Source organism: Paenibacillus sepulcri, assembly GCF_042647105.1.
In the GTDB taxonomy this organism is placed as follows: domain Bacteria; phylum Bacillota; class Bacilli; order Paenibacillales; family Paenibacillaceae; genus Paenibacillus_Z; species Paenibacillus_Z sepulcri.
Genome location: NZ_JBHRUP010000002.1, coordinates 576714 through 634384, shown reverse-complemented (window position 1 = coordinate 634384; position 57671 = coordinate 576714). Strand labels below are relative to the sequence as shown.

Here is a 57671-nt window from a genome sequence, read left to right as displayed (position 1 = left end):
CTGTCCGAGCGGGCACGGGAACAGGAATTGAAGGTTGCCGCTGAAATGAAGGATTACGGTGCCTATATCATCCTTGTGACCGCATCTGCAGGGACAGATACGGCATTCGCGGATCAAGTGCTGGAGATCGGTTTGCCGGATGTATCCGACGAGTCCCGCATCATCCTGTATCTGCCCTTTCTTCAATACTACGGAACATTTACAGCCATAAAACTCGGACTCAATCCGGATTATCCCAAAAATCTGACGCAGGTTGTCATTCTCTAAACGAAAGGGGAGTTGATCCGTGCCGCTCGTATCATCGACAGCCCTTCTCCGCAAAGCGCGGGCGGAAGGGTACTGCATACCGGCTTTTAACGTTCATACGCTGGAAATGCTCCAGGCCGTGACGGAAGCAGCCGAAGAGTTGAATTCGCCGGTCATCCTGCAATCGACCACTGGAACCGTCAAGCATCTCGGGGCGGAATATATCGCTGCCGCCGCGAGGACTGCCGCAGAGCTTTCCGCGGTGCCGATCGTCCTTCATCTGGATCACTGCAGCGACTTCGGCATAATAGCCAGATGTGTGAGAGCGGGTTATACCTCCGTGATGATCGATGCTTCCATGCATCCATTCGAGGAGAATGTGCGGCAGACGAGCAAGGTTGTGGAATTGGCGGATGCTGTCGGCATTAATGTGGAGGCGGAGCTCGGCAAAATCGGCGGCGTGGAAGACCATATTTCCGTCGGGGAGGACGAGGCAATGCTGGCAGACCCCGAGGAATGCGTGCGATTCGTGGAACAGACGAGCGTTCATACGATCGCTCCGGCTATTGGAACAGCGCACGGCCTGTATAAAGGAACGCCGAATATCGATTTTAACCGGATCAGCGCGATTGCCGAAAGCATTGAAGCGCCGCTCGTTCTTCATGGCGGATCCGGCATCCCGGACGATCAGGTGCGCAGATGCATCCAGTTGGGAATGGCTAAAATGAATATTGCAACCGAGCTTCGAATTGTGTTTACCAAAGCGATCAAGGCTGTATTGGACAGAGATCCGGGTGAAAACGATCCCCGGCAGTACATGAAGCCTGCCAAGGAAGCGACAAAGCTGTTTGTAAAGGAAAAAATCCGGTTGTGCGGATCTGACGGCAGAGCGGGAAGGTGAACAGGCATGCTAGTTACCGTGACGTTAAACCCGGCGGTAGACAGGAGATTGTATGTTCCGCAGCTGACGCACGGCCGCATCCAGCGTGCCGTTTCCGCGCATGCCAGTGCGGGGGGCAAAGGGCTGAATGTGGCCCGGGTCATCCGTCAATTGGGTGAGGATGTCGTGGCGACGGGATTTCTGGGAGGATGGAACGGCGAATGGATCAGGCGAAGACTCGAGCAGGACGGTATATCCTGCTGCTTCACCCCGATAGCCGGAGAGACCAGGATCTGCCTGAATATGATCGATCAATCCGACGGCTCATCTACAGAAGTACTGGAACCCGGGCCCGAGGTGACGGAAGACGAAATGGCAGCACTCCTGGATCGAGTCGGGCAGCTTTGTACGCCGGACACGTGGTTGGTGGTATCGGGAAGCCTCCCCGGCCAGTGTCCGCCCGACTATTATGGTCAACTGATTGGCATTGCCGCATCCCGGGGTGCGCGGGTCGTACTCGATTCGAGCGGAGCGGCACTGAAAGCGGGTATTCTTGCCGGTCCTTACGCGATTAAACCGAACGAAGAGGAATTTCTGCAGCTTACCGGAGCGGAACGTTTCTCGAAGGAGGCGCTGGCGTCATTGGCACATGACCTGCAGAGGAGGGGCGTCCGGCATACAATTGTTTCCCTGGGTGCGGAAGGGTGCACGGCGGTGCTCGACGGCAGCCTATACAAGGCGATGCCTCCGGAGGTCAAAGCCGTAAATCCCGTCGGCAGCGGCGACTCCTTCGTTGCCGGTCTGGTCGTTGCCTGGCAGAGGGGAGCAAGCGATTCTGATGCGCTGCGCTTTGCATCAGCCGTCGGAGCGGCCAACGCATTGTCGGAAGCGACAGGCGATGTCCTCTATCAGGATATCGAGAGACTCTGCGAAAGGGTCTCAGTCAGCCGGTTGTAAGTGAAAACATCCGTGTCGCGGGGCTGTTTGCGAGGAGATGGGAAAATGATCAGGACGGTCTTTGTATTGGGAGAATTGAATGTGGATGCCATTATATCCGGCAGCTCTGTTCAGCCGGAGCCGAACAAGGAAAAATTCGTGGATGATTTCTCGCTTACGCTTGGCTCGTCATCGGCCATTACGGCATGCAGATTGGCCCAGCTGGGATTGAACGTTTATTTCGTATCCGTCGTTGGAAATGACGATTTCGGTATGTATTGCATCGAGCGTCTGAAGTATTTTGGCGTAAATACGGAGTTTGTGAGGATCGATCCGCAGGAGAAAACAGGGGTTACCATTTCACTCTCTACGCCGACGGATCGCGCCCTGCTTACATTCATGGGATCCATCTGCAAGCTGGCGAAGACGCTGGTGCCCGATTCCATATTTGAACAGGCCGATCATCTGCATTTCGGCTCCTTATATCTGCAGCTTGGCATGCAGCGGGAATGGGCGGCATTATTCGCGAAAGCGAAGGAGTGCGGTATCACGACGAGCTTCGACACCGGATGGGATCCTCAGGAGCAGTGGAAGCGGCCGCTTATCAACGAGCTGCTATGCGTGACGGATCTGTTCCTTCCGAGCAAAGAAGAAGTGCTTCACATCTATGACTGCTCCGATCTGGCTGAACTGGCCGAAGCGATCCCGATACGGTACGGGAGCGTCGTGGTGAAGTGCGGCAAGCAGGGATCGCGAATGCTGACGCCGGAAGGAGAGTGGCACCATGTGCCTGGCTTTGATGTTGCGGCTGTCGATATGACGGGAGCCGGGGACTCGTTCAATGCTGGAATTATTTTCAGTTTTCTGGAGGGAAAGCCGCCTCTCGAACAGTTGATCTTCGGCAACGCATGCGGTGCACTCTCCACTCAAGGGATCGGAGGTACCGGAGGAATGCTGGACGTCCGGCAAGCCAGGGAGTTAATTACAAGTCAACGGATGGAATAAGACAGGGAAGGGTGATGGAATATGGTCAAGCTGTCGATTATAGGAGCGGGCAGTTTTTTTACAGAAAAGCTGGTTATCGACATTCTGAATATTGAAGGCCTCGACGACGGTGAAATTGCACTGGTTGATGTTGATGCAAAGCGGTTGGAGATGGCCCGGAAGCTTACGGAAAGGGCCGTTCAGTTAATGGGGAAGAGGTTCAAGGTGACTGCTTCCGTTAACCGCAGAGAGGTTATTTCCGGCAGCAGATTTGTCATTAACCAGATTGAGGTTGCCGGTCTGCGGACCGTCCGCAACGAGTTTGAAATTCCGTTGAAATACGGTGTCAAGCAGTGCATCGGGGATACGATGGGACCGGGAGGATTGTTCAAGATTTTACGGACGGTTCCGGCCTGGCTCGATATCCTGAAGGATATTGAGGAACTTTGTCCGGAGGCGCTAATTTTAAATTATACGAACCCGATGTCCGCCGTCACTTTGTCCACTGTTAAAGCTGCTAATATTCCGGTTGTCGGATTGTGCCATTCCATCCAGCATACGTCAAGGCAATTGGCGGACTATCTGGAGGTACCGTATGAGGAGCTGAAGTGGAGGGCTGGGGGCATCAATCACATGTCCTGGTTCGTGGAATTAAGCCGGGACGGAAGGGACCTGTACCCTGAATTGAAGGAGCGGGCGGAGAAGCCGGAATTTCTGGCCAAGGATCCCGTAAGATTGGATTTCATGAAATACGGAGGGGCCTTTGTTTCGGAATCGAGCGGACATTTCTCCGAATACTTGCCGTATTACCGTAAACGTCAGGAATTGATTGATCGGCATTGTGGAGAACGCTATCTGGGCGAGACCGGCTTTTACGCCAATAATTGGCCGGAATGGCGGCGCAAATCCGACGAAGCGATCTTTAACAAGGTGGAAGGAAAGGAAGAGATGTCCCTCACCTCCAGCCACGAATATGCAGCTGTAATTATCGAAGCGATTCTGAAACACGAGCCGAAAGTCATTTACGGAAACGTGTTGAACCGTTCGCTTATTGAGAATTTGCCAACAGACGGGATCGTCGAGGTCGCCTGCCTGGTCGACCGGAACGGCGTCCAGCCCGCCGTCTTCGGCAGACTGCCCGAGCACCTGGCTGCTTTATGCCGCAGCAACATGGCATTCTTCGATTTGGCGGTGGATGCGGTGCTGAAGAACAGCAGGGAAATGGCCTATCATGCTCTCTTGATCGATCCGCTTACTGCGGCCGTTTGTTCGCCATTCGAAATCAAGAGCATGTTTGATGAGTTGTATGAGGCCGATAAGCCTTATATCCCCAATCTTAAATAATCATTGAAGGCCTGGTGTGTTTTTTGAATCGATTGGAGTAAATGCTTCCCGTTTGCGGTCTTGCAATGAAAACGCATGATGGAATGTTGACCTGCTTGTTACGCCCATATTCTACCGGGAAAGGCAGTGGCGTTATGAGGGATGTGTATATCGGAGTAGATATCGGCGGCACCAACACGGTCATCGGCTTGTTCGACCAGGATCTGAAATTGCAGGCAAGAAAATCGTTTCGGACCTCGCTGCCGCATTTTCCGAACAAGACGGACAATCCGAAAGCATTCATGGACGAACTTGCCGGGGAGATTCTCCGGTTGATTCGAGATATCGATTATGGAGCCAGATTGGCAGGGGCGGGCATGGGAGTGCCCGGCAGGGTCGATCCGGTGAACGGTATCGCCCTGGCTGCGTCAAATCTGGCCTGGTTCAATGTTCCTATCGCTGCGGAAATGTCAGAAAGGCTTGGCGCCCCCGTGCGGATCGATAATGACGTGCGTATCTACACGCTGGGAGAAATTATGGCGGGGGCCGCCAAAGGCAGCAGAAGCGTTATCGGTGTGACACTTGGCACAGGATTGGCGGCAGGTATTATGGTAGAAGGCAAAATGCTGGGAGGAAACGATTGGTTTGCAGGCGAGCTTGGCCATGATCCTGTCCCCGGTCAAAACGAACGCTGTAATTGCGGCGGGTACGGATGCCTTGAAACGATAGCATCGGCCACAGGAATTGCCCGTTTGGGCGCGGAGGCGGCGGAAAAAGGAAATACCTCGCTTCATTCGTTAAATCGTAAAATTACCGCAATTGATGTATACCAGGCCGCAGCCTCCGGAGATTCAGCAGCCGTTGACATCTTTCGGTTCGTTGGAACAACCCTCGGCAACAAATTAATGACTGCGATTTATCTGTTAAATCCGGAAACGATTATTATCGGCGGCGGAGCATCTGCGGCTGGTGAATTGCTGCTCAGGCCCATAAGAGAAACGATTAACGCAAAGTATAAGTTTACCATTAAGCCCCCGATCACTATCGCTGCCCTTGGGGATTCCGCCGGTTTGTACGGCGGCGTTCATTATGCACGGAGCCGGAGCGGCGAGTAAAGAAAGGAGGAGTATCTGTAATGGATAATTCGCTTGTGGTATGGATAAATGCCGAACTGTACACACCCGAGGGTGTCATTAAGCAGGGGAGAATGCTGATCGACGGTGAAGGAAGGATCAAGGCCACAGGAGGGCCTGAATTGAGTTACGGAGAAAATGTTCGTATTTTTGATGCTGAAGGGTTAAAGATTGTACCGGGGTTTATCGATGTGCATATTCATGGAGGCAATGGCTTTCATGTGATGGGGGGAACGTACGAAGATCTGGACGGGATCAGCAAATTTCACGCCCGCCATGGGACGACTTCCTTCCTTGCGACGACCACAACGGCAGCGAATGAAAGGATTACAAAGGCGCTGCAGTGTTCGGCCGAAGCGGTGCAAAGAGGCGTATCGGGAGCCGAAATCCTCGGTGTTCATCTGGAGGGGCCTTTCCTGAACGTGAAGAGAAGAGGGGCGCAAAGCAAAGATGAAATCCGCAATCCTGATGCTTGGGAAATCGAGCATTATATACAATCCGCCAATCAGCTAATCAGGCTTGTCACGCTGGCGCCTGAAGTGGAGGGCGGGAAGGAAGCCGTCCGGCATTTCCTTGAGCATGGAGTCACAGTATCCGCCGGCCATTCGGATGCGACTTATGAACAGGCTGTGGCATTCATTGGTCAGGGCGTGAACCATACGACACACCATTTTAACGGCATGAGACCTTTCCATCACCGGGAGCCGGGTCTGGCTGGCGCGGGATTGATGTGTCCGGAGCTGACAACCGAGCTGATCGCAGATGGTATTCACGTTCACCCTGCGGCGGTAAAATTGTTGTTTGACGTCAAATCTCCCATGAACGTGTGTATGATTACGGATGCGGTAACCTGCTGCGGATTGCCGGATGGCGAATACGGCGAGGTCGTCATGACCGCCGGCCAGATCTATTTAAAAGACGGCACGAGTCTGGCAGGAAGCTCGCTCACGATGATTCAAGCATTGAAAAATGTCATATCATATACCGGTTTGCCTATGGAACAAATATTGCCGTCCTTAACCCGCGTCCCCGCCCGTCAAATCCGTATGGATCACCGAAAAGGCACGTTGGAAAGCGGGAAAGACGCCGATTTCCTTGTCATGGACCATGAATTGAATATTGTATCGACGTTCGTTGTCGGCCGTGAAGTCTATCAGTCAAAAGCCGGCGTATATAAGCATGGGAATTGAAGTCGTTAATATTTTCAGAAAAGTCAATAAACTTACATAAAAAATCGGCATAAATAAAAATTGACCATCCCAAAAAATGGAGGATGATAGAGCATGATTAAAGCAGCCTTGCTTGGTGCGGGCAGCAGAGGTAGGTTCGCCTATGCTTCCTACGCGCTCAGAAGACCACTGGAAATCCAGTTTGTGGCGGTGGCGGAACCAGATGAAGAACGCAGAAGACGTTTTGCCGCCGAACATCATATTCCGGAAAATATGCAATTCGCTTCCTGGGAAGCTCTGCTGGCCCAATCGCAAATTTGCGATACACTTCTTATTTGCACGCAGGACAGAGATCATTTTCACCCGACCATGAAAGCGCTGGAAGTCGGATACCACATCCTGCTTGAAAAGCCGATGTCTCCTGATCCGTGGGAAGCGATTCAAATGGCGGAAGAAGCGAAACGGCGGCAGCGCATCATGACGGTATGTCACATATCAAGATATTCGACCTTTTTCAGCGCGGTCAAGAAGCTGGTGGACGAGGGCAGGATCGGCAGAACGATGACGGTGCAATGGACTGAAAATGTAGGCTACTGGCATCAGGCGCACAGCTTTGTCAGAGGGAACTGGAGAAATTCGGTCGAATCGAGTCCGATGCTGCTGCAAAAATGCTGCCATGACATGGATATGCTTCAATGGTTGATCGGCGGTCATGTGAAAAGCGTGTCCTCTTACGGATCGCTCTCTTATTTCAAAGAAGAGAACGCGCCGGAGGGATCCACGGCGAGATGCACGGACGGTTGCCGGGTGGAACATGAATGCGATTATTCCGCATTGAAATTGTATTTGACCGATAAGGACACATGGCCGGCGAGAGTCGTCAGTTTGACTAACAGCATGGAAGCGCGCTTGAAAGCGCTGCAGCATGGTCCTTATGGACGTTGCGTGTACAGGTGCGATAACGATGTTGTTGACCACCAGGTTGTCAATTTGTTGTTTGACAATGAAGTGACGGTTGCATTCACAATGACGGCATTCACCCACGATGTCAGCCGCTCTTTCAAAATTATGGGAACCAAAGGCGAACTTAGAGGCCACTCCGAGAAAAACGAAATTGAAATTATTTATTTTAACGGCAGAAAGGAAACGGTTCGCCCTGCTGAGGTCGAGGGCGGGCACGGCGGAGCGGATACGATGATCATGCAAGGCTTCATTCGGCAGGTAGAGGATAAACAAATCGAGGGAATGACCTCCGGTATGGAATCCGCCAGAAGCCATCTCATCGTATTTGCGGCGGAAGAGTCAAGAAATACGGGCAAAACCGTCGTTATGGATGACTATGTCAGCATGCTGAAGCAAAAAGGGGAGGCTGCAGCCTCGGGGGAGCTCCATAATGAAGTTTGATGCGATGCACCACCCCTATCCGTCTAAACGGGTCACATTGTACGGAAAGCATGGAATGGTAGCAACCTCACAATCGCTGGCAGCCCAGGCAGGCCTTGATATATTGAAAAAAGGCGGGAACGCCGTCGATGCAGCGATTGCGACAGCGGCTTGTATGATCGTAGTGGAACCGACCTCCAATGGTTTAGGCGGAGATGCGTTTGCCATTATATACATGAATGGCAGGCTGCATGGGCTCAATTCAAGCGGGTTTGCGCCTGCAGGAATATCGATCGACGCGGTAAAAGCGCTTGGACATGAACGCATGCCCGCTGTCGGTTGGCTGCCTGTAACCGTACCCGGAATTCCGGCATCTTGGGCTGAATTATCGAGAAAGTTCGGAAAACTCCCGTTCTCCGAGCTTCTCAAGCCTGCTATTGCCTATGCAGACGAAGGATATCCGGTTGCGCCTGATCTTGCCCGGGAATGGCGGCGCTATTATGACAGGTATGTGGATCAATTGAGAGGTGAAGAGTTCAAGGAATGGTTCCGCATTTACTCACCGGAGGGAAGACCGCCGGGCGCCGGCGAAGTATGGAGGTCTCCTGATCATGCCAGATCGCTTGCGGCAATCGCGGAAACCGAAGCGCGGGCCTTCTACGGAGGAGACCTGGCCGATCAGATCGATTTTTATTCCCGCAAGCAAGGCGGCTTTATCCGAAAACAGGATCTGGAGGCATTTGCTCCGCAGTGGGTCGACCCCATTTCGATTAATTACCGCGGGTACGATATCTGGGAGCTTCCGCCAAACGGACAGGGTCTGATTCCTCTGATCGCCTTGAATATTCTAAAAGGCTTCGAATTCAGCGACCGGGATTCCGTAGCCGTCTACCACAAGCAAATCGAAGCGATCAAACTGGCATTCTCGGACGGTGTGGAGTATATTACCGATCCGGATAAAATGAAGGTTTCCGTTCAAGATTTGTTGTCAGACTCGTATGCGGATGAAAGGAGAAAATGGATTGGACGGGAAGCCCTGACACCGCTGCCAGGGCAGCTGCCGAAAGGCGGGACCATCTATTTGTGCACGGCGGACGGAGAAGGCAACATGGTGTCGTTCATTCAGAGCAACGCCGATGGATTCGGTTCCGGCGTGGTTGTCCCGGGAACGGGAATCGCCTTGCAGAACCGCGGTTCGAGTTATTCGCTTGACCCGTCCAAAGCAAATTGTCTGGAGCCAGGCAAAAAATCGTTTCATACGATCATTCCCGGTTTTATCACGAAAAACAATGATGCGATTGGCCCTTTTGGCGTTATGGGTGGCTATATGCAGCCGCAGGGCCACGTGCAGGTCGTATCGAGTCTTGTCGATTTCGGATTATCCCCTCAAGCAGCCTTGGACGCGCCAAGATGGCAGTGGCTTCATGATAAGACGGTCAAGCTGGAACGCGGATTTCCCGAGCCAATCGCTCTTTCGCTGTTGCGAAAGGGACACGATATTCAATGGGCCGTCGATCAGTATACTTTTGGCAAAGGGCAGATCATTCTCAGAAACAATGAAGGCGTGCTGGCCGGCGCCACGGAACCGCGCTCGGACGGCGTTGTCGCAGCCTGGTAAATGAAATAATCAGTTTTACTGAAGAATTGCATATGAAGCTTCGGGAACGTCATTCGAAAGTCTAGTTCGGTATTCATATTAAACTCGTATAGGAGGATATGTATGAAAAAGTTGTATTTCGTGCTGATGGCGGCTCTTATGGTATTTGTTACAGCTTGCTCCAGTGGTGACAATGGCAATTCCGGCGGAACAGACGGCAATTCAGGGGGAACAGGTGCGGACACTGGTAATGCAGATGCTTCAGGAACCCAGCCATCCGGTAAACAGGTAGAGCTTCGATATGCGATCTGGGATAAAAACCAGGAGCCTGCAATGCAGGATATCATTAAGAAATTCAACGAGACGAATCCGAATATCAAAGTAACGGTGGAGGTTACGCCCTTCGAGCAGTACTGGACGAAACTCGAAACCTCAGCAGCGGGCAAGAGCCTTCCCGATCTTTTCTGGATGAACCCGGCAAACTTCCTGAAGTATGCGAGCAATGGCCAGCTTTCCCCAATTAGCGATAAAATCGAAGCCGATCAGATTGATATGACCAACTATCCGCAATCTTTGATCGATCTGTATACTTTCGATGGCAATGTATACTCATTCCCCAAAGATTTGGACACCATTGGCTTATGGTACAACAAAGTGATGTTTGACGAAGCGGGCATTCCATACCCGGATGATACCTGGGACTGGAACAAATTGCTGGAAGCGGCGCAGAAGCTGACGGACCCTGCAAAGGGCGTATACGGTTTTGCCGCTCCGAATGATCAACAACAGGTCATGTATAACTTCATTTTCCAAAATGAAGGGCATGTCATCTCCGGGGACAAAAAGTCGTTGGGCTACAACGAGCCTGAATCGCTTGAAGCGATGCAATTCCTGAATGATCTTGTTCTGAAGTACAAGGTGTCCCCAACGCTTCAGCAGATGACGGACAATACGACAAATGTGCTTTTTGAGTCGGGTAAAGTGGCGATGATCACCGCCGGTTCCTGGAACCAGATCGAGTTCGCACAGAATGAATATACAAAGGACAAAGTTGACGTTGCTCCACTGCCCAAAGGCAAGAAAAAAGCGACTGTCATCAACGGTTTGGGCAACGTAATAGCAGCAAACACCAAACATCCCGAGGAAGCATGGTTATTCTCGAAATTCCTCGGATCGAAAGAAGCGGCCGATATTCAAGCGGAGTCGGGGGCGGTAATTCCCGCATTTAATGGAACCCAGGGTCCGTTTGTGAGCTCAAATCCCAGCTTCAATCTGCAGGTCTTCGTCGATGCAATGGAGTACTCCGTTCCTTATCCGATATCTATCGAAACGCGCAAATGGCAGCAGTTTGAGATCGATTACTTCAAGCGGGCATGGGCCGGTGAAATTTCGGTCGAGGAAGCTGCTAAATTAGTGACGGAAGAAGGCAACAAAGTTCTTGCGGAAGAGCAGTAACTAAGCGTACCATGCCGCAGTATTGGCTGCAGCTGCAGCCGATACTGCCATTAGGAGGAATGTCAATGAGCGTGGCAGGATCGAGTGCTCCGATGCAATCGGCCGTCCCCCTTAAACAAACGAAGAGCAAGGGTATGAGCAGGATGCGCCGCAATGATTATTTCTGGGCTTATGTCATGATAGCCCCTACGATGATCGGTACAGGTATTTTCAGTATTTGGCCATTGATTCAAACCTTCTATCTCAGCTTTACAAAGTGGGACGCCTTTGGAACTTACAATTGGACGGGCACGGAGAACTATCAACGTATGGCGAGCGACCCGGAATTATGGTCTTCTCTGAAGAATACGCTGGTTTTCACCGTCTGTACGGTGCCGGTCAGTCTTATCATCTCGACGATTATTGCGATTCTATTAAACCAAAAGATCCGTGCGATACCATTATACAGAACGCTGTATTTCCTGCCAGTGGTAACGATGCCCGCTGCCGTAGCCATGGTGTGGAAATGGCTGTATAACGCGGACTTCGGATTGTTGAATTATGTGCTGGGCTTCTTTACCAGCGTGCATGTTGGATGGGTTTCCGACCCGTCGATCGCATTATATTCCATTGCGGTTGTTTCGGTTTGGGGGGGCATCGGGTATAATATGATCATTTTGATTTCCGGACTTCAGGGCATATCTTCTTCCTTTTACGAAGCGGCTTCCATAGACGGCGCAAGTACCATGACCAGGTTGTTCCGCATCACGCTGCCTCTTTTGACGCCTACTTTTTTCTTTCTGACCATCACATCGCTGATCGGTTCGCTTCAGGTTTTTGAATTGATTTTCATGATGATCGGACCGAACAGCATTGCTATCGACGCGACGCAAACGATCGTGTATTACTTTTATGAGACAGCTTTCCTGGATAATGACAAAGGCTATGCAACGGCAGTCGCCTTGCTATTATTCGTGATCATTTTATTGGTAACCGTCATTCAGTTTATCTTCCAAAAAAAATGGGTCCATTACGAATAGGAAGGGGGTCGAAAATGGTGCATACGAAAAAACGATTTAGTATGAGGCTCACCGCTGTTCATATTATCCTCGTGATCGGAGCGGTGATCATGATCACGCCGTTTGTCTGGATGGTGCTCACATCGGTGAAAACGATGGGAGAAGCGACTCGAGTTCCGCCGGTCATCTTTCCCAGGGCCATACAGTGGAAAAATTATCTCGGTGTTTTCGATACTCTTCCTTTTCTCTCTTTCTACTGGAATACCGTTGCTACGACCGTCGCAAAGACATTCGCACAACTGGTGTTCTGCTCTTTGGCCGCATACGCATTTGCACGCATTGAATTTCCATTAAAAAATGTACTGTTTATCTTGTTATTGTCCATATTGATGGTGCCCAATCAAGCTTACTTGATTCCGCAATATTTGATCATGGTGAAATTTGATTGGCTTAATACATTAACCGCACTGATCGTTCCGGGATTGACAAGCGCCTTTGGAACCTTCCTGCTCCGCCAATTTTTTCAGGCCATGCCCAAAGAGCTGGAAGAGGCGGCAAAAATCGATGGATGCAGCCATTTTAGAATCTACTTAAAAATACTGCTGCCACTTGCAAAACCGGGCCTGATCGCGCTGGCCATCATGACCGCGCTCTGGTCCTGGAGCGATTTGATGTGGCCGCTTATCGTTAATAGCTCTCCGGGGAAAATGCCCCTTTCCGCCGGTCTGGCTTCGCTTCAAGGACAATATCTGACAGACTATCCGCTTCTCATGGCAGGATCATTGCTCGCGACACTGCCGATGATTCTCATGTTTATCTTCTTGCAGCGTTACTTCGTTGAAGGTATTGCGCTTACAGGAACAAAAGGCTAATCAAAAACGTCTCAAGAAGCCATGACCTCATGATCATGGCTTTTTGAAGTATTACAGAGAACTAAGAACCCATTACGGATAATATTATGGGGAGGGGAACAACTTCAATTGGTAGCTCTAATTGATTGGGCTGCCAGGACATTGCTGCTGGAGGCAGCAAGCTAACTGGAAGAATAATGCAACAATTCGCCTCAAATTTACGTCATTAATATGACTGGGGGATTGGTATGAAGGACACGTTTAGCGATCTTTAATTTAGTGTTGTTCATTCCTGGTTGTAATCAGAATTTGAGGAGGCGCTCCAAATGACGAAAATCCAAATAGGCAAGATGGCAATTGTTCCGGCGTTGCTGGTGATTCTTACTGCCTGCAGTACAGATCAGGCCGGAAACAAGATTGTCACTCAAGAGCCCGGGAACACCGCAACGGTCATTGACGATGCCGGCAAAGAAGCAGGCGAGAACGATGCTTCCGTGGAAAAAATTGAACACTATGAGAATATAGCCATCACCGACTGGATGGATGAAGAAACAGTCGTTATTTCAAAAGAAAACGAAGATTTGGCCAAAATGAGCCTGGAAGAGCTGTCGGATTCCTATCCCAAAAGCCTGTATCTGTACCATCTGGATACCAAACAATACGAGTTGTTAAAAGAACAGGAAAATGCGTTCCTGGGCGAAGCTGTCTTATCGTCCGGCAAGAAGCATCTGCTATATAGCGAATACTCATTAGGCGATCCCGTCTATCACGTGATGGATCTGGATACATTGGAATCATTCGGCATCATGGGCGATCCGATCGCAGGGGCCCTTAGCGCCCATTGGGCCGATGATGAAACGGTTATTGGCCCAGCCTACAGCGGCGGTGCCTTTACGGCAAGCACCTCTGGTGATATCGCGGCTGTGGCTGGGTTAAATGGGGAAGGCTTGTTTATTGTCCAAAAAATGAAGGATAAGGTTTATTACAATACCAATTCCGATGAATCCTTACAGGCTCTGGATCTAAATACGAAGGAAAAGGCAAGCTTGAATCTTGATCATGTTTACGGTGTATTCCCATCGCCGGATGGACAGCAAATGCTGGTGCTGCAAAATAACGCCCCCAAACAAACGATGACCCTTTGCGATGCGGACGGGGGAAATCGAACAATCATCGCGGAAGGTACGGAGCTTGGCGGCGTTTCATGGTCGCCGGATCAGCGGATGATTGCCTACAGTCTGAATGCCAATGTGAACGGTACAGCCGTTAACGGCCTGTATCTTTACGATCTGTTAACCGATAAGTCCACCCAGATCGCGGACGATATCGAAAATCTGACCACCTCTTGGAGCCCTTCGGGCAGAGAACTGGCCTTTACCGAATGGAGCGGGGACCGATATAGCAGCAGTATTGTCCATTTAACGTATTCATAACAGAATTAAAGACAAACGATGAAGGACTTAAAAAAGAGGGAGTGGTATAAGACTTGAATTTAAAAAATATCAGGATATTCCGCATCATTTCAGTGTCAACATTTTTACTTACAGCTATTGGCTTTTTAGTTGATGCTTTTTTTATATTTGATCATCAGAAATTTAACAACTGGGGATTGAAGTCGACTTTTATTTTACCGCCGGCAGGCATTGTTCTTTCTATTCTTTCGCTTAGAAAAACAACATCCAAATTAGACCGTACAGTATTGATGCTTAATATAATTGCTTTCTTTCTTATTTTTATCACTTTGTATATTGGAAGCATGTTAGATTTTTTTATTCAGGAATTTTAATAAAATCCCCATTTATGTCTGGGCATGAAGCGATCGAGATGAAGTGCGGCGTGTAGGAAATGTTTGTACGAGGGTTTGAAAACGCTTAATTCGAAATTTGTTAACCATAAGGATGAGAAAAAACATTAATTTCCATTTATAGGGTCATCCCTCTTTGAATATTATAACAATATTAGCATTTAAGTTACTAGTTGTATATAACATATTGTTTGCTATATCACGCTATTAGGGCGGATGAAGTCTTTGCAATGCTTGTTTTAGGCGTTTTTATCGACGATTTCTCCTAAGCGAAGGGGTTCTCGCCAACGCTGCGGAGAAAAGAAAAGTAAAGTAATGCGCAGCAGGATCTATTGTTCATTGAATCGTGAACTGCCGGAGATGGTTCTGGTTTGAAAGGACCGGGAATATCATGCCTTTCAAGACTAATGTCCTATTTTTGTGTTGTTATGGATTGAATAACCATATAGTCATGTCGAATTAAATCGTACATTGTCTAATTTGTTAATACTTGACAGTAGATTAATCAAGCATTAAGATATGGCATATGATTAAGGAAAATGTGGAAGTTCTATGTTCTGTTATCTATCATAATAATGTTAGATTTATATTTTCAGATATTTCGATGAATAATATTTTATTTCCTTTACGGTTAGGGGGATTATAGTGAATGAAGAATTATTGAGAATTGAACACCTGACAACCTCCTTCCGCATTTCAGATGATTATTATGCAGCCGTAGATGATGTATCCCTGACGGTGAGAAAGAATGAAATTCTGGCGATTGTAGGCGAGTCCGGTTCAGGCAAGAGCGCGCTGGCCTTTTCGATTATGGGACTGCATACGAGGGCGAGGATCGAGGGGAGTATTTTTTACAAAGGACAAGATATTGCTCATCTTCCTCCTTCCAGGCTGAACCAGCTGCGCGGCAATGAACTGGGCATGATCTTTCAGGACCCCTTATCGGCCTTAAATCCGCTCATGGTTGTCGGCTCCCAGATCGACGAGGTCATTCTCCTCCATCATCCGAAATGTTCGGTTAAGGAAAGAAAACGCAAGGTTATTGACCTGTTGGCGAAAGTGGGCATTCCTCGCCCGGAGCATACCTACGGGCTGTTTCCCCATGAGTTGTCCGGCGGAATGCGGCAGCGGATCGTAATCGCCATCGCGATTGCGAACGATCCGAAGCTGCTGGTTGCCGACGAGCCGACAACGGCCCTTGATGTCACCATACAATTGCAAATCCTTGAGCTCATTAAACGGTTGAAAGAGGACAGCGAGGCAGGAGTAGTTCTGATTACCCATGATTTGGGCGTAGTTGCCGAAATGGCGGACCGCGTGGCGGTCATGTATGCTGGACAAATTGTCGAGATCGCCGATATTTACACCCTCCTTTCTGATGCCCGCCATCCTTATACAAGGTCGCTGCTCCAGTCTATACCATCCGCTGGAGAAGCGAAATCGAAGCTCCATGTTATTCAAGGGATTGTTCCGCCTCTGCAAAATCTTCCCCGTCAGGGCTGCCGCTTTCGAACGCGAATTCCCTGGATCGCTGAATCTGCGCATGAGGAGCAGCCCGGCATGCATGAGATCGAGCCAGATCATTTTGTAAGATGCACCTGCTACAAGAACTTTCACTTCCCCAATCATAAAGAGGAGGGTTCTCAGCATGCCATTACTTGAGGTAAGGGATTTAAAGGTCCATTTTCCGGTGCGCGGCGGGATTTTCAACCGAAAGCTTCGATCGATTAAAGCGGTAGACAGTATCCATCTGTCCATTGAACAGGGGAAAACTTATGGCCTTGTCGGCGAGTCAGGCTCCGGGAAAACAACGACTGGCCGTGCGATTATCGGTTTAAATCCTATTACGTCAGGAACGGTTTTCTTCGAAGGACAACCCATCTTTGGGGGCGGGCTGCGAAGCCATCCCGGCTTCCGCAAGGACATTCAAATGATTTTTCAAGATCCTTACTCCTCTTTAAACCCCAGGAAGCGGGTTCTCGATATTGTCGCCGAGCCGCTGCGTAATTTTGAGAAGCTGTCCGCGCAGGAAGAGAAGCGCCAGGTGCAGCAGCTGTTGGAGCAGGTCGGCTTAAGCCCGGAAATGATACATAAATATCCGCATCAATTCTCAGGAGGCCAGCGGCAGCGGATCGGCATTGCAAGAGCGATTGCTTTGAAGCCGAAGCTTATTATAGCCGATGAACCGGTCTCGGCGCTTGACGTATCCGTACAGGCACAGGTGCTTAATTTTCTGCAGGATATTCAGAAGCAATTAAAGCTTACCTATTTATTGATAAGTCATGATCTGGGGATTATCAGGCATATGTGCGATCATATCGGAATTATGTACAAGGGCCGCTGCGTCGAGCAGGGCACGACGGCAGATATTTTTGAGAATCCGCAGCATATTTATACAAAACGCCTTATAACGGCAATACCGGATATGGATCCCTCAAAGCGGGAGCGGCTGTATCAGTTTCGTCAGGCCGTAAAGGCGGAATATGAACAGGCCTATGACCAATATTTTGATGCGGACGGCTTGGCATTCCCGTTACGGCCCATTTCAGAGACGCATCTGGCGGCTTTGCCTGAGAAGGGGTGACGGCGATGTGGAAGACTACGGCGCGAAGATTGATCATTATGGTTCCCCAAATTTTATTGTTAAGCATTCTCGTCTTCCTGCTCGCGAAAGCGATGCCAGGAGATGCGCTGACAGGCTTACTTGATCCGAGTATCGATCCGGCGGCGTTGGATGCACAGAGGGAGAGGCTTGGCCTCAATAATCCATGGTATGTTCAGTATTGGGATTGGATTGTAAAGGCGCTGCAAGGCGATTTCGGACAGTCCTTCCGCTTTAAAATGCCGGTCTCCGACTTAATCGGGCAGCGGATGATGAACACGATTTGGTTATCTCTCCTTACTCTTGTGCTTACCTATCTAATTGCGATTCCGCTCGGCATTATAAGCGGCCGTTATCATGATACCTGGGCCGACCGTACGATTACGGGCTATACCTACTTGGGCTTTGCGGCTCCGCTTTTTATTTTCGGGCTATTGATGCTGTGGCTGTTCGGTTTTCATTTCGGCTGGTTCCCGACCGAAGGGAGCGTCACGCCTGGCACTGCTCCGGACACCCTTGCGTATGCGATGAGCAAAGTATATCACATTCTGCTTCCGGCTTTATCCATGGCGTTAATTACAACGGTTGCGACCGTACAGTATTTGCGAAGCGAAATCATCGATACGAAGCAGAAGGATTTCATTATAACCGCCAGAGCGAAAGGGGCTTCGGAGTCCCGCGTCTATAACCGGCATATTTTACGCAACTCGTTACTGCCGATCGCCGCTTTTTTCGGCTATGAAATTACCGGTCTGATCGGAGGCACGGTATTCATTGAAAGTATCTTCAGTTATCCGGGAATGGGGCAGCTCTTCTTAAGCTCTATTTCCTTGAGGGATTTCAGCGTAGTTACAGCAGTGGTGTTATTATACGGCGCAGCTTCCATTATCGGCGCTTTACTTTCGGACATCATCTTAAGTTTCGTAGATCCGCGCATTCGAATTAAATAAGAACTCGGGACCATGAGGTGAATGGAATGGAACAGGCATATGCGAACAAACCGGCGCCACAGTTGGCACCTGCGCCGCAGGAAGTGGAGAAGAGCCCGTCCAGCTGGAAAATTCTGTGGCGGGAAATCGTTAGGGATAAGGTAGCCTTCGCTTCACTGATTTTTCTGGGCGTTGTCATCTTGATCGTCTACGGCGTTTCCATTGTATTGGATCAAGAGCAAATCGTTACCGTAGACCTGTTCGCGCTGAATCAGCCGCCTTCCGCGGAATTCTGGCTGGGCACCGATTATGGCGGACGCGACGTGTTCGGCCAGCTCATTATCGGGACCCGGAATTCCTTATCGATTGGCATTATCGTAACGCTGCTTACCGGATTGATCGGCATTCTGATCGGGCTGGCATCCGGCTACTTTGGCGGTTTGATCGATAACCTTTTTATGCGATTTGTGGATTTCTTTATGATCCTTCCAACCTTAATGGTTGTCATTGCATTCGTTACTGCGGTCCCGAATTACGGCATCGTCTCGTTCTCCCTTATTATGACCGCCTTCCTCTGGATGGGTATCGCCAGATTAATCCGTTCCAAAGCGCTGCAGGAAAGAGAGCTGGAGTATGTGCAAGCTTCGCGAACGGTGGGATCCTCGCATCTGAAGATTATGTTTTTGCAAGTTCTGCCCAATCTGAGCTCCATTATTATCGTTACGATGACCTTGAATCTGGCGGCCAATATCGGCTTGGAATCCGGCTTGTCCTTCCTGGGGTTCGGCTTCCCCGAAAGCACGCCCAGCCTGGGTACGTTGGTCAGCTATGCCACAAACCCGCAGACGCTGGAATTCAGATGGTGGATTTGGTTACCTGCATCGATACTGATTCTGGTGCTGATGCTTTGCATAAACAATGTCGGTCAAGCGTTAAAGCGCGCGACGGACGCAAGACAGAGGAAAGGGTAAAGAGGCATTCAATTTATTAGGAGGAGATCGTTTGAAGAAGAAACCAGGATTGACAAGGTCAGTATTTATGCCGCTGCTTCTTGTGTTTGCGCTAATGCTCGGCGCCTGCTCCAACAACGGGAACAGTAATGAGACGAACACCCCATCATCGACTGAGGAGGAGGCCAGCACGGCTCCAACTGAAGGGGAGGACAGCACAACTCCTGCTGAGAGTGAAAAGCCGGCTGAAGATGACGGCCTCTATTCGATTGATGATTTCAGCAACGTGAAGAAAAATGAAGGCGAACCGATAAAAGGGGGTTCCATCACATTCGGTCTCGTGTCCGATACGCCTTTCGAAGGGACGCTGAACTGGAATTTCTATTCCGGCGACCCGGACTCGCAGGTACTCAGTTGGTTTGACGAAGGGCTGCTGACCTGGGATGAGAGCTATGTGTATACGAATGACGGCGCAGCTACATATGAAGCGTCGGAAGACGGACGCACCTTTACGTTCACCATCAAAGACAATGTCAATTGGCAGGATGGCAAGCCGGTTACCGCCGAGGATTGGCTGTTCGCGCACGAGGTGATCGGCAATCCGAAATACGATGGTCCGCGTTACGATTCCAGCTTCACCAATATCGTCGGCATGACGGAATACCATGAAGGCAAAGCGAAAACGATCTCCGGTATTGAAGTGCTTAATGAGAAGCAGCTGAAGATTACGTATGTTCAATCTACGCCTTCCCTATTAACCGGAGGGATTTGGAGCTATCCGCTTGCGAAACATATTTTCGGCAATATACCTGTCGAGAAAATTTCCTCATCGCCTGAAGTGCGCGAGAAGCCGATTGGCTTCGGACCGTATAAGATCGAAAGCATCGTACCTGGCGAATCGGTCGTTTTTACCAAAAATCCGGATTACTGGCGCGGCGAGCCTGGCCTGGATAAAGTAGTCCTCAAGGTCATTAATCCGACCACCGTCATTCAGCAGCTGGAAAGCGGCGGAGTTGATCTCGTCGATTCCTTCCCGGTTGACCAGTACCCGGACAATGCGGATATGACAAACGTAGAGTTTCTGGGTACAATCGATCGTGCTTATACGTACATCGGCTTTAAGCTGGGGAAATGGGATGCGGCGGCAGGAAAGGTCGCTCCGGATGATAAGGCGAAAATGGCCGATGTGAATTTGCGGAAAGCGATGTGGCTTGCCGTAGATAACGATCAGGTGGGCAAACAGTTCTATCATGGTCTGCGCTGGAACGCCACGACGCTGATTCCGCCTTCTCATCCTGAGTATCACGATGCCACAAATCCAGGCGTCAAATACGATCCGGAGGCGGCCAAAAAACTGTTGGACGACGCCGGGTACAAACTAAACGGCGATTACCGAACCAATCCGGACGGAAGTGAACTGGTCATTAACTTCATTTCCATGACTGGCGGCGATATCGCAGAACCGTTAGCGCGTTACTATGTGCAATCGTGGAAAGCAATCGGATTAAACGTTCAGCTTGAAATGGTCGAATTCAACACCTTCTATGACCGGGTTGGCGCGAACGGCGAAGACGATCCGAAGGTAGATGTATACCAGGGCGCATGGTCAGTAGGCATCGACGTTGATCCTTCAGGACTTTATGGACGCGACGCCATCTATAACTTCCCGCGGTTTGCGAACGAAGAACAGGATAAATTGCTTGCCGCAGGCATTTCCAAAGAAGCGTTCGACGTGAAGGTTCGCCAGGATATTTATAAGAAATGGCAGCAGTTGATGGTTGAGGAGATTCCTGTATTCCCGACACTCTATCGTGCTGTACTCGTGCCGGTGAATAAGCGGGTTCTCAACTATGCGATCGGGGATGGAACAGATGTCTATCTCTACCAGCTGGCCGTCTCGCAGGATAAACCGTTTGTAGATGGAAAGTAACAGGATAAAAGCAGGGAGCTGCTCCGAAAGTAGATCCATCTACTTTCGGAGCACTTACCACGTCAAGCAGACAATTATATAATGAAATCACAAACAAGCCTTGGTTCGGTATTCCACCGGACTAAGGCTTGTTTGACTTCTTCTGATATTGCTGGCGGTAATAAAAGTAAAGGTATCCTTATCTCGTCGAGGAATGACAAGAGCGATTTTGTGAAACGTATTTAGGGTATGGGAAGTATAAACAAGTAGATGAACAGGAGTTGATGCCGAGATGAAAATGAAGCTTGCGCTCTTTCTGGCGGCCATTGCGATCCTGACGGGTTGTTCGGTGGTGGAGCAGATCGACCAGTCTGTGAACTATACAAGCGAAGCGACAACGTATGTGGATCAGGCTGCCGAGTTTGCCCGGAAGCTGCCCGACATGGCGCAGCAGACAGCGAACGATCCGGAGGTAAAGGAAAAGCTGGTGGCAGAGCTGGAAGCCATGAAGCAGCGGGTGACGGATTTCAACGCACTGGAAGCACCTGCTATTGCTGAGGACCTCCATGCCAAGCTGCAGAATTACAACGCTGCGCTCCAGCAGGAGATCGATCAGATTTTGAACAGCTTGTTGAACGACAACCCGGCTGTACAGGCGGTTAAAGATTCCCAGATTGTTCAGACGCTGACTGAGATTACGCGGTTGATGGAGCAGATCAATAATTTAGGCGGGTAAGGCGGCGAATTTACGAGAGTCCTGATAAAACAAAAAACACGCATCTCGTTTGAGGGCGTGTCCTGACAGCTTATTTTGTTGTTTTCAGATGGTCTTGATCGTAAATGACAACCTCTGTTTCCGCAATGGCTCCTATGCTCACATTTTGATAAGGACCCAGAATAATGCCGAATGATTCCCGGTACTCGATCAAAGCGTCGTCCACGATAGGAATACGAAGGCTCTTGCTGGTTTCACCATCTGCGAATGTCACCCGACCATAGGATTTGATAAAGTCGATGTCTTCCTTTGCCGTCTTGGATAGGGTGAAATAGGATACGGTAACTGCTCCTTTGCTTGTACCCGATCGGACCATCTTGACGTTGACAGCTTTGGATTCTTCCAGTTCATATATGACAGCAGATGCGAATTGGACGCTCGCATACTCATCATTGTCCAAGATTGACACCTCGTGGGTATATGGAATGACGACGGGATCTCCCTCACCGGTTTCTTCCAGCACAATTTGGAAGCTTTCAGGCCCTTCTACGAATGGATCTTCAAAGATTGGGATCCGGATCGTCTTTGACGTTTCGCCAGGCGCGAAAATTAATAGGCCGGTAACCGCTTCATAATCGAGTCCGCTTTGAGCAGAGCCGTCCTGGGTTTCATAATGAACCCTGATCTCTCCGTCTGTAGGATACTGCCTGTTCACTGTCACGGAATAATAAGCCTCATTTTCGTTTACATTGCCAAAAGGATCGCTATCGTTAAACAACAGGATATTATGATACTGAATATCGTCATCGTCTCCAACAATAGTGATGGAAGTGGAGGAATTATCGATTGATGACCCACCAGTTGGATTACTGATTTTAAAATGGAATATTTCCCCAATCCCGTCTTCGTATTCACGATCATTGAGAATAGGAATATCAATTCTCTTCCAGTATTCCCCATCCTCAAACACCAGCGTACCGCTTACCGGCAAGTAGTCTTCTCCTGGCGATGCACTAGGATAAGAGGCTTCATCTCCTTCATCCTCACTGAAGGTCGTATAATCAAGCGTAATTCGACCATTCGCGCCGTCTCTGCGCGTTAACAGAATGCTTATATAACCGCTATCTTCGCTTACCGAAGCATAGGATTCATAAATGGTTAGTTTGCCTGCGGGTTCAGGTTTGTCGGAATCGTTATCCCAGATATATATATAGGTTTCGGGATCGTAATCACTATTATCCAACTGCATGCAAAACACCTCGCCACGGTAGATATTTACACCCGCATAAGTGAATTCCTCAATAGAATCATCATAGATCGGGATGGTAATTGTCTTCGAGGCCTCCCCCGGATTAAACGTTACTGAACCTTGGGAAGATTCAGCATCGTAGTCGGCTCCGGGTTCCGCGGGCGAAGTATTTGCATAACAAGTCCCATAGTTTACCGAAGCACTTCTCGTAACATCTGAACGCTTCAATGTCAGCGTGACAAAGCCGTCATTTTCGGTTACCCCATAATAAGGATTCTCCCAATGGATGCCTTGACCGGCTGCATGGACTTCTTTCATCCCTATTAAAGTAAATAACACAGCAGCAATCATGGCACCGCACAACAGAATAAACGTATTTTTCTTGAAACCTTTCATGTAGAACCTCCTGCCCATATCCGAGATTTTTACAATGAAATTTTATCACAAATTTGGTAAATTAAACATGGGTATTCAGTAGTTACTATTTTAAGTAGTTACTATTTTATGAGTTACACATTGAAGACATACAAATCCCAAAGGGGTGACAATTATGGCAATAGTTCGTTTGGCTACTTTAGACGATGTTGATGAACTTGTTCAAATGCGTTGGGAATTCTCAGAAGACGAGCACAGCAAAGGTATAGCGAGCTTTGAAGGGTTTCACATGATTTGTAGCGAATTTTTGATAAAAGCGATAAAAGGCGGAGATTGGTACATTTGGGTTGCGGAGGTTGAAAAAAATATAGTATCGCATATGTATTTGCAACTAATACATAAAGTACCGAAGCCTGGCAAGTCTCCGGACCCTTATTTCGGATATGTTACCAACGTCTATACTCGCCCTCTATTTAGAAGTCAAGGTATCGGTACCAAGATTCATATCGCTATGGAACAGTGGTCAAAAGAGAACAGCGTAGAGTTTCTTATCCTTTGGCCAAATAGCGAAAGTGTGCCGTTTTATTCAAGAAATGGCTTTTTTCGATGTGAAGAAGCCATGGAAAAGCATTGGTGATTTGAGTAAGTGCCATTGAAATTAAAAAGATGCGTCTCCCATGAAGCGAGTAAGCTCATACAAATCCCGCTCGTTGACGTCATATACGATCAGGATCATTTGAACAACACGCCAATGAACATACAGTTTGCTTCCGCTGCCGTCTACGCATTGGAGGAATTATAATTCTTTTTGTTATCCGAATGCGTTTCTTATGGTAGATTATATTTGATCATTCTATAGGGCACGCATGAATAGGAGGCAAAGGAATGGAATTAAAAGTCATGACCTTTAATCTTCGCATCAATGTCAAACAGGACGGTGCAAATGCATGGCCGAACCGCGTTTCGGAAGTGGCTGAGGTCATTCATGAATCTCGTGCATCGATTATTTGCACGCAAGAAGGATCCTACGCGATGCTGAAGGAACTGGAAAGGCTGCTGCCTGATTATGCTTGGGTAGGAGAAGGGCGGCAAGGCGGGCAAGAAGACGAGCACAACGCAATCTTTTACCTCCGAAGCAGCCTGGAAGTTTTACAAAGCGGTACTTTCGGGTTATCGGAGTATCCCGAACAGCTTGGCTTTAGGAGTTGGAATACGGCCTGTCCGCGGATCTGTACATGGGTCCAGCTCGGAATGCAAGGCGGGAAGCGCTTATATATATTCAACACCCATTTGGATCATGTGAGTACGGAGGCGAGAACGAAAGGCATCCAGCTTATTATGCAGCGGATAGGCGGCTTATGCAGAGAGAAAGGAATTCATGCCGTCCTGGCAGGTGACTTTAACAGTTATCCTGAAAGCGATGTCATTACGATCTTGAATGATACGAATCTGATCAATGTATACGCTGCTTTGACTGAGAAGGAGGTTGGCAGCACCTATCATGGCTTTGAGGGCGGCGAAATCGGAGAACCAATCGACTATATTTATGTCACGGAAGAGGTTCAAATCGCATCCGTCCTTATTAATCGCAAGAAGTATGAGGGTCGCTATCCTTCAGATCATTATCCGGTAGTTGCATCGTTAAGGCTGAATTGAGGTTTCTATTCCGGGAAAAAAGATAGAAAAGATTACTATAAAAATGCCGGATGATAATCCAATATGGCGATAAGAACTCTTTTAATCCAGGGTTCTTTTTGGCATGCTCTTCCAATCTCTTGGATTAGCCCACACCATATCATTGCTATTTTCATATATTGTCATATGATGTCTCGGCAAACGGGGGTGTTTATGGTGGGGGATTATTCAACAAAACGGAAAATAGCATCTATTAATATGATTGCGGTACCAAGCTTAATACAAGCTGGCGAATCCTCGACTCTTTCGGGACAAGTACTCGTTAAAGGGCGGGCTGCTGCCGGAATCGTCGTCATCTTCTCCGTACTCGACAGCACGCTTGGCGCCGTTATTCCTGGCATTACGATTACGGATTCCAAGGGCAAATTCACAGCCATATTCAGATCAGCTGTCACCAGCAACCAAGCTGGGTTCAAAGTTGCTTTCGTTTCCGCTGCGCTTCCTTCGTTTCCAGGGGTTTTCACTTCCAGCTCTATTGGCATTCTCGGAGCACGGGGTCTAAAGAACAAGACACGCCGGAGATGGCGGTCTTCTTCCAAGTAATATGAATTTATAAGAGGCACGTTAGCGAGGAGCTTGCCGCGCGGCAGCTCCTTTTTTCGTATGTTTAAGTAACGGACAGTTACGATGAATGTTGAATACATCATACATGACTATTGCCACAATATTTCCTCTGGGATAATATGAACTTATCCTTTTAGAAAGCGAGTGATTATCGTGAGAACCATTAAAGCCGCTGGCCATACATTGACATTCGAGGTGCGGAAGGGATAATAGCTTGCACTGATCCCTTCCGTGCAAATACCAAAATACGGAGGGACCTATATGTCTTTTAGTGTTGACAAAATAAATACCGATTTAGTACGCAGGCTAATAAGAAAGCAATTTCCTCAATGGGCAGACTTACCTGTCAAGCCTGTTGAAAAAGGTGGATATGACAACTTTACATTTCATTTGGGCGATGAGATGAGTGTGAGGCTGCCTAGAGACGAAGGTCACGCTCCGCAGGTTGAGAAAGAAGCGCAATGGCTGCCAGAGCTAAGACCTCATCTTTCGCTGCCTATTCCTGTTCCTCTGGCAAAAGGAAGGCCCGGCGAAGATTACCCCTTTTACTGGTCAGTTAACAGGTGGATTGACGGAGAAACCTTAAAGCATGACAATATCTCAGATATTAATGAATTTGCCGTAGATCTTTCTATGTTTATAAAGGAGCTTCAAACAATCGACGCATCGAATGGTCCTGCAGGTGGGGAGCATAACTATTTTAGAGGTTGTTCTCTAACTGTACTCAACGATTGGACTTTAGCAGCCCTTGAAACTCTGGGGGGGTTAGCAGATGCAGAAAATTGCCTAAAAATATGGCATCAAGCAACAGCATCCGAATGGACAAAAAAGCCTGTTTGGATTCACGGTGACATCAATCCAGGAAATCTTCTTGTCAAGAACGGCAAATTGTCAAGTGTAATTGATTTTGGCATAATGGCAGTTGGCGATCCTGCAGTAGAATTAACCATGGCATGGACATTTTTTGATGACAAAAGCAGGAAAGTGTTTCTTCAATCTACAGGCCTTGATGTTGAAACGGAAAACAGGGCAAGAGGCTGGGCGTTATGGAAAGCACTGATAACATACGCTTGGGAGGATAAGGAATCCCTGTCTGTAAGAGAAGCGAAGAAGGTTATCGATATTTTACTGAGCGAATAGTGGATTGTCAACAGTAAATCAGACAACCTTTTTAAGGGCTTCTTGGCGATACTGAATAGGCGTCATATAGCCTAATGTTCCATGAATGCGATGCTTGTTGAACCAATTAACATAATCGTTTAATTCCAGTTCCAAGTGACGAAGGCTCTGGAAGTTCATCTGGTTTACGAACTCTGTTTTCATGATTTTGTAGGTGGCTTCGGCTACAGCATTGTCGTATGGACAGCCTTTCGCACTTAGAGATCGGCCGATTTCAAAGGTACCTAGAAGCTCGTCTATCTTTTGATTTTTAAACTCGCTGCCACGGTCCGTATGAAACCATTGAATATAACGCAAATCGCCCTGGACGCTCGCAAAGGCGCGGGAAATCAGAGCAGCGTCTTTATTCGGACCTGCACTGTGGCCAATGATCTCTCGATTGAACAAGTCGAGCAGCACACAGATGTAATGCCACCTGTTCTGAACCTTCACATAAGTCAGATCACTGACAACGAAGCGCTTTGCTTCCTCCTGCTCGAATTCGCGGCCCAAAACATTCTCTGTTGTTGCTTCATTAGGAGTGGTTTTATGGGGCTTATATTGAGCCACTGTGTAGGTCGAGACTAGCCCTTGCTCTTTCATAATCCTTCCAATTCTACGTCTGGAAACGACGATTCCGCGTTCCTGGAGCTTAACCTTAATCTTTCGTGTACCGTAAGCTTTTCGGTTATTGTGGAATATCTCTACAATCGCTTCGGTTATATCGTCTTCGTTCAATTGTTCTTTCGCGTCGTAGTAATACGTACTTCTTGCAATTTGCAGGACGTCGCACATTGCTGATACCGAGTATTTATCACGGTTATTCCGGATGATAGCTACTTTCGTCCCATGATCAGCGCTGCTTGCTTTAAAATATCCACTTCCATTTTCAGACGCTGGTTCTCTTTTCGTAAAGCGATCAATTCGTTCTCGTCTGACGAGCGATTGTCCTTCTCCTTGAAGGAACCGCTTGTCTCATCTTGTTTGATCCAGCGGTCTAAAGCAGAGGCTGTGAGGTCATATTCCTCCACAATCGCCGCTCTGGACTTCCCATTTTTATAGAGCTCCACCAGTTGTTTTTTGAATGCTGGAGTAAAGGTACGTCGTTCTTGTTTTGGCATTGTAGAGATCCGCTCCTTCATAATGATAGGTTCATTCTACAAGCCCTTATTTTTTCTGTCCAACTAAGTGTAGACGATCCATAGCGGATATGTATTGTGTCGAGCGATAGTTTATTGCGATAACTGGTCACGTTAGCGGAGGAGCCTTGCCTTATGGCAGCTCCTTTTTTTTTGTTCATTAAGGGACCGGGCAGTCAATCGCGAATACATTATCTTCGAGCGCCCAGGCTAAAACTAAATCGCTGTCTGTCAGGAATTTGCACCTTTGCAATCTTGCTGTCTTATTCTATATCCGTATAACACTTAAAAGGTTTGTGATACATTAATTAAAAATTGATCCAGGGAGAAGTGAAGCTGTTATGCATACGGTAATCGAACCCAAAATTCTGTACTTTGGCTCCTCTGTCGTGCTTATTAGTACGATCAACGAAGACGGGACGCCCAATTTGGCTCCTATGTCCTCTGCCTGGTGGCTCAATCAATCGTGTATGCTCGGGCTCAGCAGCAAGTCACAGACAGTTCAGAATTTGATCCGTGAACACGAGTGTGTGCTTAATCTGCCGTCCATTGACTTGATTCCCGCGGTTGATCGGCTGACCCTGTTAACAGGCCGCAATCCGGTGCCAGAATCCAAAGCAATGAGGGGCTATCAGCATGAAGCAGATAAATTCGGCATCGCAGGGTTAACCCGGCTTCCGTCACAAATCGTTCGAGCACCGCGCGTCAAAGAATGCCCCGTCCATATGGAAGCCAAGTTTGTGAAGCTGCATCCCTTCGAAGAACCAAGTTCCCTTGTCGCCATTGAAGTACGCATCGAAAAAGTTCATATCGAAGATGATCTTCTAATGGACGCAAACTCAAACTATGTCGATCCTTCGAAATGGAACCCGATGATTATGAATTTCTGTGAGTATTTCGGTCTTGGCGAGCAGCTGTCAACATCAAAATTAGCTCCGGTTTTCGGACCGGCGAACTCAGTGAATAGGTGAATAGGAGAAAAAGTGAAATCAATATGACAACAACAGCAGAAGTAGTTTTGAGAAGGTTCGCTCCGGTTCGAAAGTCAGCTTCTGCACACAATTGACGAAGGAGCTGCTTCGGCACGCGAATCCAACTGACCAACTGACCTGCCGACGTTATCCGTTCTCTGCATGCCGCCGGCCCTCATGGATTATTGTCCGAATATCTTGCAACGGCGAAAGCCCAAACAGTCTTTTATATTCACGGCTGAATTGCGTCGAGCTTTGATAACCGACGCGCAGCGCCGTTTCTGTCACATTGACCCCGTCAAGCAGCAGTCTGCGCGCCTCCTGAAGCCGAAGCCGCTTTTGATACTGCAATGGGGCCATAGCGGTTACTTCTTTGAATTTATAGTGCAAATTCGAGGCGCTCATATTCCCCAGTTCGGCCAGTTCCTCAATCGTGAAGGGGCTGTCGAAGTTGGCCTTGATCCAGTCAATCACTTTGCTGATGCCGGAAGCTTCCTGATGCAATAACATGTTATTATAAAAAAGCGCCCCTTCTTCACCGTCTAATAAGCGGTAAATAATCTCTCGTTTCACGGCAGGAGCGAGGTAATTGGCCGCTCTGGCGTCTGACGACAGCCGGAGGAGCTTTTCAAAACCTTCATATACTTCCACGCTAGGCTTTCCTACAAAGATACCCGGCTTCAATCCTGTTTGCGGACGGGGGACCAAATCGGCTTCCGCAGCGACGGCGGCTACTTCTCCCGGAGTAAGCTCGATCCGTAAAGCCATGTATGGCGAATCAGCCGCAGCTTCCGTCACCTGTCCGTTGACCGGCATATCTACGCTTGCGGCCAGAAAGTCTCCCGCTTCATATTCAATCACCTTTGGGCCAATCTGCAGCTTCTTTCTTCCCTGTAAAACGATACAAAGGGATGGCTTGAGGACTCCATGAGATAACAAGGTAGGGCTGCTTTCCTTTAAAACAGTCAAAAAAGGGACCGCCGTCTGCATAATCCTCGCGCTGAAAGGAATTTGCATGCCTGTGACAAGCAGCCGGTTAAGGATCACCTTCACATCTGCCTGATTGTTGTTCATTCCTTTTGTCCCTCTTTCGTTTGTATTCTTAGGCAATATTTAAACATGGGAGAATAAGAAAAGCAATGAGTCTGATCGCTCGTTCTATGAACGGCTTTTTGTAGCATGTCCCTCCTTGTTCAACATTTCTCAATCTGCGATTCAGGATGATTAGGCAGAAAATCCGTATGAATGAACTATCGTTCCAAACGGGAATGCTACTATAATAACTTGTGTCAGGGAAAGATTAAGCAGCTTTTGATGAATCGTTCCCCAGCTAAATACGTTACTCTTTTGAGAACAAGGAGGCTATTCCAAATGAAGTACAAGCAACTCGGCAATACAGGTTTACTGGTATCACGGCTCGCGTTGGGCGCCATGACCTTCAGCAGCGGCCAGGGGATATATAAATTTGTCGGTTCAGTCGGGCAAGAAGAAGCGGAGCAGATGGTAAAAAAGAGTGTGGATGCCGGCATCAACTTCTTTGATACAGCCGATGTTTATAGCGATGGCGAAAGCGAAATCACGCTTGGCCAATCGTTTCGCAACCTGGGGATAACGCGGAAAGATGTCGTAGTAGCTACCAAAGCAGCTATGCGGGTCGGACAGGGCCGCAATGATGTGGGAGCTTCAAGAGGCCATATCATGGATGCCGTGGATGCCAGCTTGAAGCGGCTGCAAATGGATTATATCGATCTTTACCAAATCCATCTCGATGATTTCTTGACTCCTGTTGAAGAAACCTTGCGGGCGCTGGATGATTTGGTTACACAAGGGAAAGTCCGGTACATTGGAGTATCCAACTGGCAGGCCTGGAAAATTGCAGATGCGCTAAGTATTTCGGAACATAAAAACATGGCCCGTTTTGAAACGCTTCAGGCTTATTATTCCCTCGCCGGCCGTGATCTGGAACGTGAGCTGGCACCGATGCTGGAAGCGAAAAAAATGGGTTTGCTGGTCTGGAGTCCGCTTGCTGGCGGTCTGCTGTCAGGCCGTTACGACCGTCACAACCAAAAGGCGGAAGATTCACGCCGGTCGGCAGCCGATTTTCCGATTGTGGACAAGGAGCGCGCCTGGAACATTATTGACACCCTTAAACCCATTGCGGAGGCGCATGGAACAACCCCGGCCGTCGTCGCTTTGGCGTGGCTGTTGACCAGACCCGTCGTAACTTCCGTTCTTGTTGGCGCGAAGCGGCTTGACCAGCTTGAGGCAAATCTGGCTGCCGAGAATCTGGAGCTGACCGATGAAGAAGTTCGGCTTCTCAATGAGGTAAGCACACTTCCGCCCGAATATCCGGGATGGATGGTTGAATTCCAAAAAAATGGAAGGCTGGAGCCTGTCGAGAGGCGTTTTGGTCCGCGGTAGACGCAGGAGATACAGCAATTGGCCGACACCAACCGGTTTCATCATACGCTTGGTCTTCAAACAAGCGGAGTGGCGGAGTTAATATCTCAAGGATTTAGTTGCAGAGGGATTGCTGTCCGTCAATAGCAGGTTAATGTAGAAAAGAGGAAAAGACGGGAAGATTGATTTCAGTACGGGTAGTTATACCCTTGTAAGCATTCCTTTGTAAAGAGGGATGCTTTTTTTATTTAAAAAGAATATTTAAATAAAATGGTAAAGTTAATGATAATGAAACGGGGAACAACACCTTTTTTAAAGGCAGCTGTAATTCTCATTGAAACCCCGGTTCTTGCTTTGTGCATATTTTGGTGCCTGGGATAGCGAATTATGCAGCAGCAGCTTTTTATTTATCCTCCATGTTCAAATAGCAGTCCTTTTGTTCCTGCAAGCTTAGGGTATCAGCGTCAGCGCCTGTTTATCTAAAATCGATCCAAATAGTCGGATGACATAAGCATTATCTCGTTAAAGGCCGCGTAAATCGCGGATTTTTTGCGTTATGGGATAAAGTTTTTGCCAAATTTGAATGACAAGAACTCCTTAGCGTGGTGGTAACCTCTGCTTGTATTGGATCATGGGCATAATCATTAACAGCTTCACCTCTAGGCACTTGCCCGCATAGCTTAATTACATGATCATTATGAGGAGGATATAAGTTTGTACAACAATTATCGAGATACGAATCAGAATCCTATTCAAACCTGCAACAGCATAATAGATGGTTGCTCCAGAGGAACCGGGTATATATCGTTTATAAATAGAGTTAGAGGGGTTTCGGATGAAAGAAAGCAATCTTTAGATACCTGGGATTATGCATTTCGTCAATTGGAAACCCAGGTGAGACAATTTCTCGCTTCCAGCCATAACCCTGTAGTTTTGAATCAATTGTTCCAAAAGAGCCATTTTTTAAATTATGAATTCAACCGGTTTCTTCAAACTCAGCCTTATCATGGGGTTGTTGAGAATATACAGCAGCATTTTGATCCAAATCAAATGTATGATCACAGCGGGAATAAGGTAATCCATGGTCGTGAGACGGTCAACGGAGTTCGCCTCCACTATGTGACCGCTGGCTCCGGTGAACCCTTGCTGCTTGTGCACGGTGCACCAAAGACTTCGTTTTACTGGTATAAGCTTATCCCCCTATTGACTGACCGCTATACTGTCATTGCACCCGATGTTCGCGGTTTTGGGGACTCTGGAAGACCAAAGAGCGGCTATAGTATGGATAATATTGCAGATGATCTCGCACAGCTCATGGAAAAATTGGGCTACAATACGTATAAAGTGCATGGTGAAGACTGGGGTGCGGCTTTCTCTTACGCACTGGCGGGAAAATATCCGGACAGGGTGGAAAAGCTTTCTTTTTCCGAAATGATGTTACCGGGTCTCGGATTAGAAGATTGGTCCGTTTTAAAGCCTGAGAACGTTTATTCCAATCACTGGTTTTGGCATATCATCTTTTTTGCTGTGCCTGATGTCCCTGAGTTTTTAATCTCGGGTAAGGAAAGAGAATTTTGGGACAGATTGATGAGGGACGAGTGTTTGGATCCAAGCGCGATTTCAGAGGAGCTCCTTAATGAAGTCGTTCGCGGTTCTGCCGGTCCGGGAGGTCTGCGTCCCATATTCGAAGTGTATCGCAATGATTTTGAAAACATGGCTTTCGTTAAAAAGAACATGCAGCGAAAACTCACGATGCCTGTGATTGCAATAGGAGGTGAGTATTTCATGGATGGGGAAGTTCATCGCGTAGCCGGACTTATCGCAGAAAACGTAACGCTGGCATCATTAGATTGTGGACATTGTCTGGCCTTGGAACGTCCTGAACAATTGGCTGGTCTGCTTCGCAATTTTATGGGCTAGTACAACGAAGGAGCTGCCGCGCCAGCTCCTTTTGCTTTTTCGAAAAATCTGAGATTTTGTACAGAGGCACTGCTGGGCATTGAACTAACTGGTAATGTACCTCGGTAGGGGAAAAGAGGTGTTATGGAGAATATGTGTTAGATAAGATGAATAACCCTGTGTCTCAAATAAGTTCAGCGCCCCTCTCATGGTTGACGGAAGAGTGATGGTTCCTAAGCACTGTCTGACTGATGAGACGCCATGCAATAGGACTCTTGTTTTTCATGGGTTAGCGTGTCAGGACCTTTAGCTGGCTCGATATCGTTCCAAGGTGAAAAGCTTCGTGAATCAGCTTGAAGTTTAACAAGTCGCCGGAGGTGTTGAATTGGAACGGTCCCAAGGCAAACGGAGTTGAAAGCTTCTCGCCCAGCATTTCAGGTGTCAGCTCAGATAGGCGGGAAGTCTGCGCCGTTAACATCTCGACCAACTCTTCCTTCGTTGGAGGAGCAAACGTCCAGTCCAAGGGCTTTGTTCCTGAGTTAAACAGCGTATCATACGAGTCCGGTATGGCCGACGGGGAGGCGAAGCTTAGGGTAGAATACTTATCCATCCAATAAATCATATGGCCGACATTCCAACGGATTGTATTGTTGAAACCTGCCGTTTGAATGTCGAACAGTTCCTCAGGGATGGCCTGCACCTGCTGCTGCACCAATTGACGTGCGGTTTTTGCCGTGTTGAGAATCATTTCAGACATGTTGATTTCCTCCTTTGATATGAAGCGCTTGATATGTTCCAAGTATAGGTCTCATGAAATCTTCCATCAATGCAGTCGCCATTACCGGAACGTTAAGTATAAGTTAACGATTATTCATTGATTGAGAAAGATGATGGAATGACCATAATCATTGACCATGCATTCAGCGATGCATTTGAAAGCAGGTGTTAGCAATGGAGTTAAAACAATTACAGTATTTTATGGCGATTTGTGAAGAGCTTCACTTCTCGAGAGCAGCCGAAAAAATGGGAGTCAGCCCTCCCAACATCAGCCAGCAAATAAGGAGATTGGAAGAAGAATTAGGGGTACTGTTGTTCGATCGTGTGGGAAAAACAATTGTCCTTACTGAAGCAGGAGCGATTCTTCATGAACATGGTGCTGCCGTGTTCGGGCATCTGCAGCAAGCGAGCGACGCCATTGCTGATCTAAAGCAGATGCAAGGCGGATCGCTATCCATCGGCGTCCTGCCCGGGGACGCGGACCTCATGTTTAATGCCTTGCTGCTGAACTTCCATCAGACCTATCCCACCATCTCGCTGTCCCTTCTGGAAACCATGAAAGTAACAGAACAAATTCTGGACAGAAGCATCGATGTCGGCGTAACCATTGGACCTGTTATCGATGAACGTCTCACGTCAATTCCCCTGTTTCACGAGGAGTTCTCATTGGCGGTGAGCATGAATGATCCCCTTGCCACGGAGCGCATCATCCCCTTGGACAGGCTGAATGCCTTGAAGATGGTCATGTTCCCACCCGATCATCAATACCGCAAGCTGATCGACCGCTTTTGCATGGATAGAGGGTTTACTCTGCAGCCGCATATGGTGACGACGACGTTATCCTCCCTCCTCCAGTTGGTACAGAGCGGAGCTGGCACCTGTGTTCTGCCGAGAATGCTGCTGGATAATCTTCACAATACCGGCATCAAAGTCGTGCACCTCAGGAATCCTACGCCTTCTCAGGACATTTGTCTGATCTACCGCAGCGACAGATATATAGGATACGCCATGCGCACGTTCATTAAGACTTTGAGAGTCTACATCGAAACTGCTATTACAAACATGTGGAAATGAAACTAACACTGGGGCATTGAGTAGGGTTGAAGAGAAACGACGATCAAAAATAGGTATACTGAGCTCTTAGTACAGCGCGGATTTCCAGTTCCCCCGGTTGGATCGGAGTCGGAACGGCTGCACCTTCTGCGAGCAGCGAGGCTTGAAAGGGGATAGGCGGTTCATTAGCCCGTGTTTCCTCTGTTATTTTTACAGGGGTTCTAACCAAGGTTACACCTAATGTTCTTGCAATGGTGTTGGCTTTGCTTTCGGCATTTTGAATGGCAGTCGACAGAGCTTGATTATAGTATATTTCGAGGTTTGTTATAGTGAATCGTATGCTTGAGACGAAGTTGGCTCCGCTCTTGACAGCCGTATCGACGACAAGTCCCGTCTGCTCAACTCTATCTATCATGATCTGAAGCAGATGCGTCACCCGGTAGCCTCTAAAAATTTGGGTTCCATCCTCATAGTCGTACTGAATTTCGATATTGTAAGTGACCGTCTGCATTTGTTCTCTCGGAATGTTTAAGCTTAACAGGGCGTTAATTACGTTTGTTACGGCAGCGGCATTTTCACTTTGAGCGGTTGCAAGACTCGGGCTTTCCGTTATTGCGCCTAGAACAATAATGGCTCTGTTCGGAGCCGTTGAAACCTTTCCTTCCCCTGTAACCTCAATCAATGGCCGGTTATTGTGAGATAAGGGAGCAGCCGTCATAGCGGGTGAAGTCAACGGATGAGAATAATACATAAGCGCATCAACCTTTCCCGTTCATTGATATATATGTATTTATCATCTATCGTGATGATTCCATCCCTTTTGAAGTTTCACGGCGTGACTTCAATTAGCGGAGGCACGACAGCACAATGCCGAATGGCTGCCGCGCGGCAGCTATTCGCCTAGTTGTGACTAACCTTCTGCTGAAATTTATGCTAATCTATTGAAAGTATGAAGCGAGAGAATCCAGAAAAGGCGGGCATATGTCATGAAGCTTATGTTTCCATACGTAAATACAGCGGAAGAAATCGCAGAGGTGGCACGATTGGCGGCGATAATATGGCGCGAATATTATGTATCCATTATTACAATCGAGCAGATTGACTACATGATTGAAAAGTTCCAATCGGTCCCAGCGATTACGGATCAGATCCATCATCAGGGCTATGAATATTACTTAATCCATCAGAATGGCTCTGCAGTCGGATATATGTCGGTCAGAGAAGAGGAGGGCAAGCTCTTCCTGAGCAAGTTTTATATAGGCAGGGAGCACCGGGGACGCGGCTATGCCAGTCAAGCGTTGGCATTCCTGGAGCAGCTCTGCAAAGCCCGGAATCTAAGCTATATTTGGCTGACGGTCAATCGAAATAACGAATCCAGTATCGCAGTATATGAGAAAAAAGGCTTCCGGACCGTACGGGAACAAATTGCGGATATCGGAAATGGATTCATCATGGATGATTTTATTATGAAAAAAGCAATGATGGTTCCATAAGCGAAAAGATGCGATACGCGAGTACAATATGATCAGAATCGGAAATAAATCTCATCTGATAAGAGGTCGATGATGAATAATTGGAAAGCGACTTTACTTTTAGTGTCGGGCATTGGATTTTCAAATTTGGGAAATTGGATATACTTTGTAGCCATTAACATCAAGATTCTTGATCTTACGGGATCAGCAGCGGCTGTTGCTGGATTGTTTGTGATTAAGCCGATCGCTCAATTATTTACGAATCTTTGGTCAGGTAGTATTATAGATCGAGTTAATGTAAGAAAGTTGATGATTTTCGTTGACGTTGTACGGGGATGTCTCGTTTTTATTATTCCGTTTCTTTCTTCGCTTTGGATGATATACGTGATGATCTTCATGATTAGCCTGTTCGGTTCGTTTTTTGGTCCAAGTTCATCTGTTTATATAACAAAGATTGTGCCTGCTGCGGATCGTCAAAGGCTTAACTCAATGATGAGTATGGTAAATTCAGGTGCATTTCTGCTTGGACCTGCGATTTCCGGATTGTTAATTATGACAGTGGATGCCGATTTTTGTATTATCTTTAATGCACTAAGTTTTATTGTCTGTGCTTTAATCATCTTTGTCTTACCCAATGTCCAAAAAAACCCGGAATCGGTTAAGCCAATGACTAAGAAACTTCTTATTGAGGATTGGAAAGTCGTAGGAAGGTTTATTAGTACGGCAAAACTTTTTTTTATAATTTACGTATTGTTTCAACTTGCTATGATAATTGGCTATTCAGTCGATTCACAGGAAGCCACTTATATCCGATTACATTTACAATTGTCGGTAAGCGATTATGGAACGATTATTAGTCTAACAGGCGTTGGAGCATTAGCAGGTTCATCTGTTGCTGCAATAATGGCTAAGAAAATATCTTACCGCTGGTATATGAGTGTTGGCACAGTACTTTCAACTCTGTTTTATATCACTTTTTATGCTTCTTTTAATTTTATTTCTGCTGCTGTTTCTTTTGTGTTATTAGGTTTTTTTATGTCTTTTGCCGGTACAGGTTATACCACTTTTGTTCAAAACCATGTCCCCGCTTCAATTATGGGCAGGTTCTCAAGCTTAGCCGATGTTGCACAAGGCTTAATTCAAATTGTGTTGACTCTTATTATTGGTTTTATTGCGGAATTGATTTCATTACAATTCGTATGCCTTATGGTATGTGGTTTGGCGCTGATATTAGGAATTATACTATTATTAAAAGTTCTTTTTGCTTCAAAGTCCGACCATTTTCATACTCAACACAGCGAAACTTTATAATGCGTTCATTTGAATAGAGAAGCAGGCAACGCACTTATAGTTTCATGGAATAGCCGAGGGCGGCAGTTATCCATTTTTATACGAAATAAAACGGGTCAGTTGCATAGACGCAGCTGTCCCGTTTCCATTCAAACATGTTATTCAAAAACTTCTTTGCAAAAAAATGAAAAATAAATTGACATTGGAGTTGGCTCCAATGGTATCTTGAGTTCATGGAAAAACTTTATTCTATACAAGAGGTTTCGCGGATGCTTGGGATGCCAAAGGATACGCTTCGGTATTATGACCGGATAGGGATCGTCTCGCCGTACCGGGAAGATAATCGGTACCGCAGGTATTCGAAGAACGATCTCATCGATTTGATGAATATTCAGATCATGCAGTATGCAGATTTTACTCTTGACGAGATCAGGGGGAAGTTTAGCTTCCGCAACATGGACAATATCGACCATGCTTACTGTGAGGAGGTTGCCGCTTTCCTCGACGCCAAGAACGCGGAAACGCGCAAGAAGATTGCTCATCTGGAAAAGGTCAGTCGGCTGCTCGACCTCGCAGCCGAAACGCTAAGGGACTTTAACAACGAAAGTGACCAGCGTCTGGCAGAAACCGTACGCGAGATTTACAAGGATATCCACAAGAAGGAACCGGGAATTTCCAAGGAAGGTTGTGGTGAATATCAAGGTTAGGAATTTTTATTATCTGACTGCAGGCATCCTTGCGATGCTGTTTGCCGTCACGCACGTATGGAACGGGCAATCCTCTGAGCTGCCGATGCTCGACATTGAGACGATATCCGTGGAAACCCGGACAGTATTCACGTATGTCTGGCACGTCATCACGGCGGAGAATCTGGTCTTCGGCCTCGCTTTCATTGTCATGTCATTCCAGAACGAGCGATCAAAAATCCGTTTTGCCGCATGGATGATCGCGGCGATCCTGATCGTCCGACTGATGGTAATTCTTGGCGTAACAGCGTTGATTGACACATCGGGGCTTACGGCTACGCTTATAGATTCGATTGCCATCGTAATCTATGTGGCCCTCATCATACTGGGCACAAGAATGAAGAAAAACCAGTACGATGGTCTGCAACCACAGTAACAGAGATGTCCGAATTTTGAGATTTTCAAGTATTGTACTATGATAAACTTGATTCCGTTATTTGATTTCAGCGATAGTATGGGACAGTGCCCGTTACTCTTACGCAATTTAGATAACAGTATACCCAAGGAGTGGTAGAAATGGCGCGTGTTTTATTTATTAATGGTGGATCAGAGGGACATATCAATCCAACGATTGGAGTTGTGCAGGAGCTTATTTCGCGGGGCGAAGAGGTCGTGTACTTTTCTATAGAAGCTTTTCGGGAGCGTATTGAGCAGACGGGAGCAACAGTTAGAACATTTGACGATCAAAAATTTATCAAAGCCTTTATCTCGGGTGGAAGAGATTATTTGCTCGAACGAATCAACGGTCTTTTGCTTACAGCAGATATAGTGATACCAAGCATTCTCGAACAAATCAAAGGAGAACACTTTGATTACATCATCCATGATTCCATGTTTGGTTGTGGACGTGTACTTGCTCAAATTCTTAAGCTTCCTGCAATCAGCTCTTGTACTTCTTTTGCGCAGACAAAAGGGTCATTCGATAAAATGCTGGAACAATTATCTATAAAAATCCCTTCAGAAATCGTTAAACCTATAAATGATAAATTTCAAAGCCTGACGGCAATGGTGAAGGAAAAATACGGTGTGGAGATCCATTCTCCTTACGAAGTATTTTGTAATCCTGCGCCGCTTACAATCGTTTATACAACAAGGCAGTTTCAACCATATGGAGAAGCATTCGACCAAAGTTATAAATTTGTAGGCCCATCCATCTCTTCGCGATTCACTCAAGAAAACTTCGACTTGACTGCAATCAAGGGGACAAACCCCATTTACATTTCACTGGGTACAGTCTTTAATCAAGCCATTGATTTCTATAAGCTTTGTTTTGAGGCATTTGGGAGCACTGATCATACTATTGTCATGTCTATTGGGAATAGAACGCAAATTTCTGATCTAGGGGAAATTCCTCATAACTTCATCGTAAAAAATTATGTTCCACAAACTGATGTACTGCAACACACTAAATTATTTATTACACATGGTGGAATGAACAGCACCAATGAAGGTCTCTATTATGGGGTTCCACTAATTGTAATCCCACAAAGCGCGGATCAGCCGATGATTGCGGGGCGAGTCGCCAATATCGGAGCAGGCATTACATTACAAATGCAAAGCGTGACTGCAAATCAACTGCGTGAAGCCGTAGATCATGTGTTAAGCCTCTCATCTTTCAAGAAAGCTGTTGCAAATATAAGGGAATCCTTTCGAAAATCAGGGGGATATCATCAAGCGGTTGATGAGATCTTCGAATTTAAAAATCAAAATCATATCCAAATATAAATTAAAAGCTGCTGCAGAGATATTCTGCAGTTTTGCTTTAAGTGAGTCAGATGCTAAAAGCATTCTGACGCTTACAGCCGCTAAATTCTTAAAATCCCATTTGACAAACAAGAGAATTTAATCTATTTTATATGCTATAGCATATGTTAATCGCTTATAGAGAAGAGGAGCATTTATAGACAAAAATAATCTAGAATTATATAATCTCACTGGTTTCCTTGTTCATCGTACTGATGTGAAAATGAATAATTTTTTCACAAAAAAGCTTAAACAATATGAAGTAACTCCTGACCAATGGGGAATCATCTGTGTACTTGACGGGGAAAGAGCAACGAGCCAGAAAGAGCTTGCCGAAGCCATTGACAGAGATCAAACCACTGTTGTAAGGATGATCTACTCACTTGAAAAAAAGGGAATCGTAAAAAGAATACAAAATGATTCTGACAAGCGTTCCCACAACTTGTTCCTCAGCGACAAAGGAATGGGTCTCAAAATAAAGCTTTTGCCGATTGTAAAGGCTGCTCATGATTATGTAACCAAAAATTTGAGCAAGGAGGAACTTCTGGTGTTGCATGCGCTCCTTGATAAACTGTATTCAAGCGTAAAATATGAGTAAGTGTTAATTCTTTTATCCGAGAATCCGAAATTTATTACCAGGTTGCACAGTAAGAAGTCTCATATATATGCTATAGCATATAAAAAGCGAATATTGAAAACTGGAAAGAGAGTGATTACGGATATGTTATTGATTATTTTAAAAGTTATTGTGGGCATTTTCTTCATGATTACAGGTACGACAATAATCTCTGGAAAAATGGCAAATGAGTTTAGACGATTTGGCCTTCCCTCCATATTTAATTTCTTAACAGGGTCTATTGAAATTGTATGCGCTATTGGGATGATTGTGGGAATATGGTTTCCAATCGCTGCATTGTTATCCGGATTACTGTTAGGAGCGACAATGCTTGCTGCAGCCTTTGTTCTGGTTGTGATCGCACGTGATCCATTTAAAAAAGCTATTCCTTCTATAATACTTTGTCTGCTGTCTATTACGATTGCACTTTATCACTTTGATTTCTGATATTGAATCGGGAGATGTGAACAAGTACGGTAATCAGGGGGCGTCTTCCGGAAACGGCAATATCCCCTTGTACATGCGTAATGTGCTTTGATAGGCGCGTTTCATTCGCGTCAGTTGTTCCGCGGGAAATTCGTCCCGCTTTCGAATCGCTTCTTGAAGCGGCACGATGCGGCATTTCGCGGGTTTGCCATGCTTTTCGATGCTTACCCAGGTTGGTAATCCCTCGACGCCAGCGAGCCGGACGGAGCCATTGGAGTTTTTGCGGAGCTTGAGGCGAACGATGATGCCGGTCAGGGCGGCGTCCTTACGGTGCAGCCGGGTGGAGATAAAGTTGCCGAGCGAGTAGATGGCGAACCGTTTCCTCGTCCGTCCCCAGACGTCCTTCACAGTTCTGATCACCGCCGGCTGAAGGACATGCGGATGCGAGCCCAGCACCACGTCCGCGCCATGCCGGAACAGGAAGTGGACCCACTCCTTCTGATTGGCGGCAGGGCTGTGTTCATACTCGAATCCAAAGTGCATGCACACGATAATAAAATCAGCGGCGGCCTGCAACCGTCTCAGGTCGTTTTTTATTTTCGCGCGGTTGAGCTTTTTGACGCCAGCGGGCTGCCCCTTCGGTATAGGCATGCCGTTCGTGTCCCGCGTATACGACAGGATGCCGATACGGATGCCTTTGACATTCCGCACGCAGAGCCCCCGCGATTCCTGCGCGGTTCGATAGGTTCCGGCGTGGGCGAGGCCGTACTTGTCGAGCACGTCCAGCGTCCTTTTGAGCCCGCGAACGCCGTAGTCCGCGCAATGGTTGTTGGCTGTAGCAAGCACATCGAAGCCGGCAGCCGACAGCGACTGCGCGAAGGCGTCAGGGCTTTTGAACAGCGGATTGCCGTTCTTCGGATTGCGCATTGTCTTCCGAAAGCCTGCATCTGGACCTCCTGCGAAGGTAGTCTCCAGATTGCCGATCGTAAGATGTGCATCCTGCAAATAATGGGCGACTGGTTCGAACATCCGCCCGTACTTGTAGTTTGCCCCTTCTTGATCGTCCGTGCCGCCCCCATGCCCGCCGGTACGAAGCAACCGGTTGAGCAGCGGCTTCATCAAGAGATCACCGACTGCCGCAATGACAATTTCCTGTGACATCCCATCGTCCCCCGATCGATTAGGCTAAAATCCGTTATGCCACCATATGCTGTCCGGGATGACTTGGTGTTTGGGACCGATTCGGGAACGAAAACGAGACTTCGGTTGCCCCTGCAGATGACGTTGTACCTGAGGGTGGGCATATCAAGAATGAAGAATCCATAATGGAACAAGCAAAACCACCTTGAATTCAGGTGGTTTTTTGATATAGCCTCACAGCAACTCAAATCGATTCGGTATTTTCCTAGTCTATGAATCTATCGGCGCCCCTTTTCAGATAGAGATGGTATATATCCAAACCGTTGTTCTCTCACGGCATAAGATAGAGTATCAAGTCCAAAGGAGGTTGATGAAAGATGTCAATTGTAACATATTCAACAGGTCCAGTAGAAAATGCGATCAATATCAGTACATTGCCGGGTGAATCCAGAACGTTTTTAGTAAAAGCGGTAAACAATGGCCTTTCCAGCGCAAGGGTTAAAATTAAATTGTTCCGTTTGAACGGAACGAAGGTTCTAGTTGCTACAAGAACATTTACACTTGCTGCAGGATCATCCGACTACCGTGTATTTAACGTCGCTCAACTGTTTCAATTCGAAGTTCAAATCAAGACAGACAGCAAGAAAGTGCTTGTATCCGGATGGGGGAAAAATGCATCCGGACGGCTGGTAGCCGCTCACCGTTATACGCCAGAAGAATTTGCCAAAAAAGTAAACTAATCACTTCTGCCGCAGAATTCAACTTTAAAATGTCCATGCCCGATTGCGGGCATGGACATTTTAGCTATAGTGTTCTCCAAAACCGGAACAACACCGTGATCTTGCCCTGAAAAACAGACAATTTAGGCGGGAGTGCTCCAAGCACTTCCGTTTTTTGCGTTTTAAATGAATTCTATGAATTAATTTAATCACCCGTTATGCTCATTTTACAGGGGTACAGATGCTCCTTCTATAGCTGACTTCCATTGCCCAATCTTGCGTTCAGGTAAGATAAGAAAGTCCCCAAACCTGTCATTTGTTGAATGATCGGCTTGGGGACAACAATAAATCGTTTTTTCACTATTCCAAATGCAAAATTTCGAACTCATCCTGAGCGAATGATTTCTCTGCATAATTTCCACCCCAGGTGCAAAGCGATCTCAAAATTGGTTCAAGCGATTGACAAAGCTCTGTAGTTGAATATTCGACTTTCGGAGGAACTTGATTGTACATTTTCCTACTGATAAGTCCACTCGCTTCTAATTCTCTAAGTGTTTGAATAAGCATTTTTTGAGTAATATTGGGTATCAGTCTCTTTAGCTCGCTCGTCCGTTTTGGGCCTTTTATCACATGGTATAAAATAAGTCCCTTCCATTTCCCTCCGATTACCTCCAAAGTAACCTCCAGGTCACAGTAATAAGTTTTCATTTTTTAAATAACATCTCCCGATTACAGTTATCACTTTTTAATTACTATATAACAAAAAAGTGTGTACTTTATTTATTATTACGATTAATTCATAATATCATTCGCTGGCGTACATGAATAGCTCTTACAGCCGCCATCATGTCGTACGTCGTACTGAATGCTGTATTTTGGAACACTTCGAAATGAGACTGAATTATATGAAAGTGCAGCCCGATTCTTTACAACCACTTTTACAATTGGAAGGCTATGTGAAGAAGAGCGGTGTATGAAGAAACGTAAAGTATCCTTATGAAGCTGCTTATTTTACTCAATTATCACTTTTAGGTGACTATATAACAAAAAAGTGTGTACTTTTATTTCAGTTACTTTTGATCCATAATAGCAACTATAAGAAGTTCAGTACCTAACCTTTTTTCGAAGGAAAATGGCAATTAGGACTTCCTATACGAAACTAAAATTATTCTTAAAGGAGAGTCATAATATGGGTAAGTTTGATGGTAAAGTAGCGGTTGTAACAGGAGGCACCAGCGGTATTGGTCTTGCAACAGCACAGCAGTTTGCAAAAGAAGGCGCGCATGTTTTTATTACAGGCCGCAGACAAAGTGAACTGGATGCGGCGGTTAAGCTGATTGGGAAGAATGCAACGGGTGTTCAAGGCGATATTTCCAAGTTGGCAGATTTGGACAAGCTGTACGAAACCGTGAAGCAAGAGAAAGGACATTTGGACATCCTCGTTGCAAATGCAGGGCTGGGATCCTTGCTTCCACTAGGCGAAATTACAGAAGAGCATTATTACAAAACATTTGACGTCAATGTAAAAGGAACCATATTCACGGTTCAAAAGGCATTACCGTTGTTTCCGAATAAGACAGGTTCGATTATTCTGACGGGGTCCACTGCTGGTGCAGCGGGGATGCCGGCGTTTAGTATCTATGGCGCATCGAAGGCGGCAATAAGACAGCTGATCCGCAGCTGGATTCTGGATCTGAAAGGAACAGGAATTCGTGTCAACGTCCTTAGTCCGGGAACCGTTCATACACCGGCTTACGATGACTTATTCGGAGCCGAGTTAAATAACTTCCTTGAACAGGCCAAGAATGAAATACCGCTAGGCAGAGTGGGGAAAGCCGGAGAAATCGCGAATGCCGTCATGTTCCTGGCCTCTAATGAAAGCAGCTATATAAATGGGATTGAATTATTCGTAGATGGCGGAGTTGCACAAATTTAATTCGGAAATATACCCTAAGGTCTTTAATGGATGACAGAATGTAAATGACATGACGGTATTCAAGCTTTATCTTGACATCATATTTGCAACAAAACCATCGCCCAAATCGGTCGATGGTTTTTTATGCTATGGAGCTATGGAGATTCACGACTTGTGACAAGAATATTGTTCTGTTCTCGAGGGAAGTGCCTGATCCGGACGGCAATCGCGCGAGCTTTTTGGAAGAGAACGAGAAACTGACACATGTTATCATGTTCATTTTTGAGAGGTATTCGCATGAGTTGCAAAGAGATCGCGCATAATAATTGAACCGCGTGATTGCCCGCTGCACTGCAGGTGTCCGGAGCGCATCGGCATGAAAATGCTTTGAAAAAAATCCCCGCCGTTATTATCAGGCAGGGATGTTTTTGATAGCGGAGCGAAAGCTGGTGGGCCGTTCGTTCCGGGCAGGCTAGGCAGTATGCACGACGGGCGCATTCTCCTCTTCCGTTTCCGGCTTCTTCTGCAGGCGCGCATTTCCTAGGGTCAGGGCGATGATTGCGCCGGCGGCCATTACGAATAAGGCAAGGATGAAGCCGTGGGAGATGGCGTTTCCGATCGCATTTCTCATGAAAGCGAGCAGATCTGCCGGCATTTCCGATGCACCGCGGAGGACCGTCTCCGGATTGGTCAGCGTCGCCGCCTGCTGGTCTGGGATTTGGAATTTGGCGATTGCCTCCTGCGAGGAGTTCTTCAGACTCGCATTGACGAGCACGGCCATGATGGAAGCGCCCATCACGCCGCCAATATTGCGCCAGAAGCCGACGACGGAGGAGGAGATGCCGATGTATTTCGTATCTACGGCCATCGCAACCGCGCTCTGGCCCATGCTCATCAGCGGTCCGATCACGCCGAGACCCAGCAGAATCATGATGCTGATGACCTGCCAATACGGCATACCCGGCGAGAGATTCATGAGCAGGAGAGAGGCGACGACGCCGAGCGCCATATTCACGAACATCACCGACCGGAAACGAAACTTGGCCGAGACGAAACCAGCCACGATCGCGCCTCCGATCAGCGAGGCCATCATCGGCGTCAGGACGCCGTTGGAATTGGCCTTGCCGAGCACGCTGGTCGCATAGAGCGGCAGATACGTGATGGCTGAGAACATGATGAATCCCTGGCAGAAGCAGAGCAGGCTTGTGCCGAGCACCAGTCGATGCTTGAAGATGGAGAGGGGGAGCATCGGCTCCTCGGCTTTGGACTCCACCCGCAGGAATGAGACCGCGCCGATCGCACCGATTGCGAATAGTCCGATGATCTGCCAGGAGCTCCAGGCATAATCCTTGCCGCCAAGCTCCAGCGCGAGCAAGACGGAGACGGTCGTCACGATCAGCAGCACTGCGCCGAGATAATCGATTTTTGGCTTGCGCTCGGCCTTCGATTCGCGAAGGGAGAAGAGGAGCACGAGCATCGACGCGATGCCGATTGGCAGGTTGACGTAGAAGCACCAGCGCCAGCTGAAATGCTCCGAGATCAGCGTCCCGAGCTGAGGGCCGGCGACGGACGACAAGCCGAATACGGCGCCCATGACCCCGGACAGTTTCGCGGCCTGCTTGGGGTCGCCGAACAAGGTGAAGATAATGGAGAATGAAATCGGGAATACAGAGCCAGAGCCGATGCCCTGGATGACGCGGAACCAGATCAGCTGATCGATTGTTTGCGCCATGCCGCAAAGAGCAGAGCCGATAAGGAATAAGGATATGCCAATCAGGTAAAACTTCTTGCGACCGAACAAATCGGACAGTTTGCCGAAAATCAGCATGGTGCTGGTGGCCGCAAGCATGTAGGCGGTAAATACCCACGAGATTTTCTCGAAGCCCCCGATGTTCTCGATGACCTTGTTGACGCTGGCGGAAACGATCGTATTATCCAGCGAAGCCATCAGCAATCCTAACGCCATGGACAGGACGATCAGTCCCGTATGTTTCGAAGCTGTTGACATGAGCAGTGCCACTCCTTCCAAGATTTAAGTCTTATTCCGATTCCGTCAGTTTCCGCAGAGCCTCATGCAGGGTTCGGGTCTTGGCCGCATTCAACTCGAACCCGATCTCGAGACATAGAGTCTTCGATGGCGGCATGCCTGGCGCGATTTTCTGCTTCATGCGTCCCAGCTGCTCGCCGGACGCTTCGGACTTGCGGATCTCGTCGCGAACCCAATCGGTCAGCGTATCCGTGTCCATGTATTCCCCGAAAAACATCCGCACGAGGAAATCCGAACGGAAGCTGTCCTTCTCCATCGGCGATTCGAGAAAAGCTTGAAACTGCTGGCGTCCGGCATCGGTCAGCGAATACACGTTTTTGTTCGGCCTCCCGTCTTGAATGACGTTTTCCTTGATGATAAACCCCTGCGCCTCCAGCTTCGCGAGCGTCGGGTAGATCGTGCCGAAGCTGGCATCGAAAAAGAAAGACAGCGGCATCTCGAGCATTTGCTTGATTTCGTACCCGGACAACGGCTGGCGGTGAAGCAAGCCTAGTATGACATCTTGACTGTTCATTTTAATAATGGCCTCCCGCGTTATAGTTTGATGATGGATTTAATATATCAGGTCGACATATATCGAGTCAACATATAATTCGGCTATTGGTTCACTGGTTTCCTGTTTTTTCGGTCTGATACCATTCGTTTCACTGCCAGAGACAGGTGGTCTATTATTTCGAAAATAAGAGTATTTGTATGAATTATAATACGTCTCTTAATAGTAAAATCAAACTATGATATGGCACTATATTCCTTGTCCTACTGATGAACCGGGTATTTAAAGGGGCATTGGGCGCAAGCGGAGATTGAGCTGCTGGCGAACAAGCGCGTCGAGGGGAGGTCGGATGCCAGCTTTGCGCGGGGGAGGCTGTCACTCGCGCCTTGGTGGTTGGTCGGAAAGGTGGAAAGGCGTGTTCTGGGGCTCGTAGTTTTCCTTGGTGGCAGTCTGTTTGGTTATTTGGAGCGTGTTTATATCCGTTCAATGATGTCATGACAACAGAGTTGTGTACTCCAGTTATTCGATTATTTTATAGGCTCATTACCCTGCGCAGGCAACTTTCTTAGTTAAAGAAAGTGAACGGAATCATACAACATATTTATGGGATCAGGTTCCTGTCAATTGCCAATGACAGGAACTTGATCCCATTTCCGATTTTGACAAGAACTTGATCTCATTCGCAAATGAGACGTAATAAATGGTCGTACTGGAAGTAAAAGAGTTTTCTCTGAAGCCACGTTTATTGACGGGAATCAATAGGGATTTCACTATAATAACGTGAAAATCCTCGACACGCAGTCCTACAACTGCGACATGTCCAGGATCCAGGGGAGCTGTCCGTTTTAAAATTGGTTAAATTCTCAATTTCAATAACAGCTGTGCGTATTTATTCATTAAGTGTTCCATTTACTTCCATTAAACATTGTTGCTACTAGCAAAATATTCACGGGTATCTTTGCGCGATTGAGGGGTCAATACGCGATCAAGCTCTTCATTCAACCAAGTTAGTGACTTTTTGCGAAGCAGATTGCGCATACTATCTTCTGCTTCAAGCATAGCTAAGTTTATCACACAGGAAGAAGCTCGAGTGCATGCTGCATAGTCTTCATCACGGCACAGATAGCTATTATCTTTGATGTTTTTACATTGAAAAATGGGGGCTGCACCTTCAACAGCTTCAACTACATCCCAAAAAGAAATATCCGCAGGAGACCTGGCTAATTTATAGCCTCCTTTTACACCAGGGACTGAGCTTACAATACCAGCTTTTGTTAATTTACTGAAAATCTTCGAAAGATAGGTCTCTGAAACACCTTGAAAAGCAGAAAGCTCTTTAATCCCGATGGTTGAATCAGGAGGAATATCAATTAGATAGACCAAGCAATGCAGTCCATATTCAACGCCAATACTATACTGCATACAAACACCTGCTTTCTAGATAAAAAGGTTGTTATTAATCATCTTAGGTTGATTTAAAACCCTTGTCAAATGAGGGTATTTGGGTATTTTCAGCTAATTGAACCATGATTTTTGGTTGACAGCCACAAATGAAAGGTTTATATTGTGGATGAGGTTAATCGGCGATAAACATTGTCAGCGTTACACTTCATAAGGCAAGATAAAATTTGTTGTTCATGGAGGAGATTACTATGAAGGTTAGATTAAATCATATGAGTGCAAGCCCAGGTGCTGTGCAAACGATGATGAAGCTGGAAGGGTTTATTAAGACGAGTGGGTTGGATGCAAATCTTTATGAATTAATTAAGATCAGAGCATCACAAATTAACGGGTGTGCTTATTGTATTGACATGCATACACGGGATTCGCGGAAAATGGGCGAAACAGAGCAGCGGATTTATTTGCTTAACGCGTGGCGCGAAGCCCCCTTTTATTCCGACAAAGAAAGAGTGGTGCTTGAGCTTACGGAAGCTGTAACCCGTATTTCCGAGCAGGGCGTGCCGCAGGAATTGTATGAAAGAGTTCGGGCACATGTGGATGAGGCAGAATATGTGGCAATCATTATGGCAATCAATACCATTAATTCATGGAATCGTATCGCCATCTCCACGGGGATGTTCCCTGAAAAGGAGTAAAGGAAGTTTACTGAGATTAGGTACTGATTAACCTCAAGGAGGGATCAATCATGTCAACCGTTTTATACGTGACCGCACATCCGCTGGATAAGAGTGCATCCCATAGCTTGTCCGTAGGCCACGAGTTTATCCAAGCCTACCGTGAAGCAAACCCTAACGATGAAGTTATTCATCTGGATCTATATAAAATGGATATCCCGCAGCTAGACGCTGAAGTGTTACGTGGCTGGGAGCAATTGAAAAGCGGCAGTTCTTTTGATCAATTGAGCCCGGATTCTCAGGCTAAAGTGACCCGTTTGAGTGAACTGGTTGATCAATTTCTCACCGCAGATAAAATCGTTGTCGTCAATCCAGTCTGGAATTATTTGTTCCCACCTGTATTGAAAGCTTATATTGACGCCATATGCATACCCGGAAAAACAGTTAATTATACGCCGGAGGGCATAATTGGCTTAGTTTCTGACAAAAAATTGCTTCATATTCAGGCTTCCGGCAGCGTGCTATCTGAGGGACCAGCGGCAGGCTTCGAATTCAGCCACAGATACTTGACCGCTGTATCCAAATTCATAGGCATTCCTTCAATTGAAGTTATTTATATCGAGGGCATGGGAGCTGCACCGGATCAAGCGCCTGCTATTAAAGAAAAAGCGATTCAACAAGCGCTCGAACTAGCCAAAAGCTTCTAAGCCAGTAGATTCATTTCTAATATGAAGAAATACATTTTATTTGTTTTAGCTGGTGCATGCAGCTTTGGTTTATTGTCTACTTTTGTAAAGAAAGCCTATGAGATTGGTTTCAATGTCGGCGATGTAGTCGGCAGTCAAAACCTGTTCGGTGTGATTATGCTGTGGATATTGGTATTCGTAACCGCGAATTCCGCCAGGCAACCCGCTGCGTCGCATAGATTTAAAGTAACATGGCGTCAAGCGCTCTCGCTCATGGCCGTAGGAACGACAACAGGGTTAACGGGAATGCTTTATTATTCAGCGCTACAGCATATTTCGGCATCATTCGCGATTATCTTGTTGTTTCAATTTACGTGGATGGGCATCCTGCTGGAAGCAGCAGTTGAACGCAAACGTCCTGGTAAAGATAAGATTTTATCGCTCATCATCTTGTTTGTCGGGATTATTATGGCAAGCGGCTATTTGGGCGGGAGCCAGGAGGCAGTATCCTGGATAGGTGTTGTTCTTGGCTTGTTGGCTGCTGTTGCCTATGCGCTCTTCATCTGGTTTAGCGGGAAAACAGCCAAACAAGTCGATCCGATCACACGAAGCGCGATTATGCTGTCTGGCTCATTTATTCTCGCTATGTTGGTGTTTCCGCCGCATTTTCTTATAAATGGATCTTTGCACCATGGGCTTGTACCTTGGGCGCTGCTGCTGGCTCTCTTCGGTATCGTCATCCCGCCGTTGTTCTATGCCATTGGGGTACCGCGTGTTGGCGGCGGACTGGCTACAATCTTGAGTGCGGCTGAACTGCCGACGGCCGTCATGATGTCGTACATCGTACTGAATGAGTCTGTCAACTGGCTGCAGTGGCTTGGTGTGGGGATCACGATGTTCGGCATTGCCCTGCCTGAGTTTATGAAGCGCAAGAAGGTTCAATCCGAACTTGCCGGGGCAATTATAAGTTCGTAATCATCGGTCTTTTCTCAAAAGGCGGACGCGAAAACGTAAAGGAATATTTGCGATCTAAAGCTGGCAGAATATTTATGATCATGGAATTGCAGCGTATAAAGCAGTGGACATAAGAAAGTAATAAAGTGCTAATTACGTTAACCACAAAAAAATTAAGGGGTGTAATGACACGTGGAAATGAGACTGAATTATATGAAAGTGCAGCCCGGTTCTTTACAAACACTTTTACAACTGGAAGGGTATGTGAAGAAGAGCGGTCTTGACCTCAAGCTGTGGGAGCTGATTAAAATTCGTGCCTCGCAAATTAATGGCTGCGCCTACTGCCTGGATATGCATACGAAAGATGCGCGTGCGATGGGGGAGACGGAGCAGCGATTGTATTTGCTCAATGCATGGCGGGAAGCCCCGTTCTATACGGAAGCGGAGCGGGCCGCATTGGCATTAACGGAAGCGGTGACCAAAATTTCGGAGGCTGGCGTGCCGCAGGAATTGTATGAGCAAGTCCGCAAGCATTTTGACGAGGGCGAATTTGTCAATTTGATTATGGCGATTAATGCGATCAACTGCTGGAATCGAATGGCGATTTCAACGGGTATGGTACCTGGAGAATATCAGCCAGCCGCAAGCAAATAGCTGCAGGCGAAATCCTCGTACATCGACTATGTACGGGGATTAACTTTAGTCAAAGACCTGCAATAGCCCTGGTCTCCATTGCTTTATAGACTAAAGTTCACCTTTGTAAGATGAGACGAAGTATAGATTATTTATATTTAAGGGGAGGAAAAATGAGGTATAAAATACTTCTGTTTGATTTAGATGATACCTTGTTAGATTTCGGCGCTAATGAAACGGATTCGTTAACCAAATTGTTTCAGCATTACGGTTATACTTTATCGGATGAGTTGTTTCGAATATATAATGCCGTCAACAAACAACTATGGGCTGAATATGAAAATGGAATTATTGTATTGGATGATGTGCTAAACGCAAGATTTTCAGAAACGATGTTAAGACTGGGTAAAGTTGTGGATGGCATGGAATGGGAAAATCTGTATCGGGAGCTTTTGGGCAATGGAAGTCAGCTTATAGAAGGAGCTTTAGAAGTGTGTCAGAGATTGTCTGCCTCCCATAGACTGTTTGTTATTACGAATGGTATAACCCAAACTCAGATCAAGCGATTGAAGCAGTCAGGCTTGCATGGGTTCTTTGAAGACATTTTTGATTCTCAAAGCATTGGATTTCAAAAACCATCAACAGCATTTTTCGATTACGTGAGGAGTCATATTAAAGATTTTAATATAAAGGAAGCACTTATTATCGGGGATTCATTAAATACCGATATAAAAGGCGGTCTTCTGTCCGGAATTGATACCTGCTGGATCAACACAACATCACAAAAAGGCAATGCCGACATTCAAAGCACATTCACGGTCACAAGCTTATTAGAATTATTTGACATCTGTAACCAAAGCTAGAGCAAAGCGGATACTGGTATGTTACCAGTAGGCTGCGACTGCTTTTATCGCGGGATCGATTGATAGCCTTGAAGGTTTGTTTCTTGGATCTGGTCACTGGCGAGCATCTGATCTGTTTCGATGTAATCTTGCATAGTCTATTGGGTCGAAAATGATTGAAATACATGTAAATCATTCAATTATCACAATTTTGATACTATATAACAAATAAGTAAGTGCTGCTAGATAACAAATTTATGAAATTATAATACCAACAAGCAACTTAATTTACTTGAAAATACAAAATCCAGGAATACCTTTTTTATGTATAACCAAAAGTTGGACGATGAAGCCAGACGAAAGATAACGACCAGGAGGAACAACAAGAGATGCATACTAATAACTCTTATAAGGTAACACCCCAGGAGCCGATTCCATCGGGCTTCGGCAAGCAAAACAACGGCGAAGGAACCACTCGGCGGACGCGACTTAAGTGGGAAGGTTGCCATTGTGACCAGCGGATACTCCGGGCTAGGACTCGAAACAACCCGCGTTCTGGCGGAAGCCGGAGCTTCGGTTATCGTGCCTGCGCGCACAGTGGAGAAGGCCCGGGTTTCAATCGCCGCCATTCCGCGGGTGGAGCTAGAGGAGATGGATCTAATGGATCCGGCTTCTATCGACGCATTCGCGCAGCGGTTTCTTGATTCTGGGCGGTCCTTGGATATTCTCGTCAATAGCGCCGGCATAATGGCGCCCCCGCTGGTGCGCGACGCACGCGGCTACGAATCCCAATTTGCCACGAATCATCTGGGGCACTTCCAATTGACAGCGCGGCTCTGGCCAGCCTTGAAACAATCGGGAAGCGCGCGAGTCGTTTCGCTCTCTTCAGGGGCAGTCTTCTTTGGAGGCGTCAATTTCGACGATCCGAACTTCATACGGCGAGAGTATGATAAATGGAAAGCATACGGTGAGTCCAAGTCCGCCAACGCGCTGTTTGCCGTTGAGCTGGACAGGCAGGGTCATGCACACGGCGTCCGTGCCTTCTCCGTTCATCCCGGCGTAATTAAGACCGACCTGGCTCGTTTTTTGTCGGACGAGGAGCTGCGTGCCATGGGTATTATAGATGATCAAGGACATCCTGTTAATAATCCGTCCCTGGGATACAAGACGGTCGAACAGGGCGCTGCGACTAGCGTCTGGTGTGCAACCAGTACGCAATTGGATGGAAGAGGTGGCGTTTACTGCGAGAACGTGGATATCACAACGGCAGTCCCGGCGGACACTCCGGTAAGTTTGACAGTCTCGGGCGTGCCGCCTTGGGCTATTGATCCCGCTTCGGCGAAACGGCTCTGGCAGCTCAGTGAAGAGATGACTGGTGTGAAGTTCAAGATCTGAGGGGAAATGTACCGGACTCAGAGGTAATCTTTGTAGAGCGCACACGTATAACAACGCAATCCTATGTTGGTCAAGCTGTCGAGGAATCCTCGACAGCTTTTATTGTTGTAACGGCAAGATCACATATGGAAATTCTAACTCCATGGCAGGACGGGTCTTCTTGAATCCCTCGGATAATGCAGCCTCTTGATTCGTGCCGGAATTTGCACACGTTTGACTGGTGCGAGTCTGTAAGATCACGTTGGATACAGGGGAAGAGTTTATATCTGGCGGATCACCGCGCTTCTTGAAAAAAAGAATAAACGATTGGAATGCCTGACTATTTTTGTCAGGGATAGAGGATTATAATCATTATGAGGATGAAGAAAATCCCAAGAGGAATGGCGGAACGGCGATTCCGGACGCTTCAGGGAAAGTAGATTTGGACCATGACAAAGGCAGACAGTATGTGATTAATCTTCTGAATGCTACGCTCGGGAAAGCCGCTGACTGCCAAGCAGCCAGCGTCCTATAGTGATGTTATCTGATATCTCACAAGAAGAAAGGGAGATGAACGATGAGTAAATACGCCATGTTCGGAAAATTGACGGCCCACCCGGGGAAACGGGAAGAACTCGCGAAGATGATGCTTGAATCCGGAGAAACGCTGAACGATATGGAGGGCTGTATCTATTACATTCTACATGCGGCTGAAGAAGATCCGGACGATCTGTGGATCACCGAGCTGTGGGAGAGTCAGGAGGCGCATGCCGCGTCTCTGAAGAACGAGAACGTGCTTGCGCTCATCGGGCGCTGCCGGCATTTAATCGCCGGGGGGAGCGCCGTTAAGATTCGGCCGCTCGGGGGAAAAGGGTTTTAATCACGAGGTGTACTAAAAATATCGGTGACCTGACCCGGCTAGGTGAGCAATCGGCTTCCCGAAGGTCGACGATCCCCGTTCCGAGGATGACGAATTCGTCCTGAACTGTTATTGAAGATAAAAGTACATATGCCGGTTTTACAAAAACATTGTCCGAATGAAGTCCGCGTAAACCGCGGGATTTTTTTTGCTGGCGGATCAAGTTCTTGTCATTTGGTGATGATAAGAATTCGATCCGATTCCTGTTTTGTGACATGAACATTCTCCGATTGCCGACAGTAAGGGAAGCATTAAGTTAACGGGCTGTTCTTGCTGCAGCTGGTCAGAGGCATGGCTCAATCCCCAATACAGCGGCTTTAAACATTGTTTTCGAAGGCCTGTAAAAAAAAATGAACTCCATCGGTGACTTATTCCGTATACCTATTGCGGGCTAATCTGACTTTGTCGGCTCATTATACTTACAATGGTTGAAAAGGGGAGAATGTAAATTGGATTCATTGTGGTTGGAGTATGCGTGGGCACTACTAATACTTATCGGTTTGGAAGGATTGCTATCTGCTGACAATGCGCTCGTATTGGCTGTTATCGCGAAGCATTTGCCGGAGGATCAGAAGAAGAAAGCCATCAACTATGGGATCATTATGGCTTTTGTTTTCCGTTTCGGCGCTCTCTTTGCGATATCATTTATTGCGAACGTCTGGCAAATACAGGCGATCGGAGCTGCTTACCTTCTATACCTCGGGTTAAAGCACATCATCAAAGCGCGTTTTGGCAAGGAAAACGAGAACATTCGCGAGGACATAAAGACAGATGCCGCAGGAAAAGGCTTCTGGCCAACCGTGGGGAAAATCGCTCTTGCAGATCTCGCCTTTGCGATTGATTCCATTCTTGCTGCAGTAGCTCTGGCACTTGGTCTCCCGGATTCACCGCTTGGTGATTTTGGTGGTATGGACGGAGGAAAATTCCTGATTGTCGTGCTTGGCGGAATCGCTGGGCTCATCCTGATCAAATTCGCGGCCACATGGTTTGTAAAGCTGCTTGGTCAACGGCCGGCACTCGAGACCACGGCTTATGCGATCGTGGCATGGGTCGGCGTGAAGCTCGCTGTCATTACGCTGGCCCATGAAGATATCGGCGTGTTAGAGCATCAATTTCCGCATAGTACAGTCTGGACATCTATCTTCTATGTAGTATTGGTTGCAATAGCCCTTTTCGGTTGGTTTGCGCCTTCGACTAAAAAACAATCGCAGGCTGATCAGATCTAGGTTCCACACCCAGACTTCCCTTTCTAAGCTGACAGGTGGCCATCCTTTAAGGGATGGTCATTTTGCATTTTGACTAACCTCAAAGAATTAAATGAAATATAATACATTTATATAAATAAATAGTAATTAATTAAAGCGTACGTTACGCGTTGTCACAAAAGGAATCGCAGCATCGTTATATGTTTGAACGCGGAAGCATACTGCAGCGTAGTTTGTCGAAGTATTTTTTTCATTACCCCAAATTTATCAAAAGGACGTGTATTTTAATGTTGAACAGATTGAACTCTCTTTTTACCACTAATCCCGAAACACCAGGAAAAAAAGTATTGTACATCACTGCAAATCCAAGCAGTGTTGAAGGCTCCTTCAGCCTTTCCGTCGCTAAAGAGTTCCTGGATGCTTACCATGCTGCAAATCCCAACGATGATATTTATCACATTGACCTGTTTCAATCGGAAATTCCTTTCCTTGACAGCGAAATATTTGGCGCTTGGGGCAAACTGCAATCAGGCACTGCATTTGAACAACTAACCGCTTCCGAGCAAGCCAAAGTCGGCCGTCTGGGTGAACTGGTCGATCAATTCCTGGAAGCAGACAAATACATCTTTGTGAACCCGGTTTGGAACTTCTCTTACCCGCCAGTGCTTAAAGCGTATATCGACGCCATCTTTGTAGCCGGAAAAACATTCCACTATACTGCTGATGGTCCAGTCGGTCTGCTCACTGAGAAAAAAGCATTCCAAATCCAGGCAAGCGGCAGTGTATTGTCCGAAGGCGGATACGCAGGTTTCGAAATGGCTCACCGCCACCTTGATGCTGCATTGAAATTCCTGGGCGTACCAAGCTTCGAGGCCGTTTATGTAGAAGGCATGGCTGCACACTCCGACAAAACGCAAGAAATTAAAGACAAAGCGGTTGCGAAAGCCCGCGAAGCCGCAATACATTTCTAAGACCAACCTTCTTGCGGCTCTGGGCGTACTTCAAGAAGAACCGGCGGCTTGATCAAGGAGTTCTAATTTTTTCCTAATTGGAACTCTTATAAAGTTATCCTCGAAGACTTATCGTTGCAGCAGCGCGAACAACCAAATGGATACATCTTTATCTCCAGGGAGGCTGTCATGAAGAAAATCAGTATTTTAGGTTCGAGTGGATCAATTGGCAAGTCTACGCTGGACGTGGTAAGAAAGCATCCGGATAGATTCAAAATAAGC

Annotated in this window: 56 protein-coding genes and 1 pseudogene (2 of these 57 cut by a window edge); 47 read left to right on the top strand and 10 right to left on the bottom strand. The window is 47.1% G+C overall.

All coding sequences use genetic code 11. The annotated features are described in order from the left end of the window. The 20 genes from ACFOLF_RS37695 to ACFOLF_RS37600 all read left to right on the top strand — a co-directional run. On the top strand, nt 1–267 hold the 3' end of the coding sequence (locus ACFOLF_RS37695) for an SIS domain-containing protein (protein ID WP_210045873.1). The gene continues 834 nt to the left of window position 1, outside the view; 267 of the gene's 1101 nt are visible here — the last part of the coding sequence; its start codon lies beyond the left edge, outside the window; its stop codon occupies nt 265–267. Nucleotides 268–286: 19 nt separating this feature from the next. Beyond that, nucleotides 287–1147: a class II fructose-bisphosphate aldolase gene (locus ACFOLF_RS37690; RefSeq protein WP_210045872.1), complete on the top strand. Its 861-nt coding sequence runs from the start codon at nt 287–289 to the stop codon at nt 1145–1147. A 6-nt stretch (nt 1148–1153) separates the two neighbouring features. Beyond that, the gene (gene pfkB / locus ACFOLF_RS37685; RefSeq protein ID WP_210045871.1) at nt 1154–2083 is read left to right on the top strand and encodes a 1-phosphofructokinase; all 930 of its coding nucleotides are present in this window, start codon (nt 1154–1156) and stop codon (nt 2081–2083) included. Nucleotides 2084–2128: 45 nt separating this feature from the next. Continuing rightward, a complete protein-coding gene (locus ACFOLF_RS37680) occupies nt 2129–3067 on the top strand; it encodes a carbohydrate kinase family protein (RefSeq protein ID WP_210045870.1) in 939 nt (312 codons plus the stop codon). A 21-nt stretch (nt 3068–3088) separates the two neighbouring features. Then, a complete protein-coding gene (melA, locus tag ACFOLF_RS37675; RefSeq protein WP_210045869.1) occupies nt 3089–4390 on the top strand; it encodes an alpha-galactosidase in 1302 nt (433 codons plus the stop codon). A 134-nt stretch (nt 4391–4524) separates the two neighbouring features. Next, complete coding sequence (locus ACFOLF_RS37670; protein WP_210045868.1) at nt 4525–5484, top strand: ROK family protein; 960 nt, start codon at nt 4525–4527, stop codon at nt 5482–5484. A gap of 20 nt (nt 5485–5504) precedes the next feature. Further along, nucleotides 5505–6692 carry an N-acetylglucosamine-6-phosphate deacetylase gene (gene nagA / locus ACFOLF_RS37665; protein ID WP_210045867.1) on the top strand — a complete coding sequence of 396 codons (1188 nt, stop codon included), beginning with the start codon at nt 5505–5507 and terminating at the stop codon, nt 6690–6692. A gap of 93 nt (nt 6693–6785) precedes the next feature. Then, nucleotides 6786–8075 (top strand): Gfo/Idh/MocA family protein, encoded by a 1290-nt coding sequence (locus ACFOLF_RS37660; RefSeq protein ID WP_210045866.1) that lies wholly within the window; start codon nt 6786–6788, stop codon nt 8073–8075. Next, nucleotides 8062–9672, top strand: coding sequence for a gamma-glutamyltransferase family protein (locus ACFOLF_RS37655; RefSeq protein ID WP_210045939.1), 1611 nt, complete (start codon nt 8062–8064; stop codon nt 9670–9672). The genes ACFOLF_RS37660 and ACFOLF_RS37655 overlap by 14 nt, the downstream gene beginning before the upstream one ends. A gap of 102 nt (nt 9673–9774) precedes the next feature. Beyond that, nucleotides 9775–11106 (top strand): extracellular solute-binding protein, encoded by a 1332-nt coding sequence (locus ACFOLF_RS37650; RefSeq protein ID WP_210045865.1) that lies wholly within the window; start codon nt 9775–9777, stop codon nt 11104–11106. Between the two features lie 92 nt (nt 11107–11198). Continuing rightward, the gene (locus ACFOLF_RS37645; RefSeq protein WP_210045938.1) at nt 11199–12125 is read left to right on the top strand and encodes a carbohydrate ABC transporter permease; all 927 of its coding nucleotides are present in this window, start codon (nt 11199–11201) and stop codon (nt 12123–12125) included. 14 nt (nt 12126–12139) lie between these two features. Beyond that, entirely contained in the window at nt 12140–12976 is an 837-nt protein-coding gene (locus ACFOLF_RS37640; RefSeq protein WP_210045864.1) for a carbohydrate ABC transporter permease, read from the top strand. A 305-nt stretch (nt 12977–13281) separates the two neighbouring features. After that, complete coding sequence (locus ACFOLF_RS37635) at nt 13282–14388, top strand: TolB family protein (RefSeq protein WP_210045863.1); 1107 nt, start codon at nt 13282–13284, stop codon at nt 14386–14388. Between the two features lie 53 nt (nt 14389–14441). Beyond that, entirely contained in the window at nt 14442–14741 is a 300-nt protein-coding gene (locus tag ACFOLF_RS37630; RefSeq protein WP_210045862.1) for a hypothetical protein, read from the top strand. A 663-nt stretch (nt 14742–15404) separates the two neighbouring features. Beyond that, on the top strand, nt 15405–16421 hold the full coding sequence (locus ACFOLF_RS37625; RefSeq protein WP_210045861.1) for an ABC transporter ATP-binding protein: 1017 nt from the start codon (nt 15405–15407) through the stop codon (nt 16419–16421). Further along, nucleotides 16408–17343 carry an ABC transporter ATP-binding protein gene (locus ACFOLF_RS37620; RefSeq protein WP_210045860.1) on the top strand — a complete coding sequence of 312 codons (936 nt, stop codon included), beginning with the start codon at nt 16408–16410 and terminating at the stop codon, nt 17341–17343. The genes ACFOLF_RS37625 and ACFOLF_RS37620 overlap by 14 nt, the downstream gene beginning before the upstream one ends. A gap of 5 nt (nt 17344–17348) precedes the next feature. Beyond that, nucleotides 17349–18311, top strand: coding sequence for an oligopeptide ABC transporter permease (opp4B, locus tag ACFOLF_RS37615; protein WP_210045859.1), 963 nt, complete (start codon nt 17349–17351; stop codon nt 18309–18311). 26 nt (nt 18312–18337) lie between these two features. Continuing rightward, nucleotides 18338–19261: an ABC transporter permease gene (locus ACFOLF_RS37610; RefSeq protein ID WP_210045858.1), complete on the top strand. Its 924-nt coding sequence runs from the start codon at nt 18338–18340 to the stop codon at nt 19259–19261. A gap of 67 nt (nt 19262–19328) precedes the next feature. After that, a complete protein-coding gene (locus ACFOLF_RS37605) occupies nt 19329–21170 on the top strand; it encodes an oligopeptide ABC transporter substrate-binding protein (RefSeq protein WP_210045937.1) in 1842 nt (613 codons plus the stop codon). 271 nt (nt 21171–21441) lie between these two features. After that, on the top strand, nt 21442–21885 hold the full coding sequence (locus ACFOLF_RS37600; protein ID WP_210045857.1) for a DUF6376 family protein: 444 nt from the start codon (nt 21442–21444) through the stop codon (nt 21883–21885). Between the two features lie 70 nt (nt 21886–21955). On the opposite strand, the gene ACFOLF_RS37595 is transcribed toward ACFOLF_RS37600, so the two are convergent. Further along, a complete protein-coding gene (locus ACFOLF_RS37595) occupies nt 21956–23509 on the bottom strand; it encodes a Calx-beta domain-containing protein (protein WP_210045856.1) in 1554 nt (517 codons plus the stop codon). Nucleotides 23510–23663: 154 nt separating this feature from the next. On the opposite strand from ACFOLF_RS37595, the gene ACFOLF_RS37590 reads away from it, so the two are divergent. From ACFOLF_RS37590 to ACFOLF_RS37575, 4 genes are all read left to right on the top strand, one after another. Then, nucleotides 23664–24125 carry a GNAT family N-acetyltransferase gene (locus tag ACFOLF_RS37590; RefSeq protein ID WP_210045855.1) on the top strand — a complete coding sequence of 154 codons (462 nt, stop codon included), beginning with the start codon at nt 23664–23666 and terminating at the stop codon, nt 24123–24125. A 248-nt stretch (nt 24126–24373) separates the two neighbouring features. Next, nucleotides 24374–25144: an endonuclease/exonuclease/phosphatase family protein gene (locus ACFOLF_RS37585; protein ID WP_210045854.1), complete on the top strand. Its 771-nt coding sequence runs from the start codon at nt 24374–24376 to the stop codon at nt 25142–25144. 237 nt (nt 25145–25381) lie between these two features. After that, nucleotides 25382–25726, top strand: coding sequence for a hypothetical protein (locus tag ACFOLF_RS37580; RefSeq protein WP_210045853.1), 345 nt, complete (start codon nt 25382–25384; stop codon nt 25724–25726). A gap of 282 nt (nt 25727–26008) precedes the next feature. After that, on the top strand, nt 26009–26887 hold the full coding sequence (locus tag ACFOLF_RS37575; RefSeq protein ID WP_210045852.1) for an aminoglycoside phosphotransferase family protein: 879 nt from the start codon (nt 26009–26011) through the stop codon (nt 26885–26887). Between the two features lie 18 nt (nt 26888–26905). Here the strand turns inward: ACFOLF_RS37575 and ACFOLF_RS37570 are convergent. Continuing rightward, nucleotides 26906–28026, bottom strand: a protein-coding gene (locus ACFOLF_RS37570; RefSeq protein ID WP_210047218.1) for an IS3 family transposase whose coding sequence is annotated in 2 segments (ribosomal slippage) — nt 26906–27777 and nt 27777–28026 — 1122 coding nt in all. Because the reading frame shifts where the segments join, the coding sequence is not laid out codon by codon here. 359 nt (nt 28027–28385) lie between these two features. Between ACFOLF_RS37570 and ACFOLF_RS37565 the strand changes: the two genes are divergently transcribed. Next, a complete protein-coding gene (locus ACFOLF_RS37565; RefSeq protein ID WP_210046989.1) occupies nt 28386–29015 on the top strand; it encodes a flavin reductase family protein in 630 nt (209 codons plus the stop codon). Between the two features lie 147 nt (nt 29016–29162). On the opposite strand, the gene ACFOLF_RS37560 is transcribed toward ACFOLF_RS37565, so the two are convergent. Then, entirely contained in the window at nt 29163–30089 is a 927-nt protein-coding gene (locus ACFOLF_RS37560; RefSeq protein WP_210046990.1) for an AraC family transcriptional regulator, read from the bottom strand. A gap of 297 nt (nt 30090–30386) precedes the next feature. On the opposite strand from ACFOLF_RS37560, the gene ACFOLF_RS37555 reads away from it, so the two are divergent. Further along, on the top strand, nt 30387–31436 hold the full coding sequence (locus ACFOLF_RS37555) for an aldo/keto reductase (RefSeq protein ID WP_210046991.1): 1050 nt from the start codon (nt 30387–30389) through the stop codon (nt 31434–31436). Between the two features lie 693 nt (nt 31437–32129). Then, complete coding sequence (locus ACFOLF_RS37550; RefSeq protein ID WP_210046992.1) at nt 32130–33335, top strand: alpha/beta fold hydrolase; 1206 nt, start codon at nt 32130–32132, stop codon at nt 33333–33335. 268 nt (nt 33336–33603) lie between these two features. Here ACFOLF_RS37550 and ACFOLF_RS37545 read toward each other — a convergent pair whose 3' ends face one another. Further along, nucleotides 33604–34071, bottom strand: a complete 468-nt coding sequence (locus ACFOLF_RS37545; RefSeq protein WP_210046993.1) for a DinB family protein — start codon at nt 34069–34071, stop codon at nt 33604–33606. Between the two features lie 194 nt (nt 34072–34265). Between ACFOLF_RS37545 and ACFOLF_RS37540 the strand changes: the two genes are divergently transcribed. Continuing rightward, a complete protein-coding gene (locus ACFOLF_RS37540; RefSeq protein WP_210046994.1) occupies nt 34266–35165 on the top strand; it encodes a LysR family transcriptional regulator in 900 nt (299 codons plus the stop codon). A 43-nt stretch (nt 35166–35208) separates the two neighbouring features. Here ACFOLF_RS37540 and ACFOLF_RS37535 read toward each other — a convergent pair whose 3' ends face one another. Beyond that, the gene (locus ACFOLF_RS37535; RefSeq protein ID WP_379114693.1) at nt 35209–35895 is read right to left on the bottom strand and encodes an SIMPL domain-containing protein; all 687 of its coding nucleotides are present in this window, start codon (nt 35893–35895) and stop codon (nt 35209–35211) included. A 235-nt stretch (nt 35896–36130) separates the two neighbouring features. Here ACFOLF_RS37535 and ACFOLF_RS37530 point away from each other — a divergent pair, with 235 nt between their 5' ends. The 7 genes from ACFOLF_RS37530 (at nt 36131) to ACFOLF_RS37500 (ending at nt 41458) form a co-directional block, all read left to right on the top strand. Beyond that, nucleotides 36131–36637, top strand: coding sequence for a GNAT family N-acetyltransferase (locus ACFOLF_RS37530; protein WP_210046995.1), 507 nt, complete (start codon nt 36131–36133; stop codon nt 36635–36637). A 69-nt stretch (nt 36638–36706) separates the two neighbouring features. Next, the gene (locus tag ACFOLF_RS37525; RefSeq protein WP_379114691.1) at nt 36707–37927 is read left to right on the top strand and encodes an MFS transporter; all 1221 of its coding nucleotides are present in this window, start codon (nt 36707–36709) and stop codon (nt 37925–37927) included. A 212-nt stretch (nt 37928–38139) separates the two neighbouring features. Next, nucleotides 38140–38613: a MerR family transcriptional regulator gene (locus ACFOLF_RS37520; RefSeq protein WP_210046996.1), complete on the top strand. Its 474-nt coding sequence runs from the start codon at nt 38140–38142 to the stop codon at nt 38611–38613. Further along, nucleotides 38594–39028 carry a hypothetical protein gene (locus tag ACFOLF_RS37515; protein WP_210046997.1) on the top strand — a complete coding sequence of 145 codons (435 nt, stop codon included), beginning with the start codon at nt 38594–38596 and terminating at the stop codon, nt 39026–39028. Before ACFOLF_RS37520 ends, ACFOLF_RS37515 begins: the two co-directional genes overlap by 20 nt. Nucleotides 39029–39168: 140 nt before the next feature. Then, entirely contained in the window at nt 39169–40377 is a 1209-nt protein-coding gene (locus ACFOLF_RS37510) for a macrolide family glycosyltransferase (RefSeq protein WP_210046998.1), read from the top strand. A gap of 241 nt (nt 40378–40618) precedes the next feature. Beyond that, nucleotides 40619–40993 (top strand): MarR family winged helix-turn-helix transcriptional regulator, encoded by a 375-nt coding sequence (locus ACFOLF_RS37505; RefSeq protein ID WP_210046999.1) that lies wholly within the window; start codon nt 40619–40621, stop codon nt 40991–40993. Between the two features lie 114 nt (nt 40994–41107). Further along, nucleotides 41108–41458, top strand: a complete 351-nt coding sequence (locus tag ACFOLF_RS37500; protein WP_210047032.1) for a DoxX family protein — start codon at nt 41108–41110, stop codon at nt 41456–41458. A 33-nt stretch (nt 41459–41491) separates the two neighbouring features. On the opposite strand, the gene ACFOLF_RS37495 is transcribed toward ACFOLF_RS37500, so the two are convergent. Next, on the bottom strand, nt 41492–42598 hold the full coding sequence (locus tag ACFOLF_RS37495) for a CapA family protein (protein ID WP_210047000.1): 1107 nt from the start codon (nt 42596–42598) through the stop codon (nt 41492–41494). Nucleotides 42599–42954: 356 nt separating this feature from the next. Between ACFOLF_RS37495 and ACFOLF_RS37490 the strand changes: the two genes are divergently transcribed. After that, nucleotides 42955–43317, top strand: a complete 363-nt coding sequence (locus ACFOLF_RS37490) for a hypothetical protein (protein ID WP_210047001.1) — start codon at nt 42955–42957, stop codon at nt 43315–43317. A gap of 339 nt (nt 43318–43656) precedes the next feature. Here the strand turns inward: ACFOLF_RS37490 and ACFOLF_RS37485 are convergent, their stop codons facing one another. Next, on the bottom strand, nt 43657–44004 hold the full coding sequence (locus ACFOLF_RS37485; RefSeq protein WP_210047002.1) for a winged helix-turn-helix transcriptional regulator: 348 nt from the start codon (nt 44002–44004) through the stop codon (nt 43657–43659). 481 nt (nt 44005–44485) lie between these two features. Between ACFOLF_RS37485 and ACFOLF_RS37480 the strand changes: the two genes are divergently transcribed. Further along, the gene (locus ACFOLF_RS37480; RefSeq protein WP_210047033.1) at nt 44486–45232 is read left to right on the top strand and encodes an SDR family NAD(P)-dependent oxidoreductase; all 747 of its coding nucleotides are present in this window, start codon (nt 44486–44488) and stop codon (nt 45230–45232) included. Between the two features lie 451 nt (nt 45233–45683). Here the strand turns inward: ACFOLF_RS37480 and ACFOLF_RS37475 are convergent, their stop codons facing one another. The 3 genes from ACFOLF_RS37475 to ACFOLF_RS37465 all read right to left on the bottom strand — a co-directional run bounded on the left by ACFOLF_RS37475 (nt 45684) and on the right by ACFOLF_RS37465 (nt 49173). Further along, nucleotides 45684–47219 (bottom strand): DHA2 family efflux MFS transporter permease subunit, encoded by a 1536-nt coding sequence (locus ACFOLF_RS37475; RefSeq protein WP_210047003.1) that lies wholly within the window; start codon nt 47217–47219, stop codon nt 45684–45686. Nucleotides 47220–47250: 31 nt separating this feature from the next. Beyond that, nucleotides 47251–47772 (bottom strand): helix-turn-helix transcriptional regulator, encoded by a 522-nt coding sequence (locus ACFOLF_RS37470; protein WP_210047004.1) that lies wholly within the window; start codon nt 47770–47772, stop codon nt 47251–47253. Between the two features lie 897 nt (nt 47773–48669). Continuing rightward, nucleotides 48670–49173, bottom strand: a complete 504-nt coding sequence (locus ACFOLF_RS37465) for an Rrf2 family transcriptional regulator (RefSeq protein ID WP_210047005.1) — start codon at nt 49171–49173, stop codon at nt 48670–48672. Nucleotides 49174–49403: 230 nt separating this feature from the next. On the opposite strand from ACFOLF_RS37465, the gene ACFOLF_RS37460 reads away from it, so the two are divergent. The 10 genes and pseudogenes from ACFOLF_RS37460 to ACFOLF_RS37415 form a co-directional block, all read left to right on the top strand. Further along, nucleotides 49404–49847: a carboxymuconolactone decarboxylase family protein gene (locus ACFOLF_RS37460; RefSeq protein ID WP_210047006.1), complete on the top strand. Its 444-nt coding sequence runs from the start codon at nt 49404–49406 to the stop codon at nt 49845–49847. Between the two features lie 50 nt (nt 49848–49897). Continuing rightward, nucleotides 49898–50533: an FMN-dependent NADH-azoreductase gene (locus tag ACFOLF_RS37455; protein WP_210047007.1), complete on the top strand. Its 636-nt coding sequence runs from the start codon at nt 49898–49900 to the stop codon at nt 50531–50533. Between the two features lie 21 nt (nt 50534–50554). Then, nucleotides 50555–51487 carry an EamA family transporter gene (locus ACFOLF_RS37450; protein WP_210047008.1) on the top strand — a complete coding sequence of 311 codons (933 nt, stop codon included), beginning with the start codon at nt 50555–50557 and terminating at the stop codon, nt 51485–51487. 177 nt (nt 51488–51664) lie between these two features. Then, nucleotides 51665–52120 carry a carboxymuconolactone decarboxylase family protein gene (locus ACFOLF_RS37445; protein WP_210047034.1) on the top strand — a complete coding sequence of 152 codons (456 nt, stop codon included), beginning with the start codon at nt 51665–51667 and terminating at the stop codon, nt 52118–52120. A gap of 152 nt (nt 52121–52272) precedes the next feature. Next, nucleotides 52273–52962, top strand: coding sequence for a YjjG family noncanonical pyrimidine nucleotidase (locus ACFOLF_RS37440; RefSeq protein ID WP_210047009.1), 690 nt, complete (start codon nt 52273–52275; stop codon nt 52960–52962). 468 nt (nt 52963–53430) lie between these two features. Next, nucleotides 53431–54336: pseudogene (locus ACFOLF_RS37435) on the top strand (SDR family NAD(P)-dependent oxidoreductase); the annotation flags it as partial. 556 nt (nt 54337–54892) lie between these two features. Continuing rightward, complete coding sequence (locus ACFOLF_RS37430; protein ID WP_210047010.1) at nt 54893–55195, top strand: putative quinol monooxygenase; 303 nt, start codon at nt 54893–54895, stop codon at nt 55193–55195. Nucleotides 55196–55683: 488 nt separating this feature from the next. Further along, the gene (locus tag ACFOLF_RS37425) at nt 55684–56460 is read left to right on the top strand and encodes a TerC family protein (protein ID WP_210047011.1); all 777 of its coding nucleotides are present in this window, start codon (nt 55684–55686) and stop codon (nt 56458–56460) included. Between the two features lie 266 nt (nt 56461–56726). Continuing rightward, nucleotides 56727–57410, top strand: a complete 684-nt coding sequence (locus ACFOLF_RS37420) for an FMN-dependent NADH-azoreductase (RefSeq protein ID WP_210047012.1) — start codon at nt 56727–56729, stop codon at nt 57408–57410. 168 nt (nt 57411–57578) lie between these two features. Beyond that, nucleotides 57579–57671 carry the 5' end (the start) of a 1-deoxy-D-xylulose-5-phosphate reductoisomerase gene (locus ACFOLF_RS37415; protein ID WP_210047013.1) on the top strand. 1062 nt of this gene lie beyond the right edge of the window, so 93 of the gene's 1155 nt are visible here — the first part of the coding sequence; its start codon is at nt 57579–57581; its stop codon lies off the right edge, out of view.

Bases quoted from the DNA above. Each gene is read 5' to 3' on its own strand.
- ACFOLF_RS37565 (WP_210046989.1), top strand. From the start codon at position 28,386: ATGCATACGGTAATCGAACCCAAAATTCTGTACTTTGGCTCCTCTGTC.
- ACFOLF_RS37680 (WP_210045870.1), top strand. From the start codon at position 2,129: ATGATCAGGACGGTCTTTGTATTGGGAGAATTGAATGTGGATGCCATT.
- ACFOLF_RS37420 (WP_210047012.1), top strand. From the start codon at position 56,727: ATGTTGAACAGATTGAACTCTCTTTTTACCACTAATCCCGAAACACCA.
- ACFOLF_RS37640 (WP_210045864.1), top strand. From the start codon at position 12,140: ATGGTGCATACGAAAAAACGATTTAGTATGAGGCTCACCGCTGTTCAT.
- ACFOLF_RS37645 (WP_210045938.1), top strand. From the start codon at position 11,199: ATGCAATCGGCCGTCCCCCTTAAACAAACGAAGAGCAAGGGTATGAGC.
- ACFOLF_RS37525 (WP_379114691.1), top strand. From the start codon at position 36,707: ATGATGAATAATTGGAAAGCGACTTTACTTTTAGTGTCGGGCATTGGA.
- opp4B (WP_210045859.1), top strand. From the start codon at position 17,349: ATGTGGAAGACTACGGCGCGAAGATTGATCATTATGGTTCCCCAAATT.
- ACFOLF_RS37580 (WP_210045853.1), top strand. From the start codon at position 25,382: ATGATTGCGGTACCAAGCTTAATACAAGCTGGCGAATCCTCGACTCTT.
- ACFOLF_RS37470 (WP_210047004.1), bottom strand. From the start codon at position 47,772: ATGAACAGTCAAGATGTCATACTAGGCTTGCTTCACCGCCAGCCGTTG.
- ACFOLF_RS37430 (WP_210047010.1), top strand. From the start codon at position 54,893: ATGAGTAAATACGCCATGTTCGGAAAATTGACGGCCCACCCGGGGAAA.
- ACFOLF_RS37485 (WP_210047002.1), bottom strand. From the start codon at position 44,004: ATGAAAACTTATTACTGTGACCTGGAGGTTACTTTGGAGGTAATCGGA.
- pfkB (WP_210045871.1), top strand. From the start codon at position 1,154: ATGCTAGTTACCGTGACGTTAAACCCGGCGGTAGACAGGAGATTGTAT.
- ACFOLF_RS37610 (WP_210045858.1), top strand. From the start codon at position 18,338: ATGGAACAGGCATATGCGAACAAACCGGCGCCACAGTTGGCACCTGCG.
- melA (WP_210045869.1), top strand. From the start codon at position 3,089: ATGGTCAAGCTGTCGATTATAGGAGCGGGCAGTTTTTTTACAGAAAAG.
- ACFOLF_RS37460 (WP_210047006.1), top strand. From the start codon at position 49,404: ATGAAGGTTAGATTAAATCATATGAGTGCAAGCCCAGGTGCTGTGCAA.
- ACFOLF_RS37530 (WP_210046995.1), top strand. From the start codon at position 36,131: ATGAAGCTTATGTTTCCATACGTAAATACAGCGGAAGAAATCGCAGAG.
- ACFOLF_RS37600 (WP_210045857.1), top strand. From the start codon at position 21,442: ATGAAAATGAAGCTTGCGCTCTTTCTGGCGGCCATTGCGATCCTGACG.
- ACFOLF_RS37505 (WP_210046999.1), top strand. From the start codon at position 40,619: ATGAATAATTTTTTCACAAAAAAGCTTAAACAATATGAAGTAACTCCT.
- ACFOLF_RS37445 (WP_210047034.1), top strand. From the start codon at position 51,665: ATGAGACTGAATTATATGAAAGTGCAGCCCGGTTCTTTACAAACACTT.
- ACFOLF_RS37670 (WP_210045868.1), top strand. From the start codon at position 4,525: ATGAGGGATGTGTATATCGGAGTAGATATCGGCGGCACCAACACGGTC.
- ACFOLF_RS37465 (WP_210047005.1), bottom strand. From the start codon at position 49,173: ATGCAGTATAGTATTGGCGTTGAATATGGACTGCATTGCTTGGTCTAT.
- ACFOLF_RS37450 (WP_210047008.1), top strand. From the start codon at position 50,555: ATGAAGAAATACATTTTATTTGTTTTAGCTGGTGCATGCAGCTTTGGT.
- ACFOLF_RS37535 (WP_379114693.1), bottom strand. From the start codon at position 35,895: ATGTATTATTCTCATCCGTTGACTTCACCCGCTATGACGGCTGCTCCC.
- ACFOLF_RS37605 (WP_210045937.1), top strand. From the start codon at position 19,329: ATGCCGCTGCTTCTTGTGTTTGCGCTAATGCTCGGCGCCTGCTCCAAC.
- ACFOLF_RS37595 (WP_210045856.1), bottom strand. From the start codon at position 23,509: ATGAAAGGTTTCAAGAAAAATACGTTTATTCTGTTGTGCGGTGCCATG.
- ACFOLF_RS37490 (WP_210047001.1), top strand. From the start codon at position 42,955: ATGTCAATTGTAACATATTCAACAGGTCCAGTAGAAAATGCGATCAAT.
- ACFOLF_RS37540 (WP_210046994.1), top strand. From the start codon at position 34,266: ATGGAGTTAAAACAATTACAGTATTTTATGGCGATTTGTGAAGAGCTT.
- ACFOLF_RS37575 (WP_210045852.1), top strand. From the start codon at position 26,009: ATGTCTTTTAGTGTTGACAAAATAAATACCGATTTAGTACGCAGGCTA.
- ACFOLF_RS37520 (WP_210046996.1), top strand. From the start codon at position 38,140: ATGGAAAAACTTTATTCTATACAAGAGGTTTCGCGGATGCTTGGGATG.
- ACFOLF_RS37555 (WP_210046991.1), top strand. From the start codon at position 30,387: ATGAAGTACAAGCAACTCGGCAATACAGGTTTACTGGTATCACGGCTC.
- ACFOLF_RS37660 (WP_210045866.1), top strand. From the start codon at position 6,786: ATGATTAAAGCAGCCTTGCTTGGTGCGGGCAGCAGAGGTAGGTTCGCC.
- ACFOLF_RS37510 (WP_210046998.1), top strand. From the start codon at position 39,169: ATGGCGCGTGTTTTATTTATTAATGGTGGATCAGAGGGACATATCAAT.
- ACFOLF_RS37455 (WP_210047007.1), top strand. From the start codon at position 49,898: ATGTCAACCGTTTTATACGTGACCGCACATCCGCTGGATAAGAGTGCA.
- ACFOLF_RS37590 (WP_210045855.1), top strand. From the start codon at position 23,664: ATGGCAATAGTTCGTTTGGCTACTTTAGACGATGTTGATGAACTTGTT.
- ACFOLF_RS37440 (WP_210047009.1), top strand. From the start codon at position 52,273: ATGAGGTATAAAATACTTCTGTTTGATTTAGATGATACCTTGTTAGAT.
- ACFOLF_RS37480 (WP_210047033.1), top strand. From the start codon at position 44,486: ATGGGTAAGTTTGATGGTAAAGTAGCGGTTGTAACAGGAGGCACCAGC.
- ACFOLF_RS37650 (WP_210045865.1), top strand. From the start codon at position 9,775: ATGAAAAAGTTGTATTTCGTGCTGATGGCGGCTCTTATGGTATTTGTT.
- ACFOLF_RS37495 (WP_210047000.1), bottom strand. From the start codon at position 42,598: ATGTCACAGGAAATTGTCATTGCGGCAGTCGGTGATCTCTTGATGAAG.
- nagA (WP_210045867.1), top strand. From the start codon at position 5,505: ATGGATAATTCGCTTGTGGTATGGATAAATGCCGAACTGTACACACCC.
- ACFOLF_RS37545 (WP_210046993.1), bottom strand. From the start codon at position 34,071: ATGTCTGAAATGATTCTCAACACGGCAAAAACCGCACGTCAATTGGTG.
- ACFOLF_RS37475 (WP_210047003.1), bottom strand. From the start codon at position 47,219: ATGTCAACAGCTTCGAAACATACGGGACTGATCGTCCTGTCCATGGCG.
- ACFOLF_RS37560 (WP_210046990.1), bottom strand. From the start codon at position 30,089: ATGAACAACAATCAGGCAGATGTGAAGGTGATCCTTAACCGGCTGCTT.
- ACFOLF_RS37585 (WP_210045854.1), top strand. From the start codon at position 24,374: ATGGAATTAAAAGTCATGACCTTTAATCTTCGCATCAATGTCAAACAG.
- ACFOLF_RS37620 (WP_210045860.1), top strand. From the start codon at position 16,408: ATGCCATTACTTGAGGTAAGGGATTTAAAGGTCCATTTTCCGGTGCGC.
- ACFOLF_RS37635 (WP_210045863.1), top strand. From the start codon at position 13,282: ATGACGAAAATCCAAATAGGCAAGATGGCAATTGTTCCGGCGTTGCTG.